The 48,109-nt window shown below is 38.1% G+C and carries 50 protein-coding genes; 24 read left to right on the top strand and 26 right to left on the bottom strand.

The genetic code is table 11. From position 1 onward, the window contains the following. Positions 1-137: 137 nt before the first annotated feature. Positions 138-806 (bottom strand): cytochrome c biogenesis CcdA family protein, encoded by a 669-nt coding sequence (locus tag ACFFIP_RS16795; protein WP_382388886.1) that lies wholly within the window; start codon positions 804-806, stop codon positions 138-140. 1 nt (position 807) lies between these two features. Beyond that, positions 808-1,323 (bottom strand): peroxiredoxin family protein, encoded by a 516-nt coding sequence (locus ACFFIP_RS16800; RefSeq protein WP_382388887.1) that lies wholly within the window; start codon positions 1,321-1,323, stop codon positions 808-810. 289 nt (positions 1,324-1,612) lie between these two features. Between ACFFIP_RS16800 and ACFFIP_RS16805 the strand changes: the two genes are divergently transcribed. After that, positions 1,613-2,128, top strand: a complete 516-nt coding sequence (locus ACFFIP_RS16805; protein ID WP_382388889.1) for a DinB family protein — start codon at positions 1,613-1,615, stop codon at positions 2,126-2,128. Positions 2,129-2,371: 243 nt separating this feature from the next. On the opposite strand, the gene ACFFIP_RS16810 is transcribed toward ACFFIP_RS16805, so the two are convergent. Further along, a complete protein-coding gene (locus ACFFIP_RS16810) occupies positions 2,372-3,115 on the bottom strand; it encodes a flavodoxin family protein (RefSeq protein ID WP_382388890.1) in 744 nt (247 codons plus the stop codon). A gap of 19 nt (positions 3,116-3,134) precedes the next feature. Continuing rightward, on the bottom strand, positions 3,135-4,340 hold the full coding sequence (locus ACFFIP_RS16815; protein WP_382388892.1) for a bifunctional alpha/beta hydrolase/OsmC family protein: 1,206 nt from the start codon (positions 4,338-4,340) through the stop codon (positions 3,135-3,137). A 199-nt stretch (positions 4,341-4,539) separates the two neighbouring features. Between ACFFIP_RS16815 and ACFFIP_RS16820 the strand changes: the two genes are divergently transcribed. The 3 genes from ACFFIP_RS16820 (at position 4,540) to ACFFIP_RS16830 (ending at position 6,235) form a co-directional block, all read left to right on the top strand. Continuing rightward, entirely contained in the window at positions 4,540-5,085 is a 546-nt protein-coding gene (locus ACFFIP_RS16820; protein ID WP_382388893.1) for a carboxymuconolactone decarboxylase family protein, read from the top strand. 62 nt (positions 5,086-5,147) lie between these two features. After that, on the top strand, positions 5,148-5,381 hold the full coding sequence (locus ACFFIP_RS16825; protein WP_382388894.1) for a hypothetical protein: 234 nt from the start codon (positions 5,148-5,150) through the stop codon (positions 5,379-5,381). After that, positions 5,381-6,235 (top strand): helix-turn-helix domain-containing protein, encoded by an 855-nt coding sequence (locus tag ACFFIP_RS16830; protein WP_382388895.1) that lies wholly within the window; start codon positions 5,381-5,383, stop codon positions 6,233-6,235. Before ACFFIP_RS16825 ends, ACFFIP_RS16830 begins: the two co-directional genes overlap by 1 nt. A gap of 99 nt (positions 6,236-6,334) precedes the next feature. On the opposite strand, the gene ACFFIP_RS16835 is transcribed toward ACFFIP_RS16830, so the two are convergent. From ACFFIP_RS16835 to ACFFIP_RS16845, 3 genes are read right to left on the bottom strand one after another with little or no spacing between them, the layout of a single operon-like run. Further along, positions 6,335-6,544, bottom strand: coding sequence for a GDCCVxC domain-containing (seleno)protein (locus ACFFIP_RS16835; protein ID WP_382388896.1), 210 nt, complete (start codon positions 6,542-6,544; stop codon positions 6,335-6,337). A gap of 2 nt (positions 6,545-6,546) precedes the next feature. Next, the gene (merTP, locus tag ACFFIP_RS16840; RefSeq protein ID WP_382388897.1) at positions 6,547-7,152 is read right to left on the bottom strand and encodes a mercuric transport protein MerTP; all 606 of its coding nucleotides are present in this window, start codon (positions 7,150-7,152) and stop codon (positions 6,547-6,549) included. Continuing rightward, on the bottom strand, positions 7,149-7,526 hold the full coding sequence (locus ACFFIP_RS16845; RefSeq protein WP_382388899.1) for an ArsR/SmtB family transcription factor: 378 nt from the start codon (positions 7,524-7,526) through the stop codon (positions 7,149-7,151). The genes merTP and ACFFIP_RS16845 overlap by 4 nt, the downstream gene beginning before the upstream one ends. Positions 7,527-7,672: 146 nt before the next feature. On the opposite strand from ACFFIP_RS16845, the gene ACFFIP_RS16850 reads away from it, so the two are divergent. The 3 genes from ACFFIP_RS16850 (at position 7,673) to ACFFIP_RS16860 (ending at position 9,345) form a co-directional block, all read left to right on the top strand. Continuing rightward, positions 7,673-8,215, top strand: coding sequence for a hypothetical protein (locus ACFFIP_RS16850; protein ID WP_382388900.1), 543 nt, complete (start codon positions 7,673-7,675; stop codon positions 8,213-8,215). Positions 8,216-8,226: 11 nt separating this feature from the next. Then, positions 8,227-8,790, top strand: coding sequence for a peroxidase-related enzyme (locus ACFFIP_RS16855; RefSeq protein WP_382388901.1), 564 nt, complete (start codon positions 8,227-8,229; stop codon positions 8,788-8,790). A 105-nt stretch (positions 8,791-8,895) separates the two neighbouring features. Continuing rightward, on the top strand, positions 8,896-9,345 hold the full coding sequence (locus ACFFIP_RS16860; RefSeq protein ID WP_382388902.1) for a hypothetical protein: 450 nt from the start codon (positions 8,896-8,898) through the stop codon (positions 9,343-9,345). A 53-nt stretch (positions 9,346-9,398) separates the two neighbouring features. Here ACFFIP_RS16860 and ACFFIP_RS16865 read toward each other — a convergent pair whose 3' ends face one another. Beyond that, positions 9,399-10,085: a Crp/Fnr family transcriptional regulator gene (locus ACFFIP_RS16865; protein ID WP_382388903.1), complete on the bottom strand. Its 687-nt coding sequence runs from the start codon at positions 10,083-10,085 to the stop codon at positions 9,399-9,401. A 138-nt stretch (positions 10,086-10,223) separates the two neighbouring features. Here ACFFIP_RS16865 and ACFFIP_RS16870 point away from each other — a divergent pair, with 138 nt between their 5' ends. The 9 genes from ACFFIP_RS16870 to ACFFIP_RS16910 all read left to right on the top strand — a co-directional run bounded on the left by ACFFIP_RS16870 (position 10,224) and on the right by ACFFIP_RS16910 (position 16,242). Beyond that, the gene (locus ACFFIP_RS16870; RefSeq protein WP_382388904.1) at positions 10,224-10,802 is read left to right on the top strand and encodes a sigma-70 family RNA polymerase sigma factor; all 579 of its coding nucleotides are present in this window, start codon (positions 10,224-10,226) and stop codon (positions 10,800-10,802) included. Between the two features lie 6 nt (positions 10,803-10,808). Continuing rightward, positions 10,809-11,063, top strand: coding sequence for a hypothetical protein (locus tag ACFFIP_RS16875; protein ID WP_382388905.1), 255 nt, complete (start codon positions 10,809-10,811; stop codon positions 11,061-11,063). Between the two features lie 76 nt (positions 11,064-11,139). Further along, a complete protein-coding gene (locus tag ACFFIP_RS16880) occupies positions 11,140-11,619 on the top strand; it encodes an OB-fold protein (protein ID WP_382388906.1) in 480 nt (159 codons plus the stop codon). A gap of 44 nt (positions 11,620-11,663) precedes the next feature. Next, the gene (locus tag ACFFIP_RS16885) at positions 11,664-12,287 is read left to right on the top strand and encodes a peroxiredoxin-like family protein (RefSeq protein ID WP_382388908.1); all 624 of its coding nucleotides are present in this window, start codon (positions 11,664-11,666) and stop codon (positions 12,285-12,287) included. Beyond that, positions 12,287-12,793 (top strand): DUF4833 domain-containing protein, encoded by a 507-nt coding sequence (locus tag ACFFIP_RS16890; protein WP_382388909.1) that lies wholly within the window; start codon positions 12,287-12,289, stop codon positions 12,791-12,793. The genes ACFFIP_RS16885 and ACFFIP_RS16890 overlap by 1 nt, the downstream gene beginning before the upstream one ends. Before the next feature lie 2 nt (positions 12,794-12,795). Next, positions 12,796-13,305: a DinB family protein gene (locus tag ACFFIP_RS16895; protein WP_382388910.1), complete on the top strand. Its 510-nt coding sequence runs from the start codon at positions 12,796-12,798 to the stop codon at positions 13,303-13,305. Positions 13,306-13,310: 5 nt separating this feature from the next. Further along, complete coding sequence (locus ACFFIP_RS16900; RefSeq protein WP_382388912.1) at positions 13,311-14,042, top strand: NRDE family protein; 732 nt, start codon at positions 13,311-13,313, stop codon at positions 14,040-14,042. A 176-nt stretch (positions 14,043-14,218) separates the two neighbouring features. Continuing rightward, positions 14,219-15,304, top strand: coding sequence for a DUF2652 domain-containing protein (locus ACFFIP_RS16905; protein ID WP_382388913.1), 1,086 nt, complete (start codon positions 14,219-14,221; stop codon positions 15,302-15,304). Positions 15,305-15,522: 218 nt separating this feature from the next. Further along, positions 15,523-16,242, top strand: a complete 720-nt coding sequence (locus ACFFIP_RS16910) for a lipid A-modifier LpxR family protein (protein ID WP_382388941.1) — start codon at positions 15,523-15,525, stop codon at positions 16,240-16,242. A 183-nt stretch (positions 16,243-16,425) separates the two neighbouring features. Here the strand turns inward: ACFFIP_RS16910 and ppk1 are convergent, their stop codons facing one another. Together ppk1 and ACFFIP_RS16920 are read right to left on the bottom strand one after the other, a co-directional pair. Beyond that, on the bottom strand, positions 16,426-18,471 hold the full coding sequence (gene ppk1, locus ACFFIP_RS16915; RefSeq protein ID WP_382388914.1) for a polyphosphate kinase 1: 2,046 nt from the start codon (positions 18,469-18,471) through the stop codon (positions 16,426-16,428). A 3-nt stretch (positions 18,472-18,474) separates the two neighbouring features. After that, positions 18,475-22,128, bottom strand: a complete 3,654-nt coding sequence (locus ACFFIP_RS16920) for a BamA/TamA family outer membrane protein (protein ID WP_382388915.1) — start codon at positions 22,126-22,128, stop codon at positions 18,475-18,477. Between the two features lie 130 nt (positions 22,129-22,258). On the opposite strand from ACFFIP_RS16920, the gene ACFFIP_RS16925 reads away from it, so the two are divergent. After that, positions 22,259-23,446 (top strand): Pycsar system effector family protein, encoded by a 1,188-nt coding sequence (locus tag ACFFIP_RS16925; RefSeq protein WP_382388916.1) that lies wholly within the window; start codon positions 22,259-22,261, stop codon positions 23,444-23,446. Here ACFFIP_RS16925 and ACFFIP_RS16930 read toward each other — a convergent pair whose 3' ends face one another. Then, positions 23,447-23,947 carry a rhodanese-like domain-containing protein gene (locus ACFFIP_RS16930; protein WP_382388917.1) on the bottom strand — a complete coding sequence of 167 codons (501 nt, stop codon included), beginning with the start codon at positions 23,945-23,947 and terminating at the stop codon, positions 23,447-23,449. Positions 23,948-24,087: 140 nt separating this feature from the next. Here ACFFIP_RS16930 and ACFFIP_RS16935 point away from each other — a divergent pair, with 140 nt between their 5' ends. Together ACFFIP_RS16935 and ACFFIP_RS16940 are read left to right on the top strand one after the other, a co-directional pair. After that, the gene (locus ACFFIP_RS16935) at positions 24,088-24,558 is read left to right on the top strand and encodes a YHS domain-containing (seleno)protein (RefSeq protein ID WP_382388918.1); all 471 of its coding nucleotides are present in this window, start codon (positions 24,088-24,090) and stop codon (positions 24,556-24,558) included. Positions 24,559-24,706: 148 nt separating this feature from the next. After that, entirely contained in the window at positions 24,707-25,246 is a 540-nt protein-coding gene (locus tag ACFFIP_RS16940; protein WP_382388919.1) for a peroxiredoxin family protein, read from the top strand. 35 nt (positions 25,247-25,281) lie between these two features. Here the strand turns inward: ACFFIP_RS16940 and ACFFIP_RS16945 are convergent, their stop codons facing one another. From ACFFIP_RS16945 to ACFFIP_RS17005, 13 genes are all read right to left on the bottom strand, one after another. After that, complete coding sequence (locus ACFFIP_RS16945) at positions 25,282-25,662, bottom strand: transposase (protein ID WP_382388920.1); 381 nt, start codon at positions 25,660-25,662, stop codon at positions 25,282-25,284. Positions 25,663-25,945: 283 nt separating this feature from the next. Further along, positions 25,946-26,554 (bottom strand): transposase, encoded by a 609-nt coding sequence (locus ACFFIP_RS16950; RefSeq protein ID WP_382388921.1) that lies wholly within the window; start codon positions 26,552-26,554, stop codon positions 25,946-25,948. 650 nt (positions 26,555-27,204) lie between these two features. Further along, on the bottom strand, positions 27,205-27,858 hold the full coding sequence (locus ACFFIP_RS16955; protein ID WP_382388922.1) for a phosphoribosylanthranilate isomerase: 654 nt from the start codon (positions 27,856-27,858) through the stop codon (positions 27,205-27,207). Next, entirely contained in the window at positions 27,855-28,343 is a 489-nt protein-coding gene (locus tag ACFFIP_RS16960) for an NUDIX domain-containing protein (protein ID WP_382388923.1), read from the bottom strand. Before ACFFIP_RS16960 ends, ACFFIP_RS16955 begins: the two co-directional genes overlap by 4 nt. A gap of 341 nt (positions 28,344-28,684) precedes the next feature. Further along, on the bottom strand, positions 28,685-29,248 hold the full coding sequence (locus ACFFIP_RS16965; protein ID WP_382388924.1) for a hypothetical protein: 564 nt from the start codon (positions 29,246-29,248) through the stop codon (positions 28,685-28,687). Next, on the bottom strand, positions 29,238-29,723 hold the full coding sequence (locus ACFFIP_RS16970) for an RNA polymerase sigma factor (RefSeq protein ID WP_382388925.1): 486 nt from the start codon (positions 29,721-29,723) through the stop codon (positions 29,238-29,240). Before ACFFIP_RS16970 ends, ACFFIP_RS16965 begins: the two co-directional genes overlap by 11 nt. 47 nt (positions 29,724-29,770) lie before the next feature. Beyond that, on the bottom strand, positions 29,771-31,645 hold the full coding sequence (locus ACFFIP_RS16975; RefSeq protein ID WP_382388926.1) for a transglutaminase-like domain-containing protein: 1,875 nt from the start codon (positions 31,643-31,645) through the stop codon (positions 29,771-29,773). A 469-nt stretch (positions 31,646-32,114) separates the two neighbouring features. After that, complete coding sequence (locus ACFFIP_RS16980) at positions 32,115-32,555, bottom strand: hypothetical protein (RefSeq protein ID WP_382388927.1); 441 nt, start codon at positions 32,553-32,555, stop codon at positions 32,115-32,117. A gap of 9 nt (positions 32,556-32,564) precedes the next feature. Then, positions 32,565-32,978 (bottom strand): VOC family protein, encoded by a 414-nt coding sequence (locus ACFFIP_RS16985; RefSeq protein WP_382388928.1) that lies wholly within the window; start codon positions 32,976-32,978, stop codon positions 32,565-32,567. Positions 32,979-33,048: 70 nt separating this feature from the next. Next, positions 33,049-33,750, bottom strand: coding sequence for a DUF4386 domain-containing protein (locus tag ACFFIP_RS16990; protein ID WP_382388929.1), 702 nt, complete (start codon positions 33,748-33,750; stop codon positions 33,049-33,051). Between the two features lie 135 nt (positions 33,751-33,885). Continuing rightward, complete coding sequence (locus ACFFIP_RS16995) at positions 33,886-34,983, bottom strand: serine hydrolase domain-containing protein (RefSeq protein WP_382388930.1); 1,098 nt, start codon at positions 34,981-34,983, stop codon at positions 33,886-33,888. 271 nt (positions 34,984-35,254) lie between these two features. Then, positions 35,255-36,148: a haloalkane dehalogenase gene (locus ACFFIP_RS17000; RefSeq protein ID WP_382388932.1), complete on the bottom strand. Its 894-nt coding sequence runs from the start codon at positions 36,146-36,148 to the stop codon at positions 35,255-35,257. Between the two features lie 6 nt (positions 36,149-36,154). Further along, positions 36,155-36,982 (bottom strand): type II toxin-antitoxin system RatA family toxin, encoded by an 828-nt coding sequence (locus tag ACFFIP_RS17005; RefSeq protein ID WP_382388933.1) that lies wholly within the window; start codon positions 36,980-36,982, stop codon positions 36,155-36,157. Between the two features lie 77 nt (positions 36,983-37,059). Between ACFFIP_RS17005 and ACFFIP_RS17010 the strand changes: the two genes are divergently transcribed. Beyond that, positions 37,060-38,025 carry an AraC family transcriptional regulator ligand-binding domain-containing protein gene (locus ACFFIP_RS17010; RefSeq protein WP_382388934.1) on the top strand — a complete coding sequence of 322 codons (966 nt, stop codon included), beginning with the start codon at positions 37,060-37,062 and terminating at the stop codon, positions 38,023-38,025. A 576-nt stretch (positions 38,026-38,601) separates the two neighbouring features. On the opposite strand, the gene ACFFIP_RS17015 is transcribed toward ACFFIP_RS17010, so the two are convergent. Beyond that, on the bottom strand, positions 38,602-40,053 hold the full coding sequence (locus ACFFIP_RS17015) for a TonB-dependent receptor plug domain-containing protein (RefSeq protein WP_382388935.1): 1,452 nt from the start codon (positions 40,051-40,053) through the stop codon (positions 38,602-38,604). 130 nt (positions 40,054-40,183) lie between these two features. On the opposite strand from ACFFIP_RS17015, the gene ACFFIP_RS17020 reads away from it, so the two are divergent. Then, positions 40,184-40,414: a hypothetical protein gene (locus ACFFIP_RS17020; RefSeq protein ID WP_446685333.1), complete on the top strand. Its 231-nt coding sequence runs from the start codon at positions 40,184-40,186 to the stop codon at positions 40,412-40,414. Positions 40,415-40,671: 257 nt separating this feature from the next. Here ACFFIP_RS17020 and ACFFIP_RS17025 read toward each other — a convergent pair whose 3' ends face one another. Beyond that, positions 40,672-40,905: a helix-turn-helix domain-containing protein gene (locus ACFFIP_RS17025; RefSeq protein ID WP_382388937.1), complete on the bottom strand. Its 234-nt coding sequence runs from the start codon at positions 40,903-40,905 to the stop codon at positions 40,672-40,674. An 813-nt stretch (positions 40,906-41,718) separates the two neighbouring features. Between ACFFIP_RS17025 and ACFFIP_RS17030 the strand changes: the two genes are divergently transcribed. The 3 genes from ACFFIP_RS17030 to ACFFIP_RS17040 are packed head-to-tail and all read left to right on the top strand — an operon-like array spanning position 41,719 to position 47,947. Next, on the top strand, positions 41,719-43,314 hold the full coding sequence (locus tag ACFFIP_RS17030; RefSeq protein ID WP_382388938.1) for a TlpA family protein disulfide reductase: 1,596 nt from the start codon (positions 41,719-41,721) through the stop codon (positions 43,312-43,314). Positions 43,315-43,360: 46 nt separating this feature from the next. Then, a complete protein-coding gene (locus ACFFIP_RS17035) occupies positions 43,361-46,555 on the top strand; it encodes a SusC/RagA family TonB-linked outer membrane protein (protein WP_382388939.1) in 3,195 nt (1,064 codons plus the stop codon). Between the two features lie 48 nt (positions 46,556-46,603). Next, positions 46,604-47,947 (top strand): RagB/SusD family nutrient uptake outer membrane protein, encoded by a 1,344-nt coding sequence (locus ACFFIP_RS17040; RefSeq protein WP_382388940.1) that lies wholly within the window; start codon positions 46,604-46,606, stop codon positions 47,945-47,947. The last annotated feature ends 162 nt before the right edge of the window (positions 47,948-48,109 follow it).

A 48,109-nucleotide genomic window follows, 5' to 3' on the forward strand; every position in this document is an offset into this window, starting at 1 on the left:
CTTTCTTACTGTAAAGACGTTCTTTCAAACGTTCACTCATCTTAGGATCATTTAATAAGTCATCAATTGTCTTTTTCTTGTTCATATTGTGTAAAGTTAGCAGACACACTTAAATGAACAGTCTCTATACGAATTACTCAAAACAAAATAAGCTGATAGTATATCACATAAAATCCAGCCAAGATTAAAACAACACCAGCAATACGCTCCATATAAGGGAGAATTTTTCTTAAATACCTTTGCAACACATTTTGAGCGAAAGTGGCTAATACTATTGCCAAAATCATCATAACTGCAAATCCCACAAAGTATGCCACTAAGTAACTCGTCCCCAATAAAACATTTTCGGCTGCTATAGCTTGGGTGGCAACAACCAAAAACAATGGAAATAGACATCCAAGCGCTCCAATAGCATAAGCTATTCCAAAGAAGAAAGCTTCTGAGCTTTCTCTTTTCGTAGAGGGTTCACTGAAGTTAAGATTTAAAGAAATACTTTTTCCAAACACCATCAGTAGGCCAAGAATCACCAATAATCCTCCCATTCCCACTGTAATAAATTTCATGTTTTCTTTCAGCAATTGACTTGCTAAAATGATAAGCGTCCCAGCTAAAGCATAGACCAGCAAGATTCCTGAAATACTGAATACTGCTAATTTTAGACCTCTTAGTAATTTTGTTATCAAATTGCTCTCAAGTCCTGAGTTCCGGGATATATAAGTCATTATATATCCCGGAAGCAGGGCCACGGCACAAGGTGCCAAAAATGCCATAATTCCCTGAAGGAATGAAAATGCAACAAAATCCATTCTATGCCTCGATCAGAGATTGGAAAACTTTTCGGAACTCGTCTGCTGTCATTACAGCCCGTTCCATAAATTGAATATTGCCATTTTTATCTATACCTACGGTAGTGGCCTGGGCCTTGGCTCCAAGTTTGACCATCAATTCCGGATTTCCGGGAGCTACAGGAAAAGTTAAATTTTTCTCTTTTACCAGTTTTTTCATGACCGTGGCATCATCAGTAGGATCAATACTTACCGCGACGAAATTAAGTTTATCCTTGAATTCAGGATATACTTCTGAAAGACTAGGCCAGTTTTTGGCACACATGGGACACCAGGAAGCTGTAAGGTAAACTACTGTCGGCTTTCCCTCTTTTATTGATTTTTTTAAACTTACCTCTTGTCCATCAATGGTTTGGACTTCAAAATCCGGGACTTTTTCAAGATTAATTTCAATTTCATTTTCCGAAATAGAAGGTGTTGAATAAACCGAAAGAAAAACAAGCGAAATTGATGTTAGAAATGTTAAGAATAATTTCATGGTTAATTAATGTTTAAATATTGATAATAATTGATACATAGAAGGACTTTGTAGACCTCTTTTCTTTATTAGTCGAAGAATTCTAGTAAACCTGACAAACTTTTGGAGATTTTTATAAAAAAAGTTAATCTCACGCTGATTTTCGGATATGGGCTATTAATCCTCTTGGCAATTAGCAAAAGTCTAAGTTTTTGCAAAAAATCAGATGAACTTTCCCAAAATTTCGAATTCTAATCTTTGTTTTTCTAACTTTAACAGCGTTAAAACTCCGCACTACAAACTATCATATATGAAAAACACAATATGCCTCTTATTGATATCATTCTTTTATTTTCCGCTTATGGCCCAAAATTATTTTACTACCCAATACCCTCAAGTTTGGGAAAGAGCCTCCGCATATACGCTCGCTGTGGCCGAGGCTATGCCAGAAGAAAATTATGGTTTCAAGCCTGAAAAAGATGCAATGACCTTTGGCGGCCAGCTGCTCCATATTGTGGACAATATTAGCTTCCTCACCAGGCTTATTTCCGGAGAGTCCAAATCTTTTTATGATCGAAGCACAGCTGGAGCACTCAGCAAAGAACAGATCCTGGAAATTCTGAAAAATGCCAATGCCTATGTCGGACAGATTATCATGGATATTTCCAATGATAATTTGAATGCACCGATTGAGTTTCGCAATCTGGAGATGACTAGGGAGAATATTTTTTATTTGCTGAGGGATCATCAGGTACATCATCGTGGACAGTGCATTATCTACCTCAGGATGGAGGGAGTCAATGCTCCTCCTTATGTGGGTTGGTAGAAAGACGACTTTGAAAAAATGAAGATTTACAAGCATCATCCTAATAATAGCATATTCTTTTTATACCAATGATGGATTTAAAGGGTACGTCACTCTGACGTAAAGAGGGGACTCTTTCGCTTGAGCATGGGAGATCCTTCAATCCCGCAAGCTCCGGCTAAGGATGACGTGCACCAACTGTCATTCCCTTTCTGTAAATGTTAAATTTTAAATACTCGGAATGAATATGGATCAGTATTGATTCTATCTGTACTCGGGATTGGGATGGTCATGGTCACTTTTGTCCCACTCAGAGCGAATATTGCCAAAAGCCGGAATCCCGTCTTTTAACAATCTTGCCAAATGCATCAAGTTCCAGGTCATAAAGGTGGTGTTGCGGGTGGTAAAATCATTTTCAAGACCTCCACTGTTTTCATCCAGATAGCTTGGTCCCGGGCCTGCTTCACCGATCCAGCCTGCATCAGCCTGCGGTGGTATGGTATATCCTAAATGTTGGAGGCTATACAAAATATTCATCGAGCAGTGTTTGATACCGTCTTCATTTCCAGTTACCAGACAGCCACCTGCCTTTCCATAATAGGCATATTGACCTGCTTTATTAAGATTGCCCGAAAACCCGTAAAGTCTTTCAATTACTTTGGTGGCGATGGAAGATTTTTCTCCCAACCAAATAGGAGTACCGATCACTAGGATATTTGCCTCCATTACTTTGTCCTGAATGGACGGCCAATCATCCTTTTCCCAACCGTGTTCGGTCATATCAGGATATACACCATAAGCGATTTCATGGTCTACTGCTCTTATAATTTTTGTTTTTACCCCATTGGCTTCCATGATGGTCTGCGACATGGCCATCAGTCCTTCAGTATGGGAAAGTGATGGGGATTTTTTTAAGGTACAATTTATAAAAACAGCTTTGAGGTCTGAGAAATCATAGGGGTTATCCTTATTCCATTTTTTCTGAATACTATTGAGATTGAATTTCATGGTCATTTTGTTTTTTTGATTAAAAAGAAGTTTCTACGATTATTTCTTCATGTAAGGTCCTGTGAACCGGGCATTTGTCAGCTATTTCCAATAATTTGATTTTCATTTCGTCTGTAAGATCTCCAGTAATTTGAAGTTTGCGAGAAAACCTGCTCACTTTAGCCCCCTGCCTGTCTGGATTCTGGCTATCTTCTTTGTGTACCTTGTCATGATTCAGGTATACGAGGATCTCTCCGAGCTTCCAACTCTTTCTTTCTGCATACATTTTCAGTGTCATGACTGTACAGGCACCCAATGCAGCCATCAAAAGATCATAGGGTGTGGGACCCAAATTTTCACCACCAACTGACTTGGGTTCATCCGCCAATAGGTGATGATAAGGTGTCAGGATTTCGGAGGTATAACTTTCACCAAAAAGCCTGACTTTTACCTGATGCCCGTCCGTATCGTATTCTTTTATTTCAGCAGGTAAGTATTTTTTTACCCAGCTACTGATCAATTCTCCGGCATAGCGGCTTTCTTTTTCTTCTGATAATAAATGGTCTGCTCGATCTAAGCTGATAAAACTTTTGGGATGGTGGGCATATTGATATAGCTCAGCGGCATTGGAAATATCTACGATTTGATCTTGCGGGGAATGCATAATCAACACTGCCTTCCTAAGTTTACCCAGTATATCGGAGAGACTTTTGGATTCCAGATCTTCTACAAACTCTCTACTGATATGAAAAGGTCTACCTCCAATGTTTACCTTTGCTTTCCCTTCCTTTTTGATTTTTTCCAAATCTGATTCAAAAAGATGCTGAACATGCCTGGGTTCGGATGGCGTGCCAATGGTGACGAGTGCTTGTACTGAATTCAATGCTTCAGCGGCAAAAACCACTGCAGCCCCTCCCAGAGAATGGCCGATCAATAGCTTAGGAGCTTGGTAATTTTCCTCCAAAAAATTTGCGGCTGCTATCAGGTCAGATACATTGGAGGAAAATCCTGTCTCTTCAAATGCTCCTTCTGAATTTCCTAATCCCGTAAAATCAAAGCTGAGCACTGCTATACCACATTGGGAAAGCGTATCACTGATATTGCTTACAGCCTTAAAATTCTTGGAACACGTAAAGCAATGGGCAAAGAGTGCATAAAATCTTGGAGGAGAATCTAAAGGAAGGTAAAGCTTCCCGGAAAGTGAATAGCCATTTTGATTATAAAAATTAACCCTTTCTATTTTCATATTACACGAATTTATGTGAAAGTAAATCTTTCTGACGCGGCATTATGTCGCCCTGGTGACAAGGTAAGCAATAGAATTTCCGTAGTTTTCAAATTATATGAAGATAAAGGAAGAATTGACATATAGAAGGGATTTATTCACCTTTTCCCAAAGTCAATCTCTCACCAATTTTGTATCATCAATAAAACAAAAAAATATTATGACTACACAATCAAAAAGATTTGAAGTACCCACATTGGAAAATGTATCAGAAAAAAACCGTGGCATCTTAACTGCGATCAAGGATAAAGTGGGAATGGTTCCCAATATATATGCGACCTATGCATTGTCTGATAACGCGTTGGAGCGATACACCACTTTTGCCAATGGCAAAACGAGTTTCAACAACAAAGAGAAAGAGGTCATCAACCTGATTGTTTCTCAAGTAAATGGATGTTCTTATTGTCAGGCAGCCCATACTGCTATTGGAAAAATGAACGGGTTTACCGACGAGCAGATTATTGATCTGAGAAAAGGTTCTGCTCCATTTGATGCCAAGTTTGATGCTTTGGTAAAAACAGCCAAAGCAATAGCAGAGAACAAAGGAAAAGTAAATGATGAAACTTTGGACGATTTCTTTGAAGCTGGATATACCAAAGCGCATTTTGTGGATCTAATAGTAAATGTGGGAGAAAAAACCATTACAAACTTTCTCCACAACGCCACAGAAATCCCTGTGGATTTCCCTGAGGCCCCTCAATTGTAATCATCTGCATTTAATAAAACAAAAAAAGCCTTTTCCTTCGGGATAGGCTTTTTGTTTGCTCCATGAAAAAACTGCTTTATTTATGCTTGAAAGGCTTCGGCGTCACTGCACCCATTACTTTGATTCTGGTACTGATGAATATGGAATATGTCCCATTGGATTGGAGGCTCCAATGGATAAAATCTTGGTTTGTTGCGGGAACTTTAGCTACCTTGATTACCGGATATATTCAACCAACTATTAGACTTAAATTTGATTCTTTAAAGACTAAGGAAAACCAAAAAGAAACCCAATAATGGATTACTTCTACTCTGAAAAAAAAATTGGAGCAAGCTTTATTCTTGTTTCCGGCGATTCAATTCTAGAAAAGCTGAATGGTTCTTCAAGATTTCTGAAGTTTTTTTGGAACAGAGGTCTGGGAAATGTCAGCATACAAATCAATCATCTCCCTGTAGATTTAATGCCCAATCAAATTGCATGTACGACCTACAATCAGGAAGTCGGTATTTCAAACGGATCTCAGGATTTGGTTGCGCTTTTCTTCAATCGGGAGTTTTATTGCATTCATACCTTTGACCAGGAGGTCTCCTGCAATGGGCTTCTCTTTTTTGGTTCTGACTTCACCCCTATTCTTCAGCTCGATGCTGATGAAACAGAAAAACTAAACACTTTGATACATGTGTTGCAACAGGAATTTATCATACATGATACCAATCAGGAAGAAATGCTTAGAATTTTGCTTAAAAGATTTATCATCAGACTTACCCGACTAGCCAGAAAACAGTTACTGAAAAGCACAGAAAAACAGGAAGATATTGATTTGGTAAGGTCATTCAACGTTTTGGTTGAGGAACATTTTAAGGAAAAAAAATCCGTATCAGAGTATGCAGAGCTGTTATTTAAATCTCCCAAAACCCTTTCAAATGTTTTTTCGAAAGTAAGCAAAAAATCTCCCTTACAGGTGATTCACGAAAGAATAGCCACCGAAGCTAAGCGACTATTGATTTACACTGATTTACCGATTAAGTCTATAGGTTACGAGTTAGGTTATGAAGAATATGCACAGTTCAGTAAGTTTTTTAAAAAAACTACTGGTATCAGTCCTGCGGAATTCAGGGAGAGTTCTTATTCTAATTCCTTGCTACCCTAATATATTTTTTTTCAGAAGAAATCAATTTTAATGTAATTGTTTGTCCTGTTCAGAATTACTTTTCAAACTGAATTATTACAAATTTTAATGCTTAAAATTTCATTGGCAGCAATTTCCCTCTTTTTGAACTGGAGGACATTTGACACTGCCATAGCTACAAAACACACAGCAATCCCCCTGCTTTGGTTTCATCAGCTCTCCACAGTTTTGACATTCGTAAAAGTACTGGCACGAGTCCTCTGGCATGGTTTCAGTTTCCTTAAACCCACATTTTGGGCAAGTGATTTTGGATTTCAGTTGAATTTCCATTTTTACTTTGTTTTGGTGATTGTATAACCTGTTCCATTGATAGCAGTTTCAATTTCAGCTAAACTTACTTTGGATTGGTCAAATTCTACTTTGGCAGTCCCTTCTTCATAAATTGCAACTACCTTAACAATGCCTGGTAATTTGTTCACGTGATTTTCTACGTGCGAAGCACAACCACTGCAAGTCATTCCTTTTACATCAAAAGTTACCGTTTGGATGTTAGCGGCATTGACGATTATTACTTCCTTGTTGTTGTTTGTAGGATAGAAAATGTGTGCATAATGTGGAAATGAAAGCATCAAGGCTGCAAATACGGTAACACTTCCCAAAAATGTTTTGGTCTGCATAATGGGTTCCTTGTCATTTTCTTCACAGTCACACTTGATTACTTCTGCTGTTCGGGGTTTGAGTTTTTGGTACCAAGCAAAGCCTAATACCAAAAAGGTAATACAGATAAGATAAGGTCTTGCCGGTTCCATCCAAGAAAATGTAGATGCCACTCCTGAGGCTCCTGAAATAAAAGCCAATACAGGTGTAATGCAGCAAAGTGATGCCGCTACTGCCGAAAGCACTCCGGCTCCGACAAAACTATTGGTCTCCTTATTCATACTGTTTCCATTTTTTTATTAATTATGATGTGTTTAAAAAATGGAAGAAGTAAAGAAAGATGCGCTTGTTTCAAAGAGTAGAAAATGGTTTGTCCTTCTCTTCTACCTTTAATGACGTTTCCGTCTTTGAGTTTTCTTAGGTGCTGGGAAATGGCAGGGATACTCATTTCGAGAATATCGGAAAGATCACAGGGACAAAGCTCATTTTCTTTTTCTATCAAGAACAAAATTTTTAACCTTACTTCGTTTCCAGCCAATGCTAAAAGTCCACTCAATTGACTGAAGGACTGATTATTGACTTGAATTTCCTTTCTACAGTTTTCGATTTGAACACTGTCCGCAAACGCTCTGATACAGGTTTGATTGTTTTCCATGGCATGTTGTTAATGTTTGAACACATAGCTAAATTTAAACAACCTTATTAATTAAGCAAATTCTTAAATAAGGTATCTTTTCTTTTGTCCTTTATGCGACATTACCGAAATTTATTATCGGATACTTTTAAATAAACTTTAAAATATTGAAAATCAGCATCATCATTCCTTCCCAAAACAACAGTACTTACTTAGCCAATCTTTTGCCTTACTTGAAATCAAACACAAACAGGCAGCAATTGGAAGAAATACTCATAGTAGAAGAATTGGAAACCAGACAATTGGTCAAGTTGGCAGAAAAATCCCATGCCAAGTTGTATATATTTAAAAATAGCGACACTAATCTTAAAGCAGAAGCTGGCGCATTCTTGGCAAAGGGTGAAATTCTTTATTTTATAAAACCGGGACATTTCCCGCCAAGGGATTTTGCTTCAAGGATAATTTGTGCAGTGGAATTGAGAATAAAGCTTGGCTCTCTATACCATCCTTTGATTGCAAAACTGTGCAATTATATCCAATTGCCATGGATAGATCGAATGGTCATTTTTTTCTCTCCAATTTCAAATCTCTTTATTCTGAACCGGCTATTTCACCAAAATGGGGGATTGAAATATAATGGTAGGGCTTCCTCACTTCAGGAATTTTTGAATAAAAAAGAATTTCGATCTACTTTAGGTATTATTCAATAAAACCCAGACAAATGGCCAGAATCCATGTAATCCAGGAGGAGGAAGCAGAAGGAATGCTTCAGAAAGTGTATCAAGACTTGATACAAAGCAGGGGCAAGTTAGCTGAAGTACACAAAATACAGTCTTTGAACCCCAAAACGATCATCAGCCATATGCAACTCTACATGGATATCATGTATGGACAATCCCCTCTCAAACGTTGGCAAAGGGAAATGATAGCGGTGGTAGTATCTGTAACCAATCAATGTGCGTATTGTACCCAACACCACGCTGAGGCTTTGCATATCTTCTGGAAAGATGTAGATAAGATGAACGAATTGATAGATAATAAAAATGTCTCAAGCCTTGAGCCAATCAATCAGTTATGGAATAAACTTGCCAAAACCATTACCGCTACTCCTTCATCTCCTGAGATAGGTGAAACCATCGAAAAACTGAAAAATCTCGGTCTTGATGACAGAAGCATCCTTGATGCTACGCTCGTCATTGCCTATTTCAATTTTGTAAACCGTATCATCCTTGGTCTTGGGGTGGAATTAGAAGCTGATGGGGGGAAAGGCTATAAATATGAATAAATAATAATGGAATTTGGGAAGAATTGACATATACCAGGGAATCATGGCCATTTAGGACGGAGACTTTTTCCATCACTTTTGTACCATAATAAAAACGCAAAAACTATGGAAGCAAAAAAAATTGATTGGAAAAAAGCAATTCTAGCGGGCATTGCAGGAACTATTTTATTTGACCTGATGGGACTTGTTGCCATGGGTACTTGGTGGGACATTCCAGCACTCTTGGGAGAAAAAACTGGACTTGGACTAGCTTATGGAGTATTTGGACATTTTTCCAATGGGATCCTGCTGGCTGTGTTATATGCAGGTATAGCACCTTCCTTATTTGGCCCCAATTGGTTGAGACCATTTATCTTCATTACTGCACAGACCATCGCCCTGGTTTGGTTCTTTATGTTCCCTTTGGTTGGTGCCGGGGTTGCAGGCTTAAATGTCGGGCCTGATATGGCTATCGGTTCTCTAGTGAGGCACTGGCTATATGTTGTTCCTTTTATTTTCCTGATCAACCCTACTTTTCAAACCAAAGAATCTACTTCGAAAACAGCGGTTGCTTAATGAAAACTAAGTTCAATCCTGGCAGGTTGCATTAACCTGTCAGGTATTATTTCTTATTTTTTCAATGCCTCCTGATCTTTGATATAGATCCTTCTACGGTCATATTTGATCGTTCCTTCTTTTTCCAAATCAGAAAATACGGAGGTGACCGTTTGCCTGCTAGTGGCAGTGAGTTTGGCAATGTCTTCATGGGTAAGCTTGAGTTCTACTACCTTTTGGTTTTCTTCTCCAGCAATAGATCTTCCCAATTCTTCAGCCATTTCTAGGATAAAGCTTTTAACCCGCTGTTCGGAAGTCTTAAAAACTAAATTCTGCAACCTATTCTGGACTTTTTTAAGTCTAAACCCTATCAGTTTGGTTACCTCAAAATTAAACTTAGGATTCTTGGCCATCATATTTTCGAAATCCTCTATTTTCACTTTACAGATCACGGCATCCTCAGTTACTTCTGCGATTTCCTCTCTTTTTTCCTGTCCAGAAATAGAAAGTTCTCCAAAGACTTCTCCGGGGCCTAAAATCGCCATGATCATTTCTCTTCCATCATGGGAAATCTTTGAGATTTTCACTTTCCCTTTTTTCAAAAGAAAAACACTATTGGCACTATCTTCAGAAAAATAAAGCACCTGTTTTTTTGGAACATCTGACATGATAGCCAAACTATCCATCATCTTGATCTCCTCCGGTTCCAAAACCTGAAGCATGCTGAAATTCTCCAAATACCAGATTTTTGTCTTATCCATTCTAAGTTCAAAATTCGCTTTCACCTGCAATATCTAAATTAATTTGTGAATATCGACTTTTGCACTATTGTCATTTTGACGACAGCCCAAAAATATAAAATGCATTAGTTTCGATTGGATTTTAAAAAACTAGACCATATGACCTCCCAGCAAAATGAAAAACTGAAGACACCAGTAATAGAAAAGTGGGTTAAAGATTATTATAAAGATCTATACATTCGGGCCAGGTTCAAAACAGGTAATTCTGCGCTTGCGGAAGATTTAGTACAAGAGACTTTTTTGTCAGCGTACAGAGGCTATTCCAAATTCAAAGGAGAAAGCTCTCCCAGGACCTGGCTGATGCAGATTCTTCATAACAAAATAGCAGATCATTTCAGAAAAAAATATAAGTCGCCAATTGATACCAAGCTTGCAGATTCTCAATATGAAGTCACAAGTCATTTTGATTCATTTGGTAACTGGGAACCAAATGGATATGAAAAAAACTGGGAATCTCCCCACTTATTGGATAACGAGGATTTTAATCTCCATTTTAGCACCTGTATAGGCCATTTGCCAGATCAATGGTCCGGAATAATTATGGACAAATACATTCGGGGAAAAAAAACTGATTTAATCTGTCAGGAAAATCAAATTAGTACGACTAATTATTGGCAAGTCATTCATAGGGCTAAATTAATGCTCAAAAAGTGCCTTGAAAGATACTTTAAAGAATAGCAATACATGAAAAAAATTCAAAATGCGCTCTTACTATCCTGTATAAAAGTTACTGAACTCCTTGAAAAGAAAAAAGTCATTCCACTAAATATCTTCGAAAATGTAAGGTTGAAAATCCATCTTTCTATGTGCAAAGCCTGTCAATCCTATGTTCATCAATCTGATGCGATGGATGAAATGTTTGAGAAATTGGGAAATAAGTTGGAGGATAATGATATTGAAATTTTCCAAAAAAAACTTACTGAAAAAATAAAAGAATAAAAATAATTTCAAAAGCTCCGTAAGGTTTTTATGAATTTTTCGACTAATCAGAAAACATAATAAACTAAAAAGTCTTATGAAAACCAAAAGAACGATTAAAATACTAGTGATAATAGCTGTAGCAGGTATTATTGTAGCAGGGGTAGTGGGTTTTTACATGTTCAACATGCCACACAGAGATGTACAAACTGCTAAAACAGACATAACTATCAGTTCTTCTTTGCTGACTGAAGAATTTCTTCAAAATCCAAATTCTGCAAATGATAAATATTTGGATGAAGATGGGGATTCTAAAATACTTGAGGTTAGCGGTACTGTTGATAGAATTGAGACAGATTATAATGACAATATCGTAATCCTTTTAAAAGAACCTGGAAATAAAGTTGGAGTAAGTTGTACATTTTTAAGCTCCGTAAAAAGTACCGCGAGTCAAATTAAAGTAGGCCAATCCGTAAAAGTAAAAGGAGTCATCAGATCCGGTGCTTTTTATGACGAAGACTTAAGGATGTATGAAGATGTCATCATGGAAAAATGTGACTTGGTTTCGAAGATTTAAAATGCAATTTGTTTCAATTAAAAAATCCAAAATTAAAAACATTTATGAACAAATTTTTGATGATCATGGCACTGTTTAGTTTTCTGAGCGTCTGGAACCAAGCTCAGGCCCAGACTAAATTCAAAACTGTCAACCAAGCTAAAGGGCTTTCTGTAGGTGAGGTGGCTCCTAAGTTCAATTCCTCTGACCAAGAGAACCGATCATTCAATTTGGAGAACACACTGGAGTCAGGCCCTGTGGTTTTAATATTTTATCGAGGTCAATGGTGTCCTGTTTGTAACAAACATTTGGCAGCCATCGAGCAGGATTTAGATCAAATTTATGCTAAAGGGGCAACAGTAGTGGCAGTTTCTCCTGAAACCTCAGAATTTCTCAAGCAAACCATGAAGAAAACAGGTGCCAGCTTCAAACTATTACATGACGAAGATTATGGAATAGCAGAGGCCTATGATGTAGCCTTTCTTTCTGATGAAGCTTCTCTCAATGCCTACAATGAAAGATTGGGTGCAAATCTACAAGAAGCACATTCAGATGATAGCCAGAGACTTCCTATACCTGCTACCTATATTATTGGACAAGACGGTATAATCAAATGGAGACATTTTGATCCCGATTACAGGAAAAGAGCATCTGTGGAGGATATTGTGGCTGCTTTAAGTGAGTTATAATGAATCTTAAATTGGTTATGCTATTGGCTTTATTGCAAAGCGCCCAATTGGAAGAATATAAAACCGATAAAAATATTCTATTCCAAATTGAAAGAAGTAAAGACCAAGACAAAATTATATACGAAGTCAATTGGGATAAAAATGGGCAAATTAATAGCGAAGAGCCTTTAGTAATTCATTGGATTAGAGCTTCTAATAATAAAAAGGAAGAAAAACTGACTTGGATTCAGAATAAATATGCTTATGGGGTCAAGGTACTCTCTCAAGAAGATGAAAGGGTTGTTTTCCAATTTGTTTCTTATGACAAAAAAAGCTTTACTCTAACAAAAACTCAAAATGGCATCTTTACGGTAACAGGCGAGTTTGATGGAAAGGAGATCGCCATAGAAAGAATATTTATTCAGATAGATGGAGGATCTTTTTGGCTTCCAAAAATAACTAAGATTGACATTTTTGGAACTTGCATTAATTCCGAAAAACAATATATATCAACCATCCGCCCCTAACTATGAAAAATCATTGTATTGAAAATTTACAGGAAATCAGGAAAATATTAGAATATATTCCAGAAAAGGCCTTTGGCACACCACTAAGTGTTTTATCGGATAGTAGTATAGGACAGCATATCCGTCACATACTAGAGCTGTATTTAGCAGTATTTGAATCCTTAAATACAGGTGTCATAAATTATGATAAAAGAAAAAGGAATCCCATAATAGAACAGAATCCTAACGAAGCAATTAATTTACTGGACAAAATAATCGAATTTCTTGCATGGAATAAAAGCGATCAACCGCTTAATCTTGAGGGTAATTTTTCCAGTGGAGAAAGTAAGTCTATTACGATCCCCACTTCTCTTTACAGAGAGCTGGCTTATAATTTAGAACATAGTATTCATCATCAAGCTTTAATTAAAATCGGGTGTATGGAATTGGACTTAAAACATCTCCTTGATGAAAATTTTGGTGTAGCACCTGCTACGGTCCGTTATAGGAAGGAAAAATTGGCCCGATCCTGAATGCCATGTGTACAGTTACCTATATACCAACCTCTGATGGCTTCATCCTCACATCTTCGCGTGATGAAAATCCTGAGAAAGAAACTCTTTCTCCTGCTTTCTATCAATTCGAAGATAAAACCCTTGCTTACCCTAAAGACCTTTCAGGTAAAGGAACATGGATAGCTGTTGACCATCGTGGACATACTTCATGTTTATTGAATGGTGCCATGGAGAAGCACATTAAAAAAGAAAAATACCGAAAAAGTAGAGGCATACTTGTATTAGAAAGCCTCCTTTGCAGAAATTTCAGCGATTTTTATCGAAGTATAGATTTGGAGGGAATAGAACCATTCACAATGGTTATGGTAGAGCCCGGTACTGAGTCTGTTATAAACCCGATTATTTTAAGATGGAATGGGGAAACAAAACACCTTAAAGCACCAAACTCAAAAGAGCCATTTATTTTGTCATCAAGCACTCTTTATAATCTCAAAGCAAAAAAAATAAGACAAAATTGGTTTGATAATTGGATTAATACAAAATCAATATCTCCACAAAGCATTCTGGATTTTCATAATAGAAAACATGGATTAGATCCTGAAATAGATATCTTAATGAAGCTGCCAAATGGAATCGAAACGGTTAGTATCAGCCAAATACATTACCACAATTCCAAAATCGATTTCAAATATTTGGATTTACTTAGAGAGAACTCACATACTTTTACTATAATAAGCAATCCAAGCTCTCCATAAATTCGAGTCCATTGGTATCAAATAAAATTTTTCCTCAAAAGTTTAAAATATGAAACGAAATTAATCCACAGATGCATAAACTTACTGAAATCACTCTATTTAAAATTTTGATATTTGAGGCCAATAAGTCCAACAAAATCAAAACACAATATTTTGGGATTTAAGTACAATGGATCATGAACAGTTTTTATGAAATTCCACAGATCAAAAAAGGGATACTGTTTATTCCAGATATCAGTGGGTTTACCCAATTTGTAACTTCAACTGAAGTTTCTCACAGTCAGCATATAATCTCAGAATTGTTAGAGTTAATAATTTCAGAAGTTGGAAACTTATTTACAGTTTCTGAAATAGAAGGTGACGCAGTATTGTTCTATCGGTTTCAAAATGATTTTGATATAGAAGAAATTATTAAACTTTGTGAGAAAGTTTTTTTAAGCTTCCATTCTTACCTTAAAACATATAGAAGAGATCTTGTTTGTCATTGTGGGGCCTGTACCATGACACATAAATTGGGATTGAAATTCATCATTCACATCGGTGATTTTGGTTTGAATCAAGTAGGGAAGAGAGAGAAGCTTTATGGAAAAGAAGTTATTCTTGCCCACCGTTTGATGAAAAATCCATTAGATCTAAAAGAATATGTTTTGGTTTCTTCATCTTACGATCTTTTTGATATTAAATTACTTACAAGTGCTGATTTAGTCTTGGAAGAGTTCGGGTATGTGTCTTTCGGCTATATGGATCTAACTCCCCTGAAGGATCGAATTCCTGAGCCTTTGCCCATTCAAAGAAATTTTTATCCTGAAGTAAAAAAGTTCGTCTACACGGTAATCCCCGCGATATCATTTCAGGATATTGTTTTGGCAATCACAGAACCAGAGCATAGAAAAGCTTGGATGAAAGGAGTATCCAACATTGAACTCAAAGGTCATAAAATCAACAGAATCAAAAGTAATCATGACTGCGTCATCAATGGCAATACCATTCAGGTAACATTGGAAGACCTAATTCGGGAAGAAAATGAAGTCAAAATTCTTGAGCATGCCTATATGCAATCAATGAAAACTGAAATTATACAGCTATTTACTATAAGAAAAACTGAAAAGGATGAAGTGATTCTAGGAATGGGCACAGTAATAATCGGATCAAAAAATCCCTTTGTAAGGATGTTTAAATCTCTTATTGAGAGGGTAATGGCAGTACAAAATTCAAAAAATATTACTTCTCTTGGCAAATATTTGAAGGTACTGAAATATTAAAACCGAAATTTGGAGAAAAGTCAAATTCATCAACATTGGGGAATCCGAGAGGCTTCAAGAATTGAATGTAAAGTACTTTTGCAAGCAAGAATATTTTCATTTTGACATAACTGAACTGTATTCAAAATTGACATCAACCATAAAAAACTTCTTATAAATTTATCAGGTTCTTAAACAAATCTTCTTTGAATAATCTGAAAATATATATCACTGCGTTTTTGTTACTCTCAAGCAACTCATTTGGCCAAAATGTAGAAAACCTGAAGGGATCAAATTATTATTTTATTCATGATAACGATGTGTTTAGATTTAACAATCCTACGGACCAATATTACTCCTTTGGACTTTTATTGGGGTTCATTCAAACCGCCAAACCTTCATCAAAAGTCAATAAATTATTTTTTTTTCCTGGTTTTAAAAAGGATTACAAACGAGTTACAGGAATGGAATTGGCTTTAAAAGGATACACACCAGATTTTAAAAACAACGAAAGTTTAGAAGAAGTTAGGCCTTTTGCTGGTACTTTAACACTCTCTGGAAATATTACAGAAGTCAATCAAAAAAGAATACTCCAGTACAAAATGCTTTTTGGAGTCAGGGGACCTTGGAGTGGTGCCGAATGGGTGCAGAGTAATTTTCATCAATTTATAGGAAGTCCTGTTTTCTTAGGATGGGAAAATCAACTTCCCAATAAATTTTTATTCCAAGGGGAGGCACTATATGCGAGGGTATGGGACATATCCCCTTATTTGCAGATACTCCCTCAAGGTATAGTTTCTCTCGGAAATTACCTTTCAATGGCTGAACCAAGTCTTATGTTTAAAATAGGAAAATCACTTCCTTTACCAGAATCTATGCTTTTTAAGATGACAGGACTGAGCGGTCATAGACCTCTTGAGTTTTTTTTAACTACAAGATTTTTTGGAAGTGCGATATGAACCGATGCTACACTATCTAAAGAAGGAAATTTGATCAATCAATTAACGGCCATTAACAAAGCGAATATTCAAGCAGGATACGAGTTTCGGGTAAATTTGCGGTATGGCAAGGTAAGTGCCTTTTTTGCACGTCAGCGGCATAGCAGGGAATCCAATTTTAGCACGACACATAGCTATGGGACCTTAGGCATTATATATGGTGTCTGATTGACCCTGAAGAAATTCATAAATTTCCTGTTGGGAATTCAGGAATTTATCCTTTTGATCTAATTTGATCCAACTACCGTTAACCAAAATTCTCGCCTGTGATGTATCTTGGAGTTGAAGTTGCAATAAATGCAACAATTCCCTTTTAAGGACTTGATTATTAATTGGAAATACTATTTCCACCCTTTTATGTAGGTTTCGATTCATCCAATCCGCAGAACCCATATAGACTTTTTCAGATTCTCCATGATAAAAATAAAAAATCCTTCCATGCTCAAGATACCTGTCCACAATCCTCCTTACTTGAATATTTTGATTGCCAGATTCTTTACTCGGCAATAAACAGCAAATTCCCCTAATCAATAGTTTGACCTGGACTCCGGCATTGGCAGCCTCGTAAAGCTTCATAATCATTTCTTGTTCTTCAAGGCCGTTCATTTTCAGAATGATTTCTGCTTTTTTTCCGCTGTTAGCTTGATTTATTTCATAATTTATTAGTTGAATTAATCTCTGCTTCAGGTTAAATGGAGCTATCAAAAGTTCATCAAATTTTACGCTGGCTGCCTTTTTAGCAAAATCTACGTTATTGATTGGGAAATTTTTAAAAACCCTCTTGAGATCCAAAAGGAGTGATTGATCAGATGTCATCAAAATATGATCCGTATAAACCTCTGCGGTATTTTCATTAAAATTCCCTGTGGCCAAAAGTCCTAAATATTTTGAAGCTCCCCTTCCTTTGAACTTAATAAAAGCACATTTAGCATGTACTTTATATGCTGGACTGGAATAAATTAAAGTGATGCCGGCAGATTTCATTTTTTTGGCCCAGTTGATGTTGTTCTTTTCATCAAATCTTGCCTTTAACTCTACCATTACCGTTACCTTTTTTCCATTATGAGCCGCATTTATCAAAGAATTTAAGATTTTTGACTTTTCAGCTACCCTATATATTGTCATAAAAATTTCTGTAACTTCCGGGTGCACTGATGCCTCAGCAAAGAATCTTATTACAGGGGTATAATCATGGTAAGGTGTATGAATCAAGATGTCTTTGTCCTTTAATTGAGGTAAAATCGGAGCTTCATGCTCTATTGGAACAGATACTGCCAACCTTTTTTTGTATTCATCCAAAGTTGTCCCTTTTAAGGAGGGGAAGGTAAACAACTGACTTAAATGATGATATTTCCCGCCTTGCACCGTCAGCGCCTCATCAAGTCCAAAATATTGTATTATTTTTTTCAAAATTTCTGATGGCATGCCTTCCTCAAACAATACACGCGTAGCATCACCCAAATTTCTTCCTGAGATTATCTTTTCCATTTCTTCTGGAATATTTTCCATGAAAATATTCGGAAATGATAGTTCTGCATTTCTGGTCAGTTTGAAGGAAAAGCATTTTTCAATCTTTTTTTCAGGAAACAAGTAATCCAGATTAGCACGGATGATGTCATCTATGAAAATCACATAATCCCGTTTACCGTCATAAAAATTGACCAACCTTTTAGTTTCAAGCGCTGGAATCCTTAATATAACTGATTGTTTTTTACCAAAAAGGCTTTGGAGATTCACGTAGAGATAAAGTCCATTATTTTCAAGCAACAAAGTATCCGAATTGGATCTCAATGGAATAATTTGAATCAATCCAATAAGTTCAGCAAGAAAATATTGCCTGACATCTAAAAGAACGTTTTTGGGAATTTCATGGTCATAAACCCAGGTAACTCCAATCTGTTCAAGTTCTTCCCTTAGTTGTGCAATAATTTGCCCGAATTCTTCAAGCTGCTCTGAAATTATATGTTGGACTTGATGGAAAAGCGTTTGATCCTTTTTCGAAGCCACATTCTGATATTCTGATAGCAATATTGGAATCCTTACTCTGTAAAATTCATCCAGATTAGATGAAAAAATTGCCAAAAATAGAATCCTATTCTTGATCGGAACTGAGGTAGCTGCTGCTTCTTCCAAAACCCTTCCATTGAAACTCAACCAGCTGATATCCCGGTTAATAAATTGTGAGTCCATATGTTAAAATTGATATCCAAACGTAATAGATGGTAAAGTACCCTCACTTCCAAAACTCAGATTACCCAAAATCACAATTCTTTTGAGGGGGGCTATCCATAGTCCAAATCCATAACCTGTATGCCATTTTTGACTGTTTTCATCCTTTAGAAATACCCTACCTACATCATGAAATAAAATCATCCCACTAGACGCAGGGAAGAGGTAAGTCTTCAGACTAATAAAACGTATCCTAAGTTCTGTATTATTGAAGACAGCTGCATCACCGGCAAATCTAAACCTTCTAAACCCTCTCAAATTCACTTTTCCACCAAGGTTCTGAGCCTGAAAAAATTCATAATTGCCAAAATTAACCCCTCCTCCAAAACGTGTCGCCCAGGTAAAACGGCTATTCTCTCTGAATGACCAATACAAAGACAAATCAGAGTTGATCGTGCCATAGCGATTACTGAATTCATTGAGGCCATCCAAAAATTTTGATTCCGCCCAAAATCTAAGTCCACGGGTAGGCATTTGGGCATGGTCAACACGCTCGTAAGTAATTTTGGAGGAAATACCAGCGTATAGCTTTGCTTGGTTGATAAAATCTATGTCCAAGCCACTTAACTCGGGATTATCTATGAACCTACCCTCATTATCTTCGTCATCCAGTCTAGCAAATTCAAGCGCGGGTCCGATTTTAAAATCGGCGTATTTACCTATGGGTTTCCGAATATTTACTGAAGCATTTCCCATGTTGATTCTGGCCCAATAAAATCTATTGTCAAAAATTTCTCTATTGTTGACGGATTCGTTACCAAAACCATAAAAGTTATGGATGTAATTGGGTGCTCTTATATCGGCATGCCAGTCCAGATCCCAATTATGGAATATATCCACAGCATGGGCATCATAGTAGAAATTAAATGCCCCTGTATTGAAAGCCACATTGGCTTTGATCACTTGAGAGATTTTATAGGGATGTTTTCTAAAGCCATGTTTGGTCCAAGCCAATCCACCACCCAGATAAAAACCATCATCCACATTATATTCCAAAGAAGGTACAGGACTTGTATTTTCATATTGAAATGCTTTTCTATCATATTCAAATATATCCTGATCTTTACCTTTCAATACTTTACTACTACCCTTGATAGCTAAATCATCCTCTTGTCCTTCCATCACGTAATACTGAACAATACTCCTCAAACCCTGACTTCGGTCTTCGATCTTATTGGCTTCCATTCCTCCAATAATTCTCACCTTGATACCTTTACCGGAGTCTATGCCGTCAATATAAAATTCATCATTGCCTCCTAAACCATACAGTCTGATTTCTTTAGTTTCACTGGAAAAATATACACGGTCATGGAGCACCTGATCTTTATTCCCACTTTTACTGATTTTTCTGACAAGCAAGTGGACGTTGCCTTCATTTGTAAAGTGGACGTCAAACCTTTCCATCTTGGAACTCCCCGTAATATCTACTTCTTTTGCCAAGAAGCGGTAATATTCCAGTCCTTTTTCCAACATCCACGACCTCCTGTACTTTAATTTGGCGGCTATAGATTGGCCCTGAATATCATAAATTTCTTTAGGTAAAAGGTTCATTGCACTGTCAATCACTTCATCAGTCCATGCATCCTGCAAATCCCTTATGATTTCCTCCCATTTTTCCTGAGACAAGCCATTCAGAAAACTCCTGTCAAAATGTCTACCATTAAACATAAAGCCGTTAACATCGCGGATTTCGTAGTCAAAGCCTTGGAATTTAGGCATAATCCACTTTCTACTTGTTATCCTAGGAAGCAAGCCCTGATTCACAAAAAATGCCTGATCTCTATCCCTTGGAACCGGAAAGAATTCTCTGCCTTTTTTTGTCTCCCTACCGACCCATCTCCATTGGTCCTCGTGTCTGTCCCAGTCTCCTATAAAGAGGTCGAGCATTCTCGCCCTGAGTACATGCTCCTGATTGACAAAATTATCATTATCATCAATTAGCTTAGCGATTGTCTTATCTGTACTATAGATTTTGTAGTCCTCAAAGGGGAGCAATTCGGGAGATACATCTCTGTTTTCAAACAAATAAACATTTTCTCTGAAATCCTCTCTCAAATAACCCAAAGCTGGTTCATCAGGCAGCCATATCATTTCAGGTACGGTATGCCATACCCCTGAGGCAGCTGCTAGTGGGGAAATCACCAAAGCGCCAAATGGATTGGATGCGGAAATCTGATCTTGAACAATCTCTTTGGCGATGGTTTGGCGCAAAATTGAAGGGATGGCTAATTCAGGATATTTTTCAACTGACCTCAAGACATATTCTACTCCGAGTGAATCCCTTACCCGCAATGACCGGGTTTGCATCCCCCCACCTCTTTTAATAATCTCCATTCCCCCTTTCTCTTCATGAATCTTGATCACTGGCATCTGAATTGACGTTTGCCATTCTGTCCTGTAATTTGATCCTAAAATCTTGCGCTGAAGCCTGTTGGCATAATAAAGGTAACTCAGAGGAGTAGTAACCTCTGCTGGATACTCTACAACCACATCTTCATGGCCATGTTCTATCTTCTCCTCAATTTTGATATTCTTTGAAAAAAGAATTTCGTGCTCACCTGATCCATGGAATGTAATGTTCATGGAACTGTCAGAGAGGTAATCTAAAGTCGCAAATCCTTTTGATTCTGAACCAAATTCAAGAGGGTTTCTTTTTCTAAGCCTTGATGTTTTCGCCGCACTGCCTGAAACCACATAGTGAGTTTGATCTACTTGTCTGTACTGTAGGACATGTTCATGTCCGGAAGCTACAATCACACATGGATGATCAGCAAACAGTGGCTCTAACCGAGCGATCATATCTTTGTATACAGGGTGTGCTACATCTTGTATATTTCCAAAAAGGGAGCGGTACATTGGATAGATGGAACCCAAGATCGGAAGTGGCAGCCAAAAATTTGACTTTATATCAGTTAGTGGAAAAAGATGCTGCTTCAGGTCATAGGCTCCATTGTGTTCACCATAAGTATATATTGGATGATGGATAGCCAATAAAATGATTTTATCCTTGTGCTTTTGAAAAATATCTTTTAGAGCAAAAATTACATCGTCTTTGGTCTTATACTCGCAGTCATTGGTTTCTCCTGCTTTTTGATAAGGATGCAACCACCACTGGGAATCTACCAAAACCAAGACGGTCTGTTCATTGAGCATAACCTCTTCAGGTCCTGGACAACCATCCCTGACTGACCAATGGATATTTGGCATTGCAAGGCTGTCCAAGTATGCCTGTTGTCTCAGCACCGCATTAAGGCCTCCCTCTTTCCCTTTTTCCCAATCATGATTACCCGGAATAAACCAGGCACGGTTTTCGGAACCCACTAAGCCTATTTGCAAATCCAGAATTTCCTCTGATACTTCTCTCAAAAAATGACCTTTCTGAGGCATCCCTTTGGGATAGATATTATCTCCTAGGAACAAAAAATCAACTTTTGACCCTGTTGATTTCAGGTTCTCGGTTTGATATTGGATTTTTTTCAAAATGGCTTTGCTATCTTCATTCAATTCCCCTCCATCACCAATCAAAAACACCCTGTGCATAATTTCCTGTGCCTTACTTGAAGAGGAAAAGGTGGAAAGCATTAAAAACACCAAAAAACAAAAGAGTCTTGATTTCATAGTAAAGGGGATAAATACTATCAAATAAAAAGCAAAAAATGAAGATCGATTGTCGCATTGCCTACATATTGCAATATGGAAAGGCTGTAATTTTAAGAGTCTCTTTTGTTCCATTTAAAAAATTAACTACATGGAAAATAGTCCATTAATAAATAGCACCCAAAAATGGGTTTCTGATTATTTTTCTAATCAAAAAACCGGAAAATTTACTTATCACAATATCGAACATACAGAAGAAGTAGTCAAAGCATGCATTTTTTTGGGGAAAGAGAGTCAAATTTCAGAGAAAGACCTAGAATCTCTTCAGATATCAGCTTATTTTCATGATACCGGATGCTGGGAAAATGACGAAGATCTTGATGATCACGAAATGAAGAGCGCGAATATCGCTGCGATATTTTTAATAGAGGTTAATGAATTAGAAAAAATTGAAATAGTCAAAGGTCTGATTATGGCTACCAAAATGCCTCAAAATCCTTCTAATTTACTTCAAAAGTTGATTTGTGATGCAGATCTCCATCATTTTGCCAATTCTGATTTTTTGAAGAGCAGCCTCAATCTTAAAAAAGAACTGGAATCCCTGGGAAAATTTGAAGGCAGTACTTTGCAATGGTTGCAGGATACGCTAAGGATGATGAAACAACATCAATACTTCAGTCCTGCGGCTCAAAAAGCATTTGGTGAAGGGAAAAACCTTAATATTAAGGTGTTAGAGGAAAATATTCAGAACAGAGAAGATAAGAAAATCATCAAAGCTGCTAGAAATGATATGAAAGCATTGAAGAAAAAAATGCCAGACAGAGGTGTGGAAACCATGTTCAGGCTTACTTCCAGTAATCATATACAGCTTTCATCCATTGCAGATAACAAAGCGAACATCTTAATTTCTGTCAATTCTATCATAATTTCCATATTGGTGACAGTTCTTTTCAGAAAGTTTGAGGAATTCCCTCACCTTATTATACCCGGTGTGATTCTCCTAGCCACAAACCTAACTGTAATCATTTATGCCATATTGGCCACTAGACCCAATGTAACGCATGGGAAGATATCAGCAAAAGACATTGAGGACAAAAATACCAATTTGCTTTATTTTGGTAATTTTCACGAGATGGCTTATTCAGATTATGAAACTGGCATGAAAAAAATGATGAAAGACGCAGATTTTCTATACAGTTCAATGATCAAGGATGTTTTTTACCTGGGGAAAGTTTTGGCCAAAAAGTATGAATTGTTGAGAAAGAGCTATACTGTGTTTATGTACGGACTAGTTCTGGCAAGTCTTGCCTTCATGTTTGCATCTCTGATGCAAAATTAATCAGTAAACTTTCTTTCCTTTTTTGACCCACATCCCCCAAGTCTTGTTAAAAGTATGTACTTCATCTGTTACCAAAGATTGGTCTTTTACAATGGGTTTTTCCTCATTGACCCAGTGAAAAATACCTCCATATAGATTATAAACATTCTTATAGCCTGCCTGTTTCAGCCTTTTCCCTATGTCTTGACTTCTTGCTCCTACAGAACAGTACACTACGATCAGGCTATCTTTGGGAATGTGGGAAACATTTTTTAATGTAAATGTATTGTAGCCTACCCATTGGGCGCCTTGGAGATGGCTTATTTCAAACTCTTCTAATTCCCTAGTGTCAAGCAAGATGGCATTTTGAATCAGAACGGAATCAGTATGCTGAACCAATGGAAAATCTTTGTCATAAATGGTATTCAACAAAGCCTTAAAAGCAGCACTCTGGGCCTCGGAATGTAAAGCGATGTTCATCAAAAAGAGCACGAATATCATGTGCTTACAACTTGATTTCATGGTTTCTATGATCTTGAATTCAATTGAATATTAGCAATAATCAATCACATAAAATGTCACTGTTTTGACATTTTAGAAACTTTGATCTGTCAGGACACCCATCCTTTCACGACTAATAGGATGTACAAATAAATAAGACTATGAATAATTTTCAATCTCTTTTAATTAAAGCTACACTCATTTTCAGTTTCGCTTTTGTCACTATTCAAATTTATGCACAAGAAGGACACATTTATTCCAGTAGGGGATATGCGCTTTCAGGCTATGATGCAGTAGCTTACTTTACGCAGAATAAAGCTGTAATTGGAGATAAAGACAAATATTCCCATAAGTTCGAGGGGGTTTACTATGCCTTTTCCAGTTTGGAAAATTACAATCTGTTTAAAGCTAATCCCAAGAAATACCAACCTCAATATGGTGGGTATTGTTCTTATGCTATGGCAACCAAGGGGTCAAAAGTAAGTGCTGATCCTGAGGCATTTGAAGTGAGGGATGGTAAGCTTCATGTTTTTTACCGCAAGCAAGGTTTGGAAAACTGGAAAAAGGAAGGGCCAATTAAATTAAGAAGTCAAGCAGATGCTAATTGGAGAAAAATTATTTATAGACGTTAGCAAAATCAATTTTCTGGTATTTAATTACTTACAAAAATTTTAACCTTTTATCCCATTTATTGAAACAACTCCTAAAAATCATCATTCAGTCATTTTTAGGACATAAAGACTAGATTTTCAATGATTAATTTGAATTAAACTACAACTTATGAATCTATTAAGTAATATAAGAGTAAATAAGAAAGCCCCTGAATTCAAAGCAAAAGACTTTCTTGGGCATAAAATCCAACTAAACGCATTTGAAGGAAAGAAAGTAATGCTGAGCTTTTTCAGAGGTGCCTCATGTCCATTTTGTAATATGCGGATCAGGGAATTGATTCAGTCCTACGGGGAATTCCAAGAAAGGAATATCGACATCATTGCAGTATTTGCAGCGACAGCAGAAGAAATCGCCCAATATGCAGGCAAGCAGGAAGCACCTTTCCCAATCGTTCCTGATCCAAAATTGGACCTGTACCGGTTATATGGTGTAGAATCCTCCCCTAAGGGTATGTTTCGTGTAATGATGCAACCTGGCAAAATGATGAAAATGATGTTCAGCGGATTTTTCAATATGAAAGCTCTGAAAGACAAGCCCATACTCCCGGCTGATTTTTTGATCGATGAAGGACTTCAAGTCTATAAAATTTATCAGGGAGAGGATTTTGGAGATCATATTCCTATCCAGGAAGTATTGGATTGGAAATAGTAGGAGAAAATAGAAATTGGAATAGTACTTTTAGTTTAGTTCAAACTTTCCATTGGGACTTTGAGGTCTTCCCATGCTGAAAAACCCATCCACAGGAGTGCCTCCCCAGCCAATTTGACAAGGTTGAGCACTAAGATGATGGAGGCGATCCACGATTGACTGGTGTTTTTGAGTCTTGCCCTGATCCGGTTCATACCGTACCCGTTCTTTGCCTGACCGAATTTCCCTTCTATCGGGTTCCTCTCTCCGGGACTTACGTGGTTTTCCACTGCCTTGGCCGATGGTCTTCCCAATGGTTTGGCCGCCAGTTTTATCCCTTTTTCCTTCAGCCACTTCCTGTTCTCCCTGCTGCAGTACAGCTTGTCAGCAAGAACCTTTGCCGGGTAGAACCCAAACCTTTCCCGGTAATTTTCCACGTATTCTATAAGCTGGGAACTCTCGTTGTAAGCATCCCATGATACCTTGTCAAGAAAGGAGTAGCCGTCAACCATGCTCAGGTGAATCTTGGCACCGAACTCCGTCTTTGCACTTGCTTTTCCTCTCACAATAGGGCGTACATGGGGCTGGTGGATACTCACTATCCTGTCCTCTACCTAATGGGTTTTGTTTTCATACATTCCTAGCTGCTGCATGTAAAGCGTCTGGATGATCCAGTATTGGCGCTGAAGCTTATGTTCAAGGGGGAAGGTTTCAAAGCCATCAAGCTTTTTCTAGCGTGTTGAAGTTTCTTCTGAGGAATTGGAGCTGTGCCTTTATCCCTTTCCTGATTGTTTTCCTTGAGGGATTCCTGTTTTGGGCTACTTTCAGATATTTTTTCCTTGCATTCTTACGGTAAGTCCTGGGCTTTTTGCCTACACGGTTTTTGTAATGGAGTTCATCTATGATTTCCTCTGGGATTTTCCTAGCCTTGTTGAGCAGTCCTATATCGGTGGGATAGGCAATATCCTGCGGGCAGACAGTAGCATCGAAGATGACCTCACCCTTGTGGCTTACTTCTCCTCCCCGCGGGCCGTTATCCTTTTTATCTTTGTCCGGGTTTGGAGATGACCTTTCCATCGAAAAGCCGTGAATCTTTTCATTCATCTCTGCGATAAGCTCCTCACTCAGCCGCTTTCTGATATCCACAAACAGGGAAGGGTCAAAAGGGGCTTCTTTGGTATAGAAACTGTAGCCAAGAAAATACTGTAAATACATATTCTCTGTAATCTGGGCAACTATCTCTCTGTCATCAAGATTGAGAATATGCTTGATGATCACTGCACCGATCAACATGCGTGGGTTCAGTGATGGACGACCAGTCTGCCTCACAGGATTATGTTTGAGAAACAGACCAACGAGTTCATCTCAGGGAATCTGCTTGCTGAGAACAACCCAGCGATTGTCGGGATCAAGCTGGTTATAAAATGGAGTCTCAAAACCTACTAATGTTAGCTGACTGGGACTGCTGTATTCACTGCGTGGTGCACGCCTTTTGGTGGTCTTTGCCATAATACCTTGCACTTGTACTCCCTCAAAATCAGAAAAAATCCCTGCAATTCCGAACTATTGAAAGGTTTTTCACTTTATCAGCAGACTCTATTTAAAAATTGTTAGGTATTTGGCAAAGCCAAATTCAGGGAACAAAAAGCTCTCCAAATATATTTTGAATGAACTTAATTGAACTAAACGATTTTAGAACAACTAATCTTTGATTTACGGTAGAACCCACTATTACTAAAATCGATTTTTGCCAAATTTTACTGCTTCTGTATTGCTACAATTTCAGGCAATTTCTTTTTGTATTCTTCCACGTCCCATTTAATTCCCCAATTAGAAATATAATCTTGAATCGTTCCAAGACCAATTTCTGCTCTTCTCTTGTCAACATTTTCAGGGGCAATAAGTGGTAGAACATAGTATTCCCCCGTTTCTTGGTCTCTACCTCGATTATGCCATCGCCCTTCTTTTTGTAGTATGTTTCAGTGTCCAATTGCATCAAAAAAGTCTTTTAGTTTTTGTCGGTCAAGTTGTCCTTCTGTCCGAACACTACTACAAAGGTCAAGCCCAAAAGGCTGAACTGTATCGATTGCTTGTCTTACGTTATATTTGTTTAGTCCGCCTGCAAGAAACAAAGGAATAGGTATTCCTTTTCTTATTTCTCTGCTCAATTCCCAATTATGAGTTCGTCCTGTTCCGCCTAATTCCTTAACCGATAAGGTTGGATTTCCACTGTCCAATAAAATAGCATCAACATACTTAGATACTTCGATTGCTTCTTTTACAGAATTTTCGTCTATAACGTGAATGACTTGAACCAATTTCACATTTGGCAATTCGTCTCGCAGTAATTGATACTCTCGTTGTTCCAATTCGTCAACAATCTGAATTGTGGTAGTATTTACTCTTTTATAGTGCTGGATTATGTTTTGTGGTTTTGTTTCACTCGTTAGCAAAAAAGTTGAAATAGGTGGTGGTACTGCTTTGGCAATTTGATAAATGAGTTCATCTCCAATTACACCTGGTCCACTTGGCATATGACCAACCAAACCTAATGCAGAAGCACCGTATTCTACGGCTAATTTTGCTTCTTCAATACTGCTTATACAACAAATTTTCACTCTTGGTCTTATCATATGATTACTTTGTTTTCAATCTCTTCTGTCATAGACAAAAGGTTTAATTTCTCGTCATATTCAGCACTGAAAGCAAATGGTTTACTTTCAAGAATATACTTGTAAATATACCAATCAGTTTTTGGCGTTGGTACTTTTAATAGGTCGTCAAAATTAATCCACATCAAAGTCCCTTCGTTACAATTTGGTGGTTCAACAAAATCAATGTCTGCGATATAAACATAGACTGTCCAATTGTAATCTGTCGGTGAGGTTTCTGTCAAAATCCCACAATACTTCATTGTATCAACTTTAATTCCTGTTTCTTCAAAAGTCTCACGTATGGCTGACTTTAAAGGACTTTCAAAAGGGTCAAGTTTGCCGCCAACTGGAGTAAAATTGTCTTTGTTTGGCTCTTTAAGCCTTTCGAGCAACAGTAATTTGTGTTTATGTCTCAAAATGCAGAGTGTCGCTACTCTTTTAAGTCCTATCGGTATTTTATTCATTCAGTGTCGTCTTTTAGGGTGAGTCGTAACGTCAGACCGTGAAAAAAGAATCCCATTTCTCTTATTTCAACGGCTTTACCATTCCTCTAAAATAAGTAAATTTAATAGAATTTTTTCAGGCCTTCGATTTAATTCATGTACCATATCAATTAAACAAACCGATTCCTTCCCTATAGATATCGGAATTCTCAAGTTTGGAAGAAGGTATGCCATCGATTATCCTTTTAATTCAATTGATGTCTGAACAGTCAAACTTGATCCGGATCTTTTGAGCTTAGACAACGATGAGCTCAGGTCTTTCTAATTGAATTTTGATTATTGACAAAGTCAGGTTTTCATCATCAATCTTCCACCAGTTTTTCAAGTTCTTTTAGCCTCCTCCCATAAAGTTTATTTACCAAGTAAAGGGAAGTGATAAGGTATATGAATAAATATACCATAACCCCTATTTGCCAAGCAAAGGGAAGATCTAGAAAATAGCTGTCCAACCAGCTCATAATGGCCAATGATAAAGCAGAAAAAACAACAAGGGTATAATAAACCCTAATGGTGATTTTAAGGTGATTTCTTGCCTTGATGAGATTTTTTTGTAAGTCATATGAATAGTCAATTCTTGATATCCTTTCCATGCTCAGGAACAGACGGACATTTATCGGAATGCTCCCTATTAGGACCAATACCAACAACTTGTAAAAGTATGGTTCCAAGCCTCCGTTCAAAACAGCAACTGCTCCAAAGAAAATTAAAGATGATACCATGACTATCATTTCAAAACGGAAATATTTCGTAATCTTTCGCTGGGTACCTGTAACAGCCATCAACTTTTGGTGTAATGCAGCTTCAGAATCTCTTGTTGCCAGGTTATCAGCCTTTTTCCAGATATTCTCTAATTGATCAAAATCCATCTTCAGTCATTATTTTTTTAAGTTTCTCTTTTATTCTGGTCAATCTTGCCCCCACATTGCTTTCGGTGAACCCTGTGATTTCTCCGACTTCTTTGTAGGACAAACCTTCCAAATGCAGTAGGATAACTGACTTCTCTATGTCATTGAGACCTGCAATTGCTAAATACAGCTGCGAAAGTTGGTCGCTATCCTGCTGGTCAGTTTCAATGTTTTCAATACTTTCCAAACTTACCCCATTGTTTATCACCTTGCTTTTTCTGTTTTGATACAGCGCGGTATTGAGTGCCACTTTATAAAGCCATGTCGAAAATTTTGAATCATGTCTGAATTTTGGGAATGCTTTCCAGGCATTGTACAGGCATTCCTGAAAAAGGTCTTCCTGATCATCCCTGTTTTTGGCATAAACCAGACATACTTTCCGAATGATCCGGTGGTTTGTCTTGATTTCTTCAATAAATCTTTCCTGTAAACCCATATGTTACCGGCACCTGTACATCCGTATGGACAGGTGCCTTTAATACATTATAATTCAGTAGACTGTTTGTTGATGGCTTCAAGCGCATTTTCCAACAAATCAGCATGTTCTTTTCCACTGGTAGTCAAAGTAAAAAAAGATTTTGTATCCACTTTAAGTATTGCAATTGATTTGTCTGGTCCTGTGACCTTTAGTCCTTCAAACCTGCCTGTATTAATAGGAAGTGGGTTTTCAGGATTTCTGAATTTCTTCAGTATTCTTTTTATACTGCCTTCAGCATCTATTGTAGTGCCAAAGGTCCAATGGTTGACCAAAACTTCTGATAATTCATTGCTTTGCTTTAAGATTATGTTTTCAGGATAGAATTTATCCAAATCAGAAAATTCAAATCCCTGTAATTGCTCCATACTGAATTTCAATCCGGGATTAATATAGTTATGGTCTTTTATTGAATAGGGGATATCAGAGGTTGATTTTGTCTTGCCATCAATGGCATACTCAAGCATTTCCACTTCAATATTTCCATACAGCTGTAAGCCTGCACTGTTTGCAATGCCCATTCCATCCTTAAGTGATGAACGGAACATGAAGAACCGTGCAGCATCAGCTATGTTAGTGTCGTTGGGAGCAGCCGCATCAATGGGGATCCATTGGCCCTTGATGTTCACCTCTGCCCATGCATGTCCACCCCATGCACCATCTACATAAATATATCCCATTAAATAGCGGGCAGGAATTCCGGCTGCTTTACACATTGTGGCGGTAAGCATGGCATAGCTCACACAGGTTCCTTTCAGGTCCCGGATCACTTCACGGGAATCTGCAAGGACAATACCTGCATCAAAGATCATATTGTTTGCCACCCAATCTATGATCAGTTTGGCTTTTTCCCAGTCATCGGTTTGCTCACCTATCACCTCATTTGTTTGTGAAATTATTAGCGCATCGCTGTTATCCAACAATTGATTTGGTTCCAAATATTCATTAAGATTATCCGAATTATTCTGTCCAGGATTAAGTTCTGGCTTATCTAATTGAAGGACCAATTCAGTATCTGATTTGCTTATAATTTTCTGGTATTCCCCGGTAAAATCAGGAAAGCCTAACTCTGGTCTTCTTTGCGTGATTTTGATCTTTGCCGATGTCAGGTCTCGGGGATGGGAGAGGCGGTAATTGGCATACGCCAATGAATTTCCATATTGCTCTTCAGAAAGATCTACACTGTTGTTCAGTGAATTGAGTGCAATTTCTTTATCTGTCAAGGCAAGTTCCATTTCGCCTAAAGGACCTGGCTCGGTGCTTCTCAATAATAGTCCATTCTTTGTCAGCCACTTCTTTCTAATGATAGGGAGCTCCTTGAAGCTTTCCTCTACGATCACTGCGTCGAAAACCTGGCCATTTAATTCAATTTCTTCAAACCCGACGAAATCTATTTTACCATTGAGGTACATTCCCAGGTCACCTGAGTAAGTGGTGTATTGAATACTTTTATTACCATTTTCAATTTCATGTCGCAACTTTGCCAATAACCGGTTGGGGCCGGTAAGTTCTGTTTCAAGCGGAAGCTGTCTATTGAATTCCGGTGATTCAATAATCAGATGATCTTCCATGACTTTCGCCGATTCGGTTTTCTGATCATTGGAAATATTCATTTCTGTATCAATTTTATGGAGCCGCCCTTCGCTTTCATATTGAAAGGTGGTGATTTTCATCGCTACACTACTGCCTAACCTGCCAATACTGATATTCAATTCTGTCAGGAATTTGTTCTCATCTCCTGATGTTTCATTTTTCTCTAAAGTATAACCCACCGGGTTGCCTCCTAAGGATACCACATACCATCTTTCATTTTCCTGACCATATAATATCTGGCTAATGGATAAGAGGATCACAAATAAAATAATAAGTCTAAATCTGCTCATGTCAATTAAGGTTTTTGAATACTTCTTTATACCATTAGTGACATGGAGGTTATTATCCTTACATGGCCCTGAAATATTTTTTCTTTTTCAGGTGAAAAATATTGTTTATCAATTTCTTTTAAAAATCCAGAGTGGCAAAAAAACAGCTTTAGGAAATGATGCTGATACCCGACGTTGATAATATGTTCTGTGGGCACATTTGGTTTTGAAGGTTGAATGTATTTATAGGCCAAATCTTATCAATAAGCCACGTCTGATCATGGATCGTGTTGTTTATTAGCCTACATCTCTTCATCCAATAATATTCTAAGTTCAGATGTAGCTTCAAGAATATCTTCATACATGCCACTTTGAAATTCGAATAATTTCAAACTTTCAACCAAAGAATTGTTGAATATTCGGTTTACTTAGTCAGCACTTACAAGATTTACTTCAATAAGCTAATTGTAAAATAAGCGGGGAAAGTTAGCTAGAGCGTACTTAAGAATCCCACAAACAAAATTGCAAACCCTCCAATCTCAGCTATGGTTAGCGCCACCATAAATGTGATAACCACCCAATTAGGAAGTATAAATGACCCTATTTTGTGGGGCTTTTTCATCTGATTATCAGTGTCTTTTAGAATTCCATGAATCACGTACGTTGAAAGCGCTAGAGCGAAAAACACAATGGGTGCTGCTGCTGACCAAAAAGTTACTGTTTCGGAATAGGGACTTAGTTCTACAAATTTGGCCAGAACCAAAGTGGCAAAACTATACATCAGCGAGGTTCGATGAGCAATATCCACATAGACAGGAGATAATGCTTCTTTCGATGAATGTATATGGTAGTACTTCCAAACTCCGGTGATTAAACCAATGAGAAAGAAAATTCCACAAGCTGTGTACGTAAAGATCAGAGATGGGGCCATAGGATTATTTTATTTTGTCCTGCCATCAACTATTTTGTCATATTCGATGTCATTAGGCTCCCATAATTCAATGACATTTTTTTCATGATCTAGAATGTGAACAAATTTCCCATAGTCATGATACTCAATTTCATCTAAAATTCTGACTCCCTCTTTTTTTAATTCTTTCAGCAATGCTTCAAGGTTTTCTACTCTGTAATTGATGATAAAATCTTTGTCAGAATACACAAAAAGCGTTGACCTTTCTGCTGAAGGACTCCATTGGGTAAACCCCTTTTTCGAAGGGTCACTCCCTTGTCTCCATTCAAAATTTGTCCCCCATTGATCAGTTTCCAGTCCCAGGTGTTTTTTGTACCACTTTTTCGTCTTTTGGGGATCTTTAGATTTAAAGAATATGCCCCCGATGCCCGTTACTTTTTTCATCTTTATGTATTTTATTTTTTTACATCCACTTAACCTGTTTTCGTAAATGATTTATTAAATCTAAAAAAATCTAATCCAAATCCTCATCATAGAATCCACTTGCAGGACGTATTCCAAACCATAGCAGGTAAGCAATCAACCAGAATTCGCCAATAGTAGCAGGAATTGTCAAAAAATCAATGAATGCAAATTTTAAGTCCAAGTATCCCAGGAAGGCACTGAGAAGATAGCCTATGCCACCGATGATGAGAATTCTGCCCAGCCAAACAGGCATTCTCCTTGAACTGACTATGATGAAACCCATGGGAATAAGCCATAATCCAAAAAACAGACTTCCTATCCCCCAAGCATTGGAACTTAGGTGATTTAAAAGTTCTAACAAACTTATTTTCTGTCCTAAGCCCAAGGTAAGAGATTCGGCGATCCCTATGGCCGTTGCCATTGAAATGGCACTAACCATGATGACTACTGAGTTTACTGTTCCCCATATTGTTAGTGTCCAGGCTCCCCATTCATTGATTGACCTAAAAAGTTTATAAAACCAGACGGCAGTCAAAGCCTGTGAGATGATAATGGCAAATTCAAGGAGAAGCCGGATTCTTGCAAGGATCGTATTTTGTGTAATGTTTTCCAGGGTTTTTGTAGGGTCCTCTGTTATAAATATTTGAGGATGAATGACCATAAAACCTAGCACACCTGATAGTGCCAAAGCCAAATACCAGATTCCGGTCATGCTTGCTGTTTTTACCTGATTTTGGTTGGATATTTGCATGGTATTGGCTTTAAGATCAGTGAAATAATATAAGGATCTGAAAATCTTATTTTAACAAAATTAAAATAAGTGATATTAAGCGAAATGCTAAGATATTATCGGTTTTTAATTTTTAACCTCAATATGGTCAATCTCCTAATCCATCTGTAACGCAACATCCCACAAGTCAAAATCACTACTATAATATTTAAGTGAATTGCCACAGTGCACAATTACGGCTTCTATATGAGGGATGATATAAATATTCTGTCCAAGATTACCATTTGCATAAAAATGAAATGCAGAATCCTTATTGACATGGCCCCACCATTGATAGTTGTAATAAATCCTCTTATCGCTTCTTCCAAACCATCTTGGGTATATTTGGCGCGGAATAGATTTGTTTTCTCTGGTTGACTCATTAACCCAATCACTCGAAATTATCTGATCTCCGAACCAATCTCCTTCCTTAAGCATAAGCTGACCAAAACGTGCATAATCAATCGCTCGGGCAATCAAACGGCTTGGCATATATTCAAAATTGGACTCTTTACTATCTATGGAGAAAAGGGCATCATATTCCATTATTTTTGACCACAGTTTTTGCTCGAGATATTTGGAAACAGATAGATTGGTCGCTCTTTCAATAATCAATCCTAAATAGCTTGTATTGTAATTATTATACTGAAAATCTTTTCCTGGCTCGGATGAAATTTCTATTTTCTCAATTAGTAGTTTTCGTACATTGGGATGGTAGTAACCAACTGCTTCATCATGCCAGGGAGCATGTATGTTAGTGAAAGGTAAAAGGTCTGTATTGTATTTGAGGCCTGAACGCATTTCAAGAAGATTTTTAATGGAAATTTTTTGAAAACGAGGGTCGCGTTCCAAGAGCTCAGGGATGTAATCAGTAATCGGGTCATCAACACTTTTGATTAGGTCATCATCAATAGCCGCTCCAATCAAAAATGAGATAAATGACTTTGCCATGGATTGAGAATGAAAATATGAATCTCTGCTAAACCCATTAAAATATTTTTCATAAATGACTGTATCTCTTTGAATAACAATCAGAGCTGTTGTTTTAGACTCAATTGCCCATTCTTTATAACTATTAAATCCGGTTTTAGTTACCAAATCACCAAATAGCGACTCAACATATTTCTCTTTTGGTTGAAAAATAAATTTATTGGTACTTTTTGCCCCCTGAATCTTGAGATTTTCAAAGTTCCTGTAATCATAAACATCTGCCACATTCATTGTGATTAAGCGGTAAACGTAGGTAGGTGAATATTTGACCGATAAAACAATGATGGTAAGGCCCAATACTATAAAGGGTGTAAATACTAAAGTTCTGAAAATATGTTTCTTATCCTTCATTTAATTTGGCTGTAACAACGGTTCATGCCTTGGCGAAGTTACGGATTTATACCACAAATGTTGACACGAAGCACTTCACCCGCCATTACGCCAAACCCTTGCTAATTGCTGGCGTTTTTGTCGTCAAATACTTATACTCTTTAATTTACCAATTCAGTAAATACCATTGTTCAATGGCTTCTCCGATTTTGTCAGGCTGGTCTTCTTGAATGTAGTGTTTGCCATTTCCAATAAATGCAGTTGTCAAGTTTTTGAATACCGATTTGTATAAATCAATCTCCTTTGACTGAATTTGTACGCCAGGATTTGCATACAATAGCAGTTTTGGAATAGACGATTTTTTTAACCAGTTGAAATAATCTTCTGCTATACTTTCATTCAAAGTTCCTTCGCCTTTAAATGGCAGCTCTTGAGGAAATTTGATAATTGGCTTTCTGTCCGCAATAGTTTTGAAAGGACTGAAATAGTATAGTTTTTCTTTTTCGGTTAATTTTCGATTTATAGACATTGGAAGTATAAACCGTAAAAAAGCGTTGTACTTCCCATTCCATTTTTGCCCGGTTTTATTATCTCGAAATTTCTTGAAAACAAATCGGGTGAGAATGTCTAAATCTTTCCATTCCATTGGTTTGCAGAAAGTCTCCATAAACACTATACCCTTGATGTTTTCAGGATGATACTTTGCATAATTAAATCCAATAGCACCACCCCAATCGTGAACTACAAGAATGATGTTAGTTAAGTTTAACTTAGATACAAAACTGTTAAAGTATTTTATATTGTCTTGAAAAGTGTATTCTATATCAGGTTTTCCTGATTTACCAAAACCGACTAAATCTAAGGCAATACACCTGCCATAAGGAATGGTGTAAGGAATAATATTTCGCCACAAATAACTAGAAGTCGGATTGCCATGAACAAATAGAAAAACAGTGTCCGCTTTTTCTTTTGTTGTTTCGTCAACAAAATGAATATTAGTATTTTCTACTCCAATGTAATGGGATTGAAAAGGAAATTTTTCCGATATTGGATTGCTCATATACAACTAATTTTCCAGCATTTTTTGCCAATTATCAAGAAGTTCCACCGCCGTTTTTGAAAACCTCCCTTTTAGTAAAGGGTGTAATAACCAATTTTGATACTTTCGCTTATATTGGAAGTCAAAAAGCATTGTAACTTTTGTGGTGTTGCTGTCTATTTCTTGCACTTCCCAAGTGCCCTTTAAAAATTTGAAAGGGTATGGATAGTCGGGAGCCGAGGTGTTGACCTCAAAAGAATAAGCTTTTTCTTCAATCCACATTGAACAGGTTTCTGTCCAACTGTTTTTTCCGTGAGAGCAACTTCTAACCATTCCATGCCCTTCACCTGAAATAATCTTGACGGCATCAATATTTGGAGCAACTTTATCGTAGTTTGCAACGTCAGCTATTGCTTTCCATACTGATTGTTTGTCTGCATTTATTATTCTTTCAAATTTAAAGTGTTTACTTTTTTTATTATTAGAACTATCAACTTGTGCCAATGCTTTTGATTGGTTTATTCCCATAGAGAAGACCACAAATGCAATTATTGCAATGACAGAATTACCGGCTTTGGAAATTTCAAATGGGTTAATTGCAACCAATACAATACTGCCAATGACCCAAAGGAAATCCTGGATAATAATCCATAAGACCGCTATTGGTCCTTGCTTTGTGATTTCGTAGATAATTGTGCCTGCAAAATAGAGCAAAGCAATGCCAATTGCCCAAAAAACGGTTGTGTTTGATGTTTCAAACAATCCGGCTATTTGTTTATTGAACACAATTAAAGTGATGCCGGATATCCCTGAAAATATGGCATTTAACAGAAGTGATTTTTGAAGATTATTCATCTTTATTTCAATGTTGATTCAGCAAAAATAGGTTGATTAAATTTGTAGGAATTGATATTTTACGCCAATTTCACGAAATGAAAATACAAGCAACTTATATTGCCAATTTATTTGAATATGCCTCTTATAAAGGTATTCCAGAACAAGTACTAAGGGGGGAGTTAGTAGAAAAGGATATCGATGTTTGTAATCCAAACAATTGGGTTACTGAAACTGACTATTTGAAGGTTTTTGAAGCTATCCTCAAAGAAACTGATGATGGGAATTTTGGCATTCATTATGGCTGTTACTTGAATTTAAAAGCTTTGGGGTTAATCAATCAGATTTCTCTACATGCCTCAAGTATCAATCAAGCCGTTTTCATTCTTCATAATTATTTAGAAGACACATTCCCTTTGGTTAGTTTGGAAGCCAGAGAAAATAGTGGGAAATACATTTTAAGTTTGAGGAGTAATATCAGAAATGCAAAAATGAGAAATCAGGTTTTAGAATTTGTATTCTGCTTTATTTTTCGCGAATTGAAATTGATGTTGTCAAACGATTTAATTCCTGATTTGGAAGTTTCAAATTCAAATTTACCTGAATTTGAAAAATCCTTAAATGTTGAGATAAAAGAAGGGGTAAATTATAGTTTTGTTTTCAATGCCACCGTTTTGGATACCGAAACAAATAAGAGGAAAATAAAGGAAATTGAGATTTTACTTCCCAAATATCTGCAGATGTTGGAAAAGGGAAAAACTGGTTACAAGGAATTTTCAATGCAGGTAAGAAATATGGTTTTAAACCTTTGCAGTCCTGAACTCCCAACCTTTGAGCAAGTTGCGATGCATTTCCCTTTAAGTAGCAGAACCATTCAGCGTAATCTTAAAGAGGAGGGTCTAACTTTCCGCAAAATAACCAGTGAAATTAAAAATGAATTGTCAACTTATTTGTCGAAAGGTCACAATATGAAAACACAAGATATTGCTTATATCCTAGGTTATTCAGAAGCCAGTGCCTATCTGCACGCTGTCAAAAAATGGGAGACTGAACTTTTGCAATAGTGTTCCTAGAATTTTTTTCTTCGGATGATGATTGCCAATGGTAGATTTCAAAGCACTAATCCGCTTATAAAAAACATAAAATTGTGCCAAAAAAATCCAGGAGTACACATTCTTTACATATTCTACCCGGAAAGCCCTACACTTGTCTCAGAAGGAGGGTGATTTGGTTCTGGATTGCTTTTTGAAGATCGAACATGAACTCAATCAGGGGATTGACATGCGTTCGAGAGTGAGCATCGTATTTACCATTGAGTTACTACTGAACTATTGTGCCAGGTTTTATGACCGGCAATATATTTAGCGTGATTCGGTATTTTGGAGATTTATGAAAAAGAATGTCGGTTAATTGTATGTTTGTTTCTAATTCCATTATCCCTAGTTAATAGGATTTTCAATTGTAGTCTATTTTGCCGAAAAGCTCTTATTTCAAGCCAATTTATTTGGGGATTTAGTAAAAAAGGCATCAGGGAAAACCACACTGGAATTCAATCATTTGAAACTGTTTTTTACAGAAAACAAGAATATCTCGGCTCATAACCCAATTTTGGGCAGTAAGTAATTGGGATACTGGTCAATTCAAAGCCCAAAAGTCAGACTCGTGTAGTAAAACCCTCCAATCGCGGGGCCACCCAAAAAGGAATAATAATATCGGTTGAGTGCATTTGTAGCACCAAACTTGACACTTCCAAGGTTTTTGAATATTCCCATAGTAAGCTGTGCATCGAGCGTGGAATATCTCTGCACCCATCCCGTGGCCAAGGCAGATTCCCAGAGAAATCCAGCCTGTTGCCTGAAGTTGACTTGGAAGCCCAAGGACTTGTACAAATTGGGGTTTCCCAGAGACAGGTTGTAAATCCATTCCGGCGTGTTGAATCCATCTTCCAAACCATCTCCTCGGGTTTGTCGGGAGAGTCTTGCGTAGGTGAAGTTGCCGCCGAGCCAAAAACCCTTGAAAAAATTGTAGCTCAGGCCTAAGCTACCTCCATAATTCAAACTGACCGTCTTGGAATTGGTCCAAAGGCGGTAAAGATCTTGGGTGGAGTTTTGAAGGAAATAGTTCCCAATGCTGTCACTATTGGTGGTTTTGGGCACGTTGGCATCCAACTGGGCGATAAGGTTGCGGAACCTGTTCAGGTAGAGGTCGGCATCCAAGGCAAATTTCCCCCCGAGCAACTCGGTGCGATAGCCGCCCTCCAGGCTGGTTGCCTGCTCCGGTTCGAGGTAGGTGTAGTCTGTTTTTGCCAACAGGCCTTCGTTTCGACGGATCGCCTCAGCAAGATCCAGGCCATTGGTATTCACGTCTGATTGGACAGCACGCTGGTATTGGGTGATGGAGGCTTGGGTGTATCTGTCTTCAAAAATCCCTGCCGACATGATCGGCAAGCCGCCAATCCGCTTTCTCCCCCCGCTATTGATGTTGGAAAAGCCCTCGAAAATACTCGGGAACCGGTAGCCACTCAATACCGAAAAGCGAAAACTTTGCTGTTTTGAAGGGGTAAAGACCGCTGCCAATCTCGGATTGAGCCTTGGCTCGAAATAAAGGTACTTGTCCAAGCGGAGCACTGCATTGACTTTGAACCGGTCCTGCCAAAAGGTCTTTGTTGCTTGTATAAACCCACCCGTTTTCCAATAATTAAGGTTTTCGCCTGGCTCCGCCGGATTGATAAAATAATTCCCATCCGGCACGATAATATAGGTCCGATAGTCCAAACCATACATGACCTGGAGGTCGGGATTCCTCGGCAAGAGCCAGGAACTGATATCCTGTTGATATTCGGCGTGGAAAAGCCTCGCCTGTACCCGTGATGCCGCTCCAATATCCCAATTGTTGATGCTTCTAAGTTCCTCGATTTTTGCAGCCATTTCGGGTGTGTTGGGGAGAATCCTTCCCTGGTCGGCAAGGGATCTTGCCAGATTCATCGCATCTGTAACTCCCATACCTATACCCGAAGCTTCAAGGTAATGTCTGGAAAAATCGGAAAACCACTGGTTGTCTGTTTTGAAACTCCGGTCTAAGTTTTCGGCCATCGATCTAATGTTGTACGAATCCCCCCGTGTTTTCTTGGGTCAAATAAGTCCTGATTTGGATTTTTGGGGAATGAAAGATCAGGGCATGCTGTTGGGTTCGGTAGTCTTCTAATCGAAAGCGATTGGTCCGCTGGTGACCGCCGGAGGCTTGGTGTTTATCAGTGGTGCAGAAGATAAAAAGGTCTGGGCATTTGATGCCAAAACCGGCAAAATGGTTTGGGAGTACATTTTGCCAGCAGCCAATAACGCGAATGTCTGTTCTTATCAGATAAATGGCAAACAGTATGTTGCGCTTTCGGTTGGCGGTACCAAAGTGAATCCTTCCGGATCTGTAATGGCTTTTGCTTTGCCTAATAAGTGATTTCATAACCTTTTCAAATTACTACAAAAAATCGAAAGCCTTTTCCCCTCGAGTCTATTCTTTTTTTTTAGCGATGAATATGGGATCAATTATTTAACTTATTGAAAAAGGCATATCTCAACTCAAGATACAAACCAGATTATAAGATTGCTACCGAAGATATGATGGCAGTGCTTGAAAAAGTAAAGCTTTTGAAATTAGTAGTAAAAGAAGATTGCAAAGCTAAAATAGACTCTCTTATTTTTAAAAAATCATATCTATTTGATTTCGATTTCTCTCAAATCTTTTCTTTTAGTGAGTAAATCACCCATCTCAACATTCAAAAATTCTGCGATTGCAAGTAAATTTTCGTAATTGGGCTGTTTTACATTCCGACACCAAGCAGAGACAGTTGTATCGTAAGTTTTAAGCCCTTCCGCAAGTTCTTTATTGGAAATCCCTTTAATTGCCAAGACTGATTTGATACAGTTATAGTTCCTCGATTTCTTCATTCAAATTCCGATTATTCAATTCTAAAGCCCCTATTAAGCAAATATATTAAATCGGAAATGATCGAAACTCTTCAATAAAAGCCTTTAAAGATTTATAAATAAGTCTATTAGATTTAATTTTTATTCTAAAAGTGTTTTAAATAAACTTTTTAATTTTTATATTTGAAGGAATTAAAACTAAGACACCCAATCCTGGAACCTGAGAACTCCGGAACGGCTAATGGGAACTGGTCTTACAACTGATCCTCATAAGGTACAGGACCGTTAACCATTAGCCGGGCAATCTCAGGGTCTCAGGATGGGTAACGGAAATGTACCTTTCTTTTTTGGAAAGGTGCAGCAGAATATTCACCACTTTGATCAGATAAAGCAGTTATTCAATTCTATCCCCTAACCCTATGCTACATGCTTTTCATATCTGGTTGCACGATCATCGTCCACCATCTTGAACAGGTTTTTTTGGTGTAAAGCCATCTGTTGCTTTCAGTAGTATGTGGATCCCTTGGAATGCTCTCCTTCAAACCAAATGCAAGAGAAGACCAACATCCATACTAGAGAATTTCCCAAGTGGAACTGTGGAATAGATTAATTCTCTTAAACAAACTTATTTGGGGTAAAAATGCCTTCATGGAGATCATGCTTCCATAAAAGATCCCTTTATAAATAGCAGCAGAGTTGTATTAATACCCCAAGAGGGAGGAAGGTCATACCAAACTCAATAAAAATAAGTAAGGACCTCCTCCTCTCGCTTATAAAAGCACAATACGCCTAATCCGGCAAATACAAATCTTAAAAAACTTTAACTCATAAAGTATGAAAAAAACTATAATTCCATGCTTCCTGGCATTGCTATGTCTTTTTGGAAGCCTGTCGTGCGGACAAAATCTAGCTGATAATTCCTTGGATTTGAAGGACGAAAATCCACAACCTGTTTTGGTATATGGAGTAGTGTCATCCAAAGAACCTATAGAGAAAGTAACCCTAAAGTACTGGGATTACCTCTTTGATCCTTATATAAAAGAACCACCACCGATAATCCAAGAGACAGTAGCTGAAAGAGGAAACCCCTTCAACGGTGGTAATCCCGGTAGTGATTATCTTTTTTCATTCAAAATAAAAGATATTAAAAAACCGGTTTACATCAGTATGGGAGATAGCTTATCTACCTTTCTTGACCTGTTTTTGGTATTGCCCGGAGACAGCATTGCCCTCCAACTTGATAAAAGGAATTTTACAATAAGTTTTTCAGGACCTGCTCAAGAAAGCTTCAATCTTCAAGCTGCACTTATGAAAGAATTGGAAGGATACCGCTTTGAAAGACCTTCTTCCTTATTGATGATAAGAAACCATAGCCTGGATCATGAACAGAGAGAAATGATTGAATCCCATAATCAAACTTTCGGGAAAAAGGTAAAGGCAGTTGAAACCCTTGATGAAAAACTAGATCATTTGAGTGAAAAGCTTGAGGCAAGAAAGGTTGTCAAGTTCGGTGAAAAGATCATATCATATGAAGGACTTGTTGACAAAAAAGTTCTGGATCTGCTGACACTGGACTATTTTGGGAAAACAGGTATATCAGTGCTCAAAACTTTTGAAACGCTCTATAAATACCCAAGAGTTGAACAGGAGCGTGAACAATTGAAAGAATTTTTTCAAGAATACCTTGACCAAGAAGGATTTATAATTCCTCCTGTTGCCCAAGATGAATCTTCATTCCATTACCTGCAGTTTCTTGAGTCTTTTTATAAGGGGAAATCGCTCGTTGATGGCCGGCCATTTATCACTCTTGTTGTGGAAAATGAAGAAGGTCCTCTGCGTGACGCAATCTTGGCCAGGTACATGTTGGCCAATAGAAATGTGGTGTCGTCCGATATGGATCTTTTATCCCTGGCAAGTGAAACAGTGGAAAATGAACCTTTTGCAGAGATTGTAAGGAGTACACATTCCAGAAACAGGGAAGGATCTCCTGCATTTCCCTTTGTATTTTATGATACAGAAGGTAAGGAAAGAAAGCTGGAAGACTATAAGGGAAAAGTGCTTTTGCTTGATTTCTGGTTTACGGGCTGCAGCGCCTGTATCGGCTTCAAAGAGAATGTGCTCTCCAAACTGGAGGCGTCAATAGGTAATATGGATGACGTTTTGCTGCTCTCAGTTTCTTCTGACAAAGACCCAAAAATCTGGAAAAAAAGTCTGGAATCAGGCAGATACAGTCCGGAATCAGCCATCCACCTCAATACCGGAAGTCTTGGAGGCAACAACAGTTTTTTAGGCCATTACAATATCTCTCTTTATCCACATGTGATGTTGATTGACAGTGATGGAAATCTTGCCAGAACCGGATTTTACAAACCTGATGCAGGGACATTAATGGACGAAATAAATCGTTTGCTGCCAGAAAAAAAACCTTAGACTCTTAAATACTACTCATTATCCATTCATTTAACCACGCTAGAATATGACAAACAGATATCTACTTACGATTGCCATAATACTGTTCTTTGTGCAGAGCGCTTTGGCCCAATCAGGATCAGTTTTCAGCCTAAAGGGAAAGGTTTTGGACAGTCGGGACGGACAGCCACTTCCAGGGGCATTAATACAGATAGATGATACCGGAATTAATACAGTAACTGACAACCAGGGGAATTACCTCCTGGAATTAGCTGTGGGAATCCATAGTCTCCAGGTGCGGTTCCTTGGTTACCACAATTTGAACACAACTATAGAGGTACCCTTATCAGAGACTGAACCGTTGGAGCTGACGCTTGAGCCTGATCAGCTTAGATTAGAGGAAGTTGAGGTTATCTCCACCGGATATCAGGAACTTCCAAAGGAAAGAGCAACAGGGTCTTTTGTGCAGTTGGATAATGAACTGATCAACAGAAGAGTCAGTACCAACCTGATAGACAGGTTGGAAGATGTTACTCCCGGACTGATTTTCAACAGGACCGGGCCTGCAAATGACCCCATCAGCATCAGGGGAAGAAATACTCTTTTTGCAGATACCCAACCCTTGGTAATTATCGACAATTTCCCGTATGATGGCCCCCTTGATAATATCAATCCAAATGATGTTGAATCCATAACAGTACTCCGGGATGCGGCAGCTGCGTCAATCTGGGGTGCCAGAGCAGGCAATGGGGTAATTGTCATCACTACCAGACAGGGTGCTGAATCCCCGCCGAGAATTAGCTTCAACAGCAACATTAATTTCATCGAAAAGCCTGACCTGTTTTACGGTCCCCAGATGGCAATGAATGATTTCATTGACTTGGAGAAAATGCTGTTCAACAGAGGAGTCTACAATGCGAGGGAAAACAATATCAGCAAACCCCCTCTCTCACCGGGTGTGGAGACATTGATTGCAGGCAGGGACGGACTGATTTCCCAAGAAGAAGTTGAGAGAAGGTTGAACAGTTTTAGACAACAGGACGTCAGAAGAGATTTTACAGATTATTTCTACAGGCCTACTGTAAACAGACAATATTCCCTATCCCTTACCGGAGGTACTAAGGGGCATAGGTATTTTATTTCCGGAGGGTATGACCACAATACTGAAAATATTACCGGAAACAATAATAACAGGATTACTCTAAATGTCAACAACTCGTGGAAACTGGTAAATGATAAGCTTGACCTTGGACTGGGACTGTATTATGCCAGACAGGAAAACAGTATTGGGACAGTCCTTCCAAGCAGCAATAACTATTTTCCCTATGACAGGTTGGTCGACGAAAACGGTACAGGTCAAATAATTACCCAAAATTATAACAGAAGGTTTATCGAAAACCAACTACATCCTGAACTCCTGGACTGGAATTACATCCCATTTGACGAAATCGGACGTGTCAGAAATATTAATGTAGGTGATGATTACAGGATTAACTTTTCGGCAGCTTACAGGATACTCCCTGGGCTAAGTGCAGAACTAAAATACCAATACTGGCAAAATACAGGCAGACTAGAAGATTTTCGGGAGGAAGACCTGTATTTTTCAAGAGACTTAATCAATCAGTTTACCCAGCTTGACCCCAATGGAAACATCAGTAGAGCCATACCTGAGGGGGCAATAATGGATGTAAATCAATCACACTCTTTCAGCCATAACCTGAGAGGGCAACTTACCTACTCAGGAAGCTTTGGGAATGACCATGAACTGAACGCCATTGGAGGTTACGAAGTCAGGGATTGGCAGTCCGAATTCCATTCATTCAGATTTTACGGCTATGAACCTGATCTGGCCATCAGCAGACCCGTCAACTTTGAGACAACTTATCGCCGTTATCATAACAACTTCCCTGCAAACATTCCCAATGGAGTTAGTCATGGTGGATCCGTTGACAGGTTTATATCATATTTTGCAAATGCAGGATATACAATTAAGAAGCGTTACATTCTTTCCGCAAGTGCCCGAAGGGATGCATCTAATCTTTTTGGAGTAAATACCAATCAAAGGGCTGTACCCCTTTGGTCAGTGGGTGCAGGTTGGATACTGAGTGAAGAAAAGTTTTTTGATTCCGGGTGGATGCCATTTCTGAAATTAAGGGCATCATATGGTTATAATGGAAATGTCGATAAGAATGTCTCCGCTTTGACAACTGCCCTTTACTATGTAAGTGCATTGCAGCCGAACATCGGGAGTTTGGGAGCAATGGTAATGAACCCACCCAACCCATTACTTAGATGGGAAAAAATAGGTATCGCCAATTTTGGGCTGGACTTTGAAAGCAAAGACAGCCGCTTCAGAGGATCCATAGAATATTACAACAAAAAAGGTAAGGACCTGATCGGTGATAGTCCTGTTCCTTTCTCTACAGGTGTTAGCACCTTCAGAGGTAATTATGCTTCGATGATTACCAAAGGCCTAGACCTGGATATACAGTCTGTAAATTTGAATGGTGCCCTGCGTTGGACCACTAACTTTTTTTACAGCCGTGCAGAAGAAAGGGTCACAGATTACAGGATGCTTGGGACAACGCTTTCATACCTGGAAGGTGCACAAATGGTCCCTATGGAAGGACGTCCGCTTTTCTCTTTATATTCTCTTCCCTGGGGAGGATTGGATCCCAATACCGGTGACCCACTTGGAATACTGAACGGAGAGCCGAGCAGTAATTATGCAACAATTTTCAGTGAAGCAAGTCCTGAAAACATTCAGTTCGAAGGATCTAGAAGACCTGTCTCATTTGGTTCGGTCAGAAATAATCTGTACTGGAAAGGTTTGAGTCTGTCTTTTAATATTTCGTATAGATTGGGGTATGTATACAGAAAGCAGGCCCTGAATTATAACGGAATCCTTCAGGGAAATATTGGCCATCCTGAGTATGCCCAAAGATGGCAGCAGCCCGGAGATGAAGCAATTACTAATGTTCCTTCCATGCCCGGAGGGCAGAACAACTTAAGAAACAACATCTACAGGTTTTCGGAAATCCACTCTTTAAGGGCCGATAATATAAGATTTCAGGACATTCGCATAGCTTATAATCTTAACAGGACGAAGCTGCCCTGGTTACCTTTCGAAAATGCTGAACTGTACAGTTATGTCAACAACATAGGGATTATTTGGAGAGCCTCAAAAGATCTTGTTGATCCGGACTTTCCTTCCAGTAGACCTTTGAGAAGTCTGGCTGCAGGACTGAAAATCGATTTCTAATGATTCCATCACCAAAATTGTATTTCTGATAAACTGATTACTACAAAAATGAAAAAGAAAATATACTTATTATTGATAGTTGTCCTCACCTCTTGTGAAGGGTTTTTGGACGAGAAGCCCAACAGGAATCTGGCTGTACCTGCAAGTCTTGACGAAATCGAGGCACTTCTGAACCATACTTCGGTTTTTTTCCTCACACCAACCTATCAGTTGATTGCCTCTGACGAATATTTCCTTACTGATGCCGGATTTAACGGACTGAACAATTTTACACAACAGAGAGCCCATTTACGGGATTTTGAAACGATGTTCGAAGGAGTTTCCAATGTAGCTGAATGGTCTACCCCGTACAGCCAAATTATGTATTCCAATATTGTATTGGATCTTCTGGATTCGCAGACAGATTTAACCAATTCTGAAAAACAAAAAGCAGATAGAATCATAGGAGCGGCCATGTTCAAAAGAGCATTTGCTCTGTTTAACCTTATTCTGAACCATGGAGAATTTCCTGACCCAATATCTGCTGCATCAAAAAATGGCATCCCTGTACCTCTTGTGCCTGATATTGCCAATCCGGCTCCCTTTGCAAACCTGTCTGATACTTATCTTCAAATTATAAATGATCTTGAAAATTCCGCCGGTTTGATGCAGGAAAGACCGACAAATATCAGTACTCCATCTTCTCAGTCGGCTTTTGCTCTTTTGGCAAGGGTTTACCTTTCCATGAACGATTTTGAAAATGCCCTGAAATACTCTGAAAAAGCCCTGCAAATGGGATATAGGCTGATGGACTACAATGACAAAGATCCAGGACTTGCGTTTCCCTTTGAAATGGAAAACGAAGAAGTAATATATTATTCTGTAGTTATGTTTTATTCTGGTTTTGTCAATAGTCCTGAAACCAGAGTGGACCCGGTTTTTTTTAATAACATCCCTGAAAATGATCTCAGGAAGAATTTGTTCTTTAGAACGAACCCTAATGGAGCGATAAATTTTAGGGGTACATATTCTGGAAATAGGGACTACTTTTCAGGTTTGACAACATCTGAGCTTTTCCTGATTAAAGCAGAATGTCATGCAAGGTTATCGGAAGAAGTAGCAGCATTGGAATCACTCAATGAGTTGATGCAGATGAGATTTGACCGTGATACTTTTATGCCTTTAACCGGTGAAACAGCTGAGGAAGTATTAAGTTTTGTACTGGAAGAGAGAAAAAAAGAACTGTTTTTCAGAGGGATACGTTGGTCTGATTTAAAAAGATTTCATCAGCTAGGAGAACTGGAAATACAATTGATTAGAGAAGTAAATGGAACTTCATACGCTTTTCAACCTTCCTCGACAGGGTTTGGAATTCCTATACCTCCAGAGGAATTAAACCTCAGGAATGAATAAGGCTTGTCAGGTAATCGATCGATATGTATGCAAAAAGAAGGGGGTGTCCGAAAAGTCGAGACACCCTTTTTTTATTGTTGATCTTCTCTAAAATTATTATTTTAGAGTTGAACAAAATACAACAATGTCTAAGGTAGTTTTTAAAAATCAGACTGGCAATTG

This window comes from Fontibacter flavus (assembly GCF_042432905.1).
GTDB classification, from domain to species: Bacteria; Bacteroidota; Bacteroidia; order Cytophagales; family Cyclobacteriaceae; genus Fontibacter; species Fontibacter flavus.

What these genes read in the sequence shown, in the direction of transcription:
- ACFFIP_RS16795 (WP_382388886.1), bottom strand. Translation starts at nt 806, where the DNA reads ATGGATTTTGTTGCATTTTCATTCCTTCAGGGAATTATGGCATTTTTG.
- ACFFIP_RS16800 (WP_382388887.1), bottom strand. Translation starts at nt 1,323, where the DNA reads ATGAAATTATTCTTAACATTTCTAACATCAATTTCGCTTGTTTTTCTT.
- ACFFIP_RS16805 (WP_382388889.1), top strand. Translation starts at nt 1,613, where the DNA reads ATGAAAAACACAATATGCCTCTTATTGATATCATTCTTTTATTTTCCG.
- ACFFIP_RS16810 (WP_382388890.1), bottom strand. Translation starts at nt 3,115, where the DNA reads ATGAAATTCAATCTCAATAGTATTCAGAAAAAATGGAATAAGGATAAC.
- ACFFIP_RS16815 (WP_382388892.1), bottom strand. Translation starts at nt 4,340, where the DNA reads ATGAAAATAGAAAGGGTTAATTTTTATAATCAAAATGGCTATTCACTT.
- ACFFIP_RS16820 (WP_382388893.1), top strand. Translation starts at nt 4,540, where the DNA reads ATGACTACACAATCAAAAAGATTTGAAGTACCCACATTGGAAAATGTA.
- ACFFIP_RS16825 (WP_382388894.1), top strand. Translation starts at nt 5,148, where the DNA reads ATGAAAAAACTGCTTTATTTATGCTTGAAAGGCTTCGGCGTCACTGCA.
- ACFFIP_RS16830 (WP_382388895.1), top strand. Translation starts at nt 5,381, where the DNA reads ATGGATTACTTCTACTCTGAAAAAAAAATTGGAGCAAGCTTTATTCTT.
- ACFFIP_RS16835 (WP_382388896.1), bottom strand. Translation starts at nt 6,544, where the DNA reads ATGGAAATTCAACTGAAATCCAAAATCACTTGCCCAAAATGTGGGTTT.
- merTP (WP_382388897.1), bottom strand. Translation starts at nt 7,152, where the DNA reads ATGAATAAGGAGACCAATAGTTTTGTCGGAGCCGGAGTGCTTTCGGCA.
- ACFFIP_RS16845 (WP_382388899.1), bottom strand. Translation starts at nt 7,526, where the DNA reads ATGGAAAACAATCAAACCTGTATCAGAGCGTTTGCGGACAGTGTTCAA.
- ACFFIP_RS16855 (WP_382388901.1), top strand. Translation starts at nt 8,227, where the DNA reads ATGGCCAGAATCCATGTAATCCAGGAGGAGGAAGCAGAAGGAATGCTT.
- ACFFIP_RS16860 (WP_382388902.1), top strand. Translation starts at nt 8,896, where the DNA reads ATGGAAGCAAAAAAAATTGATTGGAAAAAAGCAATTCTAGCGGGCATT.
- ACFFIP_RS16865 (WP_382388903.1), bottom strand. Translation starts at nt 10,085, where the DNA reads ATGGATAAGACAAAAATCTGGTATTTGGAGAATTTCAGCATGCTTCAG.
- ACFFIP_RS16870 (WP_382388904.1), top strand. Translation starts at nt 10,224, where the DNA reads ATGACCTCCCAGCAAAATGAAAAACTGAAGACACCAGTAATAGAAAAG.
- ACFFIP_RS16875 (WP_382388905.1), top strand. Translation starts at nt 10,809, where the DNA reads ATGAAAAAAATTCAAAATGCGCTCTTACTATCCTGTATAAAAGTTACT.
- ACFFIP_RS16880 (WP_382388906.1), top strand. Translation starts at nt 11,140, where the DNA reads ATGAAAACCAAAAGAACGATTAAAATACTAGTGATAATAGCTGTAGCA.
- ACFFIP_RS16885 (WP_382388908.1), top strand. Translation starts at nt 11,664, where the DNA reads ATGAACAAATTTTTGATGATCATGGCACTGTTTAGTTTTCTGAGCGTC.
- ACFFIP_RS16890 (WP_382388909.1), top strand. Translation starts at nt 12,287, where the DNA reads ATGAATCTTAAATTGGTTATGCTATTGGCTTTATTGCAAAGCGCCCAA.
- ACFFIP_RS16895 (WP_382388910.1), top strand. Translation starts at nt 12,796, where the DNA reads ATGAAAAATCATTGTATTGAAAATTTACAGGAAATCAGGAAAATATTA.
- ACFFIP_RS16900 (WP_382388912.1), top strand. Translation starts at nt 13,311, where the DNA reads ATGTGTACAGTTACCTATATACCAACCTCTGATGGCTTCATCCTCACA.
- ACFFIP_RS16905 (WP_382388913.1), top strand. Translation starts at nt 14,219, where the DNA reads ATGAACAGTTTTTATGAAATTCCACAGATCAAAAAAGGGATACTGTTT.
- ppk1 (WP_382388914.1), bottom strand. Translation starts at nt 18,471, where the DNA reads ATGGACTCACAATTTATTAACCGGGATATCAGCTGGTTGAGTTTCAAT.
- ACFFIP_RS16920 (WP_382388915.1), bottom strand. Translation starts at nt 22,128, where the DNA reads ATGAAATCAAGACTCTTTTGTTTTTTGGTGTTTTTAATGCTTTCCACC.
- ACFFIP_RS16925 (WP_382388916.1), top strand. Translation starts at nt 22,259, where the DNA reads ATGGAAAATAGTCCATTAATAAATAGCACCCAAAAATGGGTTTCTGAT.
- ACFFIP_RS16930 (WP_382388917.1), bottom strand. Translation starts at nt 23,947, where the DNA reads ATGAAATCAAGTTGTAAGCACATGATATTCGTGCTCTTTTTGATGAAC.
- ACFFIP_RS16935 (WP_382388918.1), top strand. Translation starts at nt 24,088, where the DNA reads ATGAATAATTTTCAATCTCTTTTAATTAAAGCTACACTCATTTTCAGT.
- ACFFIP_RS16940 (WP_382388919.1), top strand. Translation starts at nt 24,707, where the DNA reads ATGAATCTATTAAGTAATATAAGAGTAAATAAGAAAGCCCCTGAATTC.
- ACFFIP_RS16955 (WP_382388922.1), bottom strand. Translation starts at nt 27,858, where the DNA reads ATGATAAGACCAAGAGTGAAAATTTGTTGTATAAGCAGTATTGAAGAA.
- ACFFIP_RS16960 (WP_382388923.1), bottom strand. Translation starts at nt 28,343, where the DNA reads ATGAATAAAATACCGATAGGACTTAAAAGAGTAGCGACACTCTGCATT.
- ACFFIP_RS16965 (WP_382388924.1), bottom strand. Translation starts at nt 29,248, where the DNA reads ATGGATTTTGATCAATTAGAGAATATCTGGAAAAAGGCTGATAACCTG.
- ACFFIP_RS16970 (WP_382388925.1), bottom strand. Translation starts at nt 29,723, where the DNA reads ATGGGTTTACAGGAAAGATTTATTGAAGAAATCAAGACAAACCACCGG.
- ACFFIP_RS16975 (WP_382388926.1), bottom strand. Translation starts at nt 31,645, where the DNA reads ATGAGCAGATTTAGACTTATTATTTTATTTGTGATCCTCTTATCCATT.
- ACFFIP_RS16980 (WP_382388927.1), bottom strand. Translation starts at nt 32,555, where the DNA reads ATGGCCCCATCTCTGATCTTTACGTACACAGCTTGTGGAATTTTCTTT.
- ACFFIP_RS16985 (WP_382388928.1), bottom strand. Translation starts at nt 32,978, where the DNA reads ATGAAAAAAGTAACGGGCATCGGGGGCATATTCTTTAAATCTAAAGAT.
- ACFFIP_RS16990 (WP_382388929.1), bottom strand. Translation starts at nt 33,750, where the DNA reads ATGCAAATATCCAACCAAAATCAGGTAAAAACAGCAAGCATGACCGGA.
- ACFFIP_RS17000 (WP_382388932.1), bottom strand. Translation starts at nt 36,148, where the DNA reads ATGAGCAATCCAATATCGGAAAAATTTCCTTTTCAATCCCATTACATT.
- ACFFIP_RS17005 (WP_382388933.1), bottom strand. Translation starts at nt 36,982, where the DNA reads ATGAATAATCTTCAAAAATCACTTCTGTTAAATGCCATATTTTCAGGG.
- ACFFIP_RS17010 (WP_382388934.1), top strand. Translation starts at nt 37,060, where the DNA reads ATGAAAATACAAGCAACTTATATTGCCAATTTATTTGAATATGCCTCT.
- ACFFIP_RS17015 (WP_382388935.1), bottom strand. Translation starts at nt 40,053, where the DNA reads ATGGCCGAAAACTTAGACCGGAGTTTCAAAACAGACAACCAGTGGTTT.
- ACFFIP_RS17025 (WP_382388937.1), bottom strand. Translation starts at nt 40,905, where the DNA reads ATGAAGAAATCGAGGAACTATAACTGTATCAAATCAGTCTTGGCAATT.
- ACFFIP_RS17030 (WP_382388938.1), top strand. Translation starts at nt 41,719, where the DNA reads ATGAAAAAAACTATAATTCCATGCTTCCTGGCATTGCTATGTCTTTTT.
- ACFFIP_RS17035 (WP_382388939.1), top strand. Translation starts at nt 43,361, where the DNA reads ATGACAAACAGATATCTACTTACGATTGCCATAATACTGTTCTTTGTG.
- ACFFIP_RS17040 (WP_382388940.1), top strand. Translation starts at nt 46,604, where the DNA reads ATGAAAAAGAAAATATACTTATTATTGATAGTTGTCCTCACCTCTTGT.